The 56,977-nt window shown below is 73.2% G+C and carries 51 protein-coding genes and 3 pseudogenes (1 of these 54 cut by a window edge); 34 read left to right on the top strand and 20 right to left on the bottom strand.

The genetic code is table 11. The features are described from left to right. Window positions 1-661, top strand: partial view of a glycosyltransferase 87 family protein gene (locus JWP64_RS09695; RefSeq protein WP_297494860.1) — the 3' portion only. 563 nt of this gene lie to the left of the window's left edge; the window shows 661 of its 1,224 coding nt (coding positions 564-1,224); the start codon falls outside the window, past its left edge; the stop codon is at window positions 659-661. Beyond that, window positions 658-996, top strand: coding sequence for an MmcQ/YjbR family DNA-binding protein (locus tag JWP64_RS09690; protein WP_297494857.1), 339 nt, complete (start codon window positions 658-660; stop codon window positions 994-996). Before JWP64_RS09695 ends, JWP64_RS09690 begins: the two co-directional genes overlap by 4 nt. Here JWP64_RS09690 and JWP64_RS09685 read toward each other — a convergent pair. Further along, window positions 948-1,895 (bottom strand): LysR family transcriptional regulator, encoded by a 948-nt coding sequence (locus JWP64_RS09685; protein WP_297494855.1) that lies wholly within the window; start codon window positions 1,893-1,895, stop codon window positions 948-950. The genes JWP64_RS09690 and JWP64_RS09685 overlap by 49 nt on opposite strands. A 71-nt stretch (window positions 1,896-1,966) precedes the next feature. Between JWP64_RS09685 and JWP64_RS09680 the strand changes: the two genes are divergently transcribed. The 4 genes from JWP64_RS09680 (at window position 1,967) to JWP64_RS09665 (ending at window position 6,165) form a co-directional block, all read left to right on the top strand. Then, complete coding sequence (locus JWP64_RS09680) at window positions 1,967-2,890, top strand: EamA family transporter (protein WP_297494851.1); 924 nt, start codon at window positions 1,967-1,969, stop codon at window positions 2,888-2,890. A gap of 88 nt (window positions 2,891-2,978) precedes the next feature. After that, complete coding sequence (locus JWP64_RS09675) at window positions 2,979-4,235, top strand: GAF domain-containing protein (protein WP_297494849.1); 1,257 nt, start codon at window positions 2,979-2,981, stop codon at window positions 4,233-4,235. Window positions 4,236-4,330: 95 nt separating this feature from the next. Beyond that, window positions 4,331-5,401 carry a 2,3-butanediol dehydrogenase gene (locus JWP64_RS09670; protein WP_297494847.1) on the top strand — a complete coding sequence of 357 codons (1,071 nt, stop codon included), beginning with the start codon at window positions 4,331-4,333 and terminating at the stop codon, window positions 5,399-5,401. Then, entirely contained in the window at window positions 5,398-6,165 is a 768-nt protein-coding gene (locus JWP64_RS09665) for an acetoin reductase (protein WP_297494845.1), read from the top strand. The genes JWP64_RS09670 and JWP64_RS09665 overlap by 4 nt, the downstream gene beginning before the upstream one ends. Before the next feature lie 13 nt (window positions 6,166-6,178). Here the strand turns inward: JWP64_RS09665 and JWP64_RS09660 are convergent, their stop codons facing one another. From JWP64_RS09660 to JWP64_RS09650, 3 genes are read right to left on the bottom strand one after another with little or no spacing between them, the layout of a single operon-like run. Beyond that, window positions 6,179-7,072 (bottom strand): ABC transporter permease subunit, encoded by an 894-nt coding sequence (locus JWP64_RS09660; RefSeq protein WP_297494842.1) that lies wholly within the window; start codon window positions 7,070-7,072, stop codon window positions 6,179-6,181. Then, complete coding sequence (locus tag JWP64_RS09655) at window positions 7,069-9,996, bottom strand: alpha/beta fold hydrolase (RefSeq protein ID WP_297494839.1); 2,928 nt, start codon at window positions 9,994-9,996, stop codon at window positions 7,069-7,071. The genes JWP64_RS09660 and JWP64_RS09655 overlap by 4 nt, the downstream gene beginning before the upstream one ends. A gap of 56 nt (window positions 9,997-10,052) precedes the next feature. Continuing rightward, window positions 10,053-10,352: an antibiotic biosynthesis monooxygenase gene (locus tag JWP64_RS09650; protein WP_297494835.1), complete on the bottom strand. Its 300-nt coding sequence runs from the start codon at window positions 10,350-10,352 to the stop codon at window positions 10,053-10,055. Window positions 10,353-10,630: 278 nt separating this feature from the next. Here JWP64_RS09650 and JWP64_RS09645 point away from each other — a divergent pair, with 278 nt between their 5' ends. Further along, window positions 10,631-11,746, top strand: a complete 1,116-nt coding sequence (locus JWP64_RS09645; protein ID WP_297494832.1) for a TerC family protein — start codon at window positions 10,631-10,633, stop codon at window positions 11,744-11,746. 68 nt (window positions 11,747-11,814) lie between these two features. On the opposite strand, the gene JWP64_RS09640 is transcribed toward JWP64_RS09645, so the two are convergent. Together JWP64_RS09640 and JWP64_RS09635 are read right to left on the bottom strand one after the other, a co-directional pair. Beyond that, a complete protein-coding gene (locus JWP64_RS09640; RefSeq protein WP_297494829.1) occupies window positions 11,815-12,315 on the bottom strand; it encodes a metallophosphoesterase in 501 nt (166 codons plus the stop codon). A gap of 8 nt (window positions 12,316-12,323) precedes the next feature. Continuing rightward, entirely contained in the window at window positions 12,324-12,698 is a 375-nt protein-coding gene (locus JWP64_RS09635; RefSeq protein WP_297494827.1) for an FKBP-type peptidyl-prolyl cis-trans isomerase, read from the bottom strand. A 122-nt stretch (window positions 12,699-12,820) separates the two neighbouring features. Here JWP64_RS09635 and JWP64_RS09630 point away from each other — a divergent pair, with 122 nt between their 5' ends. Next, window positions 12,821-13,705, top strand: coding sequence for an MOSC N-terminal beta barrel domain-containing protein (locus JWP64_RS09630; RefSeq protein WP_297494824.1), 885 nt, complete (start codon window positions 12,821-12,823; stop codon window positions 13,703-13,705). A 72-nt stretch (window positions 13,706-13,777) separates the two neighbouring features. Beyond that, entirely contained in the window at window positions 13,778-15,292 is a 1,515-nt protein-coding gene (locus JWP64_RS09625) for an MFS transporter (RefSeq protein ID WP_297494819.1), read from the top strand. A gap of 51 nt (window positions 15,293-15,343) precedes the next feature. Here JWP64_RS09625 and JWP64_RS09620 read toward each other — a convergent pair whose 3' ends face one another. Next, window positions 15,344-17,449, bottom strand: coding sequence for a prolyl oligopeptidase family serine peptidase (locus tag JWP64_RS09620; RefSeq protein WP_297494816.1), 2,106 nt, complete (start codon window positions 17,447-17,449; stop codon window positions 15,344-15,346). A 143-nt stretch (window positions 17,450-17,592) separates the two neighbouring features. Between JWP64_RS09620 and JWP64_RS09615 the strand changes: the two genes are divergently transcribed. After that, window positions 17,593-17,790 carry a hypothetical protein gene (locus JWP64_RS09615; protein WP_297494813.1) on the top strand — a complete coding sequence of 66 codons (198 nt, stop codon included), beginning with the start codon at window positions 17,593-17,595 and terminating at the stop codon, window positions 17,788-17,790. 227 nt (window positions 17,791-18,017) lie between these two features. Here JWP64_RS09615 and JWP64_RS09610 read toward each other — a convergent pair whose 3' ends face one another. The 4 genes from JWP64_RS09610 to JWP64_RS09595 form a co-directional block, all read right to left on the bottom strand. After that, entirely contained in the window at window positions 18,018-19,238 is a 1,221-nt protein-coding gene (locus JWP64_RS09610) for an LCP family protein (RefSeq protein WP_297494810.1), read from the bottom strand. Window positions 19,239-19,404: 166 nt separating this feature from the next. Beyond that, complete coding sequence (locus JWP64_RS09605; RefSeq protein ID WP_297494808.1) at window positions 19,405-21,201, bottom strand: FAD-dependent monooxygenase; 1,797 nt, start codon at window positions 21,199-21,201, stop codon at window positions 19,405-19,407. After that, window positions 21,198-22,109 carry an intradiol ring-cleavage dioxygenase gene (locus tag JWP64_RS09600; protein ID WP_297494805.1) on the bottom strand — a complete coding sequence of 304 codons (912 nt, stop codon included), beginning with the start codon at window positions 22,107-22,109 and terminating at the stop codon, window positions 21,198-21,200. Before JWP64_RS09600 ends, JWP64_RS09605 begins: the two co-directional genes overlap by 4 nt. Next, window positions 22,106-23,173 (bottom strand): maleylacetate reductase, encoded by a 1,068-nt coding sequence (locus JWP64_RS09595; protein ID WP_297494803.1) that lies wholly within the window; start codon window positions 23,171-23,173, stop codon window positions 22,106-22,108. Before JWP64_RS09595 ends, JWP64_RS09600 begins: the two co-directional genes overlap by 4 nt. Before the next feature lie 99 nt (window positions 23,174-23,272). On the opposite strand from JWP64_RS09595, the gene JWP64_RS09590 reads away from it, so the two are divergent. Further along, on the top strand, window positions 23,273-24,220 hold the full coding sequence (locus tag JWP64_RS09590; RefSeq protein WP_297494800.1) for a LysR substrate-binding domain-containing protein: 948 nt from the start codon (window positions 23,273-23,275) through the stop codon (window positions 24,218-24,220). Here the strand turns inward: JWP64_RS09590 and JWP64_RS09585 are convergent. Beyond that, window positions 24,199-25,377: a citrate synthase gene (locus JWP64_RS09585; RefSeq protein WP_297494799.1), complete on the bottom strand. Its 1,179-nt coding sequence runs from the start codon at window positions 25,375-25,377 to the stop codon at window positions 24,199-24,201. The two genes, JWP64_RS09590 and JWP64_RS09585, sit on opposite strands and share 22 nt — an antisense overlap. A gap of 70 nt (window positions 25,378-25,447) precedes the next feature. Here JWP64_RS09585 and JWP64_RS09580 point away from each other — a divergent pair, with 70 nt between their 5' ends. Next, the gene (locus tag JWP64_RS09580; RefSeq protein WP_297494796.1) at window positions 25,448-26,611 is read left to right on the top strand and encodes a citrate/2-methylcitrate synthase; all 1,164 of its coding nucleotides are present in this window, start codon (window positions 25,448-25,450) and stop codon (window positions 26,609-26,611) included. 83 nt (window positions 26,612-26,694) lie between these two features. Here the strand turns inward: JWP64_RS09580 and JWP64_RS09575 are convergent, their stop codons facing one another. Then, window positions 26,695-27,153, bottom strand: coding sequence for a nuclear transport factor 2 family protein (locus JWP64_RS09575; protein WP_297494794.1), 459 nt, complete (start codon window positions 27,151-27,153; stop codon window positions 26,695-26,697). Between the two features lie 87 nt (window positions 27,154-27,240). Between JWP64_RS09575 and JWP64_RS09570 the strand changes: the two genes are divergently transcribed. Further along, complete coding sequence (locus JWP64_RS09570) at window positions 27,241-27,807, top strand: TetR/AcrR family transcriptional regulator (RefSeq protein ID WP_297494791.1); 567 nt, start codon at window positions 27,241-27,243, stop codon at window positions 27,805-27,807. Window positions 27,808-27,880: 73 nt separating this feature from the next. On the opposite strand, the gene JWP64_RS09565 is transcribed toward JWP64_RS09570, so the two are convergent. Further along, window positions 27,881-28,477, bottom strand: coding sequence for a TIGR03086 family metal-binding protein (locus JWP64_RS09565; protein ID WP_297494788.1), 597 nt, complete (start codon window positions 28,475-28,477; stop codon window positions 27,881-27,883). Window positions 28,478-28,512: 35 nt separating this feature from the next. On the opposite strand from JWP64_RS09565, the pseudogene JWP64_RS31465 reads away from it, so the two are divergent. Continuing rightward, a pseudogene (locus JWP64_RS31465) lies at window positions 28,513-28,746 on the top strand (DUF6597 domain-containing transcriptional factor); the annotation flags it as partial. A gap of 109 nt (window positions 28,747-28,855) precedes the next feature. Continuing rightward, window positions 28,856-29,026 carry a helix-turn-helix domain-containing protein gene (locus tag JWP64_RS09560; RefSeq protein ID WP_297494785.1) on the top strand — a complete coding sequence of 57 codons (171 nt, stop codon included), beginning with the start codon at window positions 28,856-28,858 and terminating at the stop codon, window positions 29,024-29,026. A 27-nt stretch (window positions 29,027-29,053) separates the two neighbouring features. Here the strand turns inward: JWP64_RS09560 and JWP64_RS09555 are convergent, their stop codons facing one another. Beyond that, window positions 29,054-29,728 (bottom strand): MBL fold metallo-hydrolase, encoded by a 675-nt coding sequence (locus JWP64_RS09555; protein WP_297494783.1) that lies wholly within the window; start codon window positions 29,726-29,728, stop codon window positions 29,054-29,056. 460 nt (window positions 29,729-30,188) lie between these two features. Between JWP64_RS09555 and uvrA the strand changes: the two genes are divergently transcribed. Then, complete coding sequence (gene uvrA / locus JWP64_RS09550; RefSeq protein ID WP_297494881.1) at window positions 30,189-33,080, top strand: excinuclease ABC subunit UvrA; 2,892 nt, start codon at window positions 30,189-30,191, stop codon at window positions 33,078-33,080. Between the two features lie 39 nt (window positions 33,081-33,119). On the opposite strand, the gene JWP64_RS09545 is transcribed toward uvrA, so the two are convergent. Continuing rightward, window positions 33,120-34,154, bottom strand: a complete 1,035-nt coding sequence (locus JWP64_RS09545) for a glycosyltransferase (protein WP_297494780.1) — start codon at window positions 34,152-34,154, stop codon at window positions 33,120-33,122. Window positions 34,155-34,615: 461 nt separating this feature from the next. On the opposite strand from JWP64_RS09545, the pseudogene infC reads away from it, so the two are divergent. From infC to pheT, 6 genes and pseudogenes are all read left to right on the top strand, one after another. Next, window positions 34,616-35,128 (top strand): annotated as a pseudogene (gene infC / locus JWP64_RS09540) (translation initiation factor IF-3); the annotation flags it as partial. Window positions 35,129-35,357: 229 nt separating this feature from the next. Beyond that, window positions 35,358-35,552 carry a 50S ribosomal protein L35 gene (gene rpmI, locus JWP64_RS09535; RefSeq protein ID WP_297494777.1) on the top strand — a complete coding sequence of 65 codons (195 nt, stop codon included), beginning with the start codon at window positions 35,358-35,360 and terminating at the stop codon, window positions 35,550-35,552. Window positions 35,553-35,631: 79 nt separating this feature from the next. Next, window positions 35,632-36,021 (top strand): 50S ribosomal protein L20, encoded by a 390-nt coding sequence (rplT, locus tag JWP64_RS09530; RefSeq protein WP_297494774.1) that lies wholly within the window; start codon window positions 35,632-35,634, stop codon window positions 36,019-36,021. A 34-nt stretch (window positions 36,022-36,055) separates the two neighbouring features. Continuing rightward, on the top strand, window positions 36,056-36,880 hold the full coding sequence (locus JWP64_RS09525; protein WP_297494770.1) for an RNA methyltransferase: 825 nt from the start codon (window positions 36,056-36,058) through the stop codon (window positions 36,878-36,880). Window position 36,881: 1 nt separating this feature from the next. Continuing rightward, entirely contained in the window at window positions 36,882-37,925 is a 1,044-nt protein-coding gene (gene pheS / locus JWP64_RS09520; RefSeq protein ID WP_297494767.1) for a phenylalanine--tRNA ligase subunit alpha, read from the top strand. A gap of 34 nt (window positions 37,926-37,959) precedes the next feature. Next, the gene (gene pheT, locus JWP64_RS09515; protein WP_297494763.1) at window positions 37,960-40,458 is read left to right on the top strand and encodes a phenylalanine--tRNA ligase subunit beta; all 2,499 of its coding nucleotides are present in this window, start codon (window positions 37,960-37,962) and stop codon (window positions 40,456-40,458) included. Window positions 40,459-40,465: 7 nt separating this feature from the next. Here the strand turns inward: pheT and JWP64_RS09510 are convergent, their stop codons facing one another. The 4 genes and pseudogenes from JWP64_RS09510 to JWP64_RS09495 form a co-directional block, all read right to left on the bottom strand. Next, window positions 40,466-41,167, bottom strand: coding sequence for a TMEM175 family protein (locus tag JWP64_RS09510; RefSeq protein WP_297494760.1), 702 nt, complete (start codon window positions 41,165-41,167; stop codon window positions 40,466-40,468). 20 nt (window positions 41,168-41,187) lie between these two features. Then, entirely contained in the window at window positions 41,188-42,216 is a 1,029-nt protein-coding gene (locus tag JWP64_RS09505; protein WP_297494757.1) for an LLM class flavin-dependent oxidoreductase, read from the bottom strand. Between the two features lie 48 nt (window positions 42,217-42,264). Beyond that, a pseudogene (locus tag JWP64_RS09500) lies at window positions 42,265-43,085 on the bottom strand (DUF2156 domain-containing protein). Window positions 43,086-44,183: 1,098 nt separating this feature from the next. Continuing rightward, window positions 44,184-44,750: a hypothetical protein gene (locus JWP64_RS09495; RefSeq protein ID WP_297494755.1), complete on the bottom strand. Its 567-nt coding sequence runs from the start codon at window positions 44,748-44,750 to the stop codon at window positions 44,184-44,186. Between the two features lie 152 nt (window positions 44,751-44,902). On the opposite strand from JWP64_RS09495, the gene JWP64_RS09490 reads away from it, so the two are divergent. The 12 genes from JWP64_RS09490 (at window position 44,903) to tyrS (ending at window position 56,706) form a co-directional block, all read left to right on the top strand. Next, complete coding sequence (locus tag JWP64_RS09490; RefSeq protein ID WP_297494752.1) at window positions 44,903-45,253, top strand: NUDIX domain-containing protein; 351 nt, start codon at window positions 44,903-44,905, stop codon at window positions 45,251-45,253. Between the two features lie 68 nt (window positions 45,254-45,321). After that, window positions 45,322-46,332 (top strand): N-acetyl-gamma-glutamyl-phosphate reductase, encoded by a 1,011-nt coding sequence (argC, locus tag JWP64_RS09485; protein ID WP_297494878.1) that lies wholly within the window; start codon window positions 45,322-45,324, stop codon window positions 46,330-46,332. After that, complete coding sequence (gene argJ, locus JWP64_RS09480; protein ID WP_297494750.1) at window positions 46,329-47,504, top strand: bifunctional glutamate N-acetyltransferase/amino-acid acetyltransferase ArgJ; 1,176 nt, start codon at window positions 46,329-46,331, stop codon at window positions 47,502-47,504. Before argC ends, argJ begins: the two co-directional genes overlap by 4 nt. Continuing rightward, window positions 47,488-48,396, top strand: coding sequence for an acetylglutamate kinase (gene argB, locus JWP64_RS09475; protein ID WP_297494747.1), 909 nt, complete (start codon window positions 47,488-47,490; stop codon window positions 48,394-48,396). The genes argJ and argB overlap by 17 nt, the downstream gene beginning before the upstream one ends. Beyond that, window positions 48,393-49,571, top strand: a complete 1,179-nt coding sequence (locus JWP64_RS09470; protein ID WP_297494744.1) for an acetylornithine transaminase — start codon at window positions 48,393-48,395, stop codon at window positions 49,569-49,571. Before argB ends, JWP64_RS09470 begins: the two co-directional genes overlap by 4 nt. After that, window positions 49,571-50,521, top strand: a complete 951-nt coding sequence (gene argF / locus JWP64_RS09465; RefSeq protein WP_297494741.1) for an ornithine carbamoyltransferase — start codon at window positions 49,571-49,573, stop codon at window positions 50,519-50,521. Before JWP64_RS09470 ends, argF begins: the two co-directional genes overlap by 1 nt. Beyond that, entirely contained in the window at window positions 50,518-51,057 is a 540-nt protein-coding gene (locus JWP64_RS09460) for an arginine repressor (protein WP_297494736.1), read from the top strand. Before argF ends, JWP64_RS09460 begins: the two co-directional genes overlap by 4 nt. After that, window positions 51,054-52,265, top strand: coding sequence for an argininosuccinate synthase (locus JWP64_RS09455; protein WP_297494733.1), 1,212 nt, complete (start codon window positions 51,054-51,056; stop codon window positions 52,263-52,265). The genes JWP64_RS09460 and JWP64_RS09455 overlap by 4 nt, the downstream gene beginning before the upstream one ends. Then, window positions 52,262-53,668, top strand: coding sequence for an argininosuccinate lyase (gene argH, locus JWP64_RS09450; RefSeq protein ID WP_297494730.1), 1,407 nt, complete (start codon window positions 52,262-52,264; stop codon window positions 53,666-53,668). Before JWP64_RS09455 ends, argH begins: the two co-directional genes overlap by 4 nt. After that, window positions 53,661-54,314, top strand: a complete 654-nt coding sequence (locus tag JWP64_RS09445; RefSeq protein ID WP_297494727.1) for a DNA-3-methyladenine glycosylase — start codon at window positions 53,661-53,663, stop codon at window positions 54,312-54,314. Before argH ends, JWP64_RS09445 begins: the two co-directional genes overlap by 8 nt. A gap of 67 nt (window positions 54,315-54,381) precedes the next feature. Further along, the gene (locus JWP64_RS09440) at window positions 54,382-55,353 is read left to right on the top strand and encodes an iron-siderophore ABC transporter substrate-binding protein (RefSeq protein ID WP_297494724.1); all 972 of its coding nucleotides are present in this window, start codon (window positions 54,382-54,384) and stop codon (window positions 55,351-55,353) included. 75 nt (window positions 55,354-55,428) lie between these two features. After that, the gene (gene tyrS / locus JWP64_RS09435) at window positions 55,429-56,706 is read left to right on the top strand and encodes a tyrosine--tRNA ligase (protein ID WP_297494722.1); all 1,278 of its coding nucleotides are present in this window, start codon (window positions 55,429-55,431) and stop codon (window positions 56,704-56,706) included. Window positions 56,707-56,977 lie beyond the last annotated feature (271 nt).

The following is a 56,977-nucleotide window of genomic DNA, read 5'->3' as shown; positions in this document are numbered from 1 at the left end:
CGGCGTGGCCGCCGCCATCAAGCTGACGCCCGCCGCGTTCGTCCTCTACTTCCTGCTCCGCCGGGACTTCCGGTCCGCGATGGCCGCGGCGGTCACCGGCGTCGTCGCCACCGGGCTCGGCTTCCTCGTCGACGCGTCGGCGTCGGCGCGGTACTGGTTCGGCGGTCCCGCGTCCGGCGTCAGCGGCTCGGTCTTCTACACCAACGAGACCGTGCAGGCCGTGCTCGCGCGCCTCGGGATGACGGGCACCGCGCTGACGGCCGTCTGGTTCGTCGCGGCGCTGATCCTGCTGTTCCTGGTCGTCCCGATCGTGCGCCGGGCGGACCCGGCGATCGCGCTGTCCGCGGTCGCGGCGTTCGCCCTGGCCGTCTCGCCGACGTCCTGGTCGCACCACTGGGTCTGGGTCGCGCCGGCCCTGGTCGCGGTCGGCGCCCACGTGCTGCGGGACCGCTCCCGCGGCTGGGCCGTGGCCGGGGGCGTGCTGATCGTGGCGTTCTACGTCGCGCCGTTCCGCTGGCTCCCGAGCAACAACGGGGCCGAGCTGAGCTGGAACCCGCTGCAGCAGCTCGCCGGCGCGAGCTACGTCGTCGTCGCCGTGGCGTTGCTGGCCGTCGGCTGGTGGCACTACTCGCGGCAGGTGGAGCACACTCCCGCGTCATGACGCCGGAGGAGATCACCGCCTACGCCCTCGCCAAGCCCGGTGCGGTCGAGGACCGGCCCTGGGAGGGGGATCTCGTCGCCAAGGTCGGGGACAAGATCTTCGTTTTCCTAGGCGGCGAGGGGATCGGCGTGAAGTGCGGGCGGACATCCGACGAGGCCGCGGAGCTGCGGGAGCGGTTCCCCGGCGCCGTCACGGTCTCCCCGTACATCGGGCGCTACGGCTGGAACGTGGTCAGCCTCGACGGCACCGTGCCGGACGACGAGCTGCTCGAGCTGGTCGACGAGTCCTACGACGCGGTGGTGTCGCGGCTGCCCAAGGCCAGGCGCCCGGGCTGAGTGACCGCCCGCACGGTGTCCTGCAGCGCCTCGACGACGGCCCGCACCGCGGGCCGTTCCGCCACGCTCTCCCGCATCACCACCTCCACCACGCGCGCCGCCCGCACCCCGGCCAGCTCGCGCATGAGCAGCCGCCGGCCGCCCCGGTCGTCCGTCGACCACCGGGGGAGCAGGGCGACGCCGACGCCCGCGGCCACCAGTTCCTCGGTCACCGAGAAGTCGTTGATCCGCTGGACGATCCGCGGCCGGGTGCCGGTGAGCGTGGTCAGCGAGCGCAGCACGTCGTCGATGGGCCAGCCGACCTCGACGCTGATCCACGGCTCGTCGGCCAGCTGCTCGAGCCGCAGCCTGCGGTGCCGGGCGAGCGGGTGCCGCGGCGGGAGGGCGACGTCGAGCGGTTCGCGGACCAACGGCACGATCCGGTGCCGCGCGCTGCGCTGCGGCTCCCTGTGCTCGTCCCGGTGGGTGAGCACGACGTCGTAGTCCGCGGCCAGCGTGGGCACGGCCGACGGCGGCATGTCCACGTCCTTGACCTGGAGCTCCACCCCGTCGATCGCGCTGACCCGCTGCAGCAGCCCCGCCAGCAGCAGCCGCGCGCCGGACGGGAACAGCGCCATCCGGACGATGCCCTGGGGTGTCGTCCGGAGCCGGCCGACCGCGGCCTCGGCGCGGGCCAGCGCCGCCAGCACGTGCTCCGCCTCCCCGACGAGGGCCTGCCCGGCGGCGGTGAGCCGCAGCCCCCGGCCCGCCGGCTCGGTCAGTGGCAGGCCGACCTCGTCCGCCAGGGCCTTGAGCTGCTGCGAGATCGCGGACGGGGTGAACGAGAGGGCCGCGGCGACCGCCGTCACGGAGCCCCTGTCGGCCAGCTCACAGAGCACCCGCAGGCGCTGGACGTCCATGAAGCCACTCTAAACAGTCCCTTCATTTCCTATCGCTGGTCTTTCAGGACGGGAGGACGGACGGTGGAGCGGTGACCACCCGCGACCGCCTGCTCGCCGTCCTCGTGGCCGCCCTCTGGGGCGGCAACTTCCTCGCCATCCACGTCGGCCTCGAGCACTTCCCGCCGCTGTTCCTCGCAGGGCTGCGGATGCTCGTCATCGCGGTCCCGGCGCTGCTGTTCGTGCCGCGGCCGCAGGTGCCCGTCCGCTGGCTGCTCGGCTACGGCCTCGGCTTCGGGACGGTCCAGTTCGTCTTCCTGTTCGTCGCGATGGACGTCGGGATGCCGACCGGTCTCGCCTCGCTGGTGCTGCAGGCCTCCGCGCCGTTCACCGTGCTGCTCGGGGCCGTCCTGCTGCGGGAGCGGATGTCGGCGCGGCAGGCGGCCGGGATCGGGCTGGCCGTCCTGGGCCTCGCGGTGATCGCCGTCGCGCGGGCCCAGAGCGCCGCGGTGCTGCCGGTGCTCCTGACCCTCTGCGGGGCGCTGGGCTGGGCCTTCGGCAACCTCTGCAGCCGTCTCGCGGCCCCGCTGAAGCCCCTGCACCTGACGCTCTGGATGTGCGTCGTCCCGCCGGTCCCGCTGTTCGCGATGTCCGCGCTCACCGAGGGCCCGACCGCGGGGCTGGACTCGCTGTGGGCCTCCTTCGCCCTCGACGGGCTGCCCGGGCTGGGCGCCGTCGTCTACCTGTCGGTGTTCGCGACGGTCGTCGGCTCGGGCATCTGGACGTGGCTGCTGCAGCGGTACCCGGCCGGCGTCGTCGCGCCGTACTCGCTGTTGGTGCCGGTGGTCGGGATCGCGCTGGCCGCGATCGTGCTGGGGGAGCGGCCGAGTGTCGTCGAGCTCGTGGCGGCGGTGGTGATCGTCGGCGGGGTCATGTTCGGGACGCCGCGGCCCGCCAGGGCCACCCCGGACGAGGTCGTGGGGACCGAGGAGGAGGCGCCCGCGGCCGCGGCCTGACCGGCGGAGGGCCGAACGCCGTCCCGGCGACTATGGTGTGGCTCACGTCCCGGCGTCGCCGTCGTGCCGGGACGGTCGGGAGGATCTGGTGGAGGAAGGCGTCTGCGCGGTCCGGCCCGGGACCGACGTCGGCCGGCACGCCCGCATGCTGGCCCAGGTGCATGACGCGGTGCTCTCCGGGGACACGCCACCCGCGCACCTCCGCCGGCTCGTCGCGCGCTCCTGGACCCGGGCCCGGGCGCAGGGAGTCGACCCCGAACACGGGGAACCGGCCGGCCCGCTCGGGCCGGACGAGATCGAGCGGCGCCGCGTCGGGTCCCCGCTGCAGCGCGTGCTGCCCGAGCTCCGGTCGTCGCTGACGTCGGTCGCCGAGGACGCCCGGCACGTCATGGTCGTCACCGACGCGGACGGCGTGCTGCTGTGGCGCGAGGGCTCCAACCGCGTCCGGCACCGTGCGGACGCGCTGGGCTTCACCGAGGGCGTCGACTGGTCCGAGGCCTCCGTCGGCACCAACGCGATCGGCATCGCCCTGGCCGAGGACGCCCCGGTGCAGGTCTTCGCGGCCGAGCACTTCGTGCGCAGCCACCACGTCTGGACCTGCACGGCGTGCCCCGTGCACGATCCGCGGACCGGCGAGCTGCTCGGCGTCGTCGACGTCAGCGGGCCGGCCGAGACCATCCACCCGACGACCGTCGCCCTCGTCGGGACCGCGGTGAAGCTCGCCGAGGCGAGCCTCTGGCGCCAGCACGAGAGCAGGCTCGAGACCCTCCGCGGGGTCGCCGCACCGCTGCTCTCCGGCCTGCGTGGGGGCGCCGGGCTCGTCGTCGACGACCACGGCTGGGTCGCCGCCGTCACCGGCATGCCGAGCATCGAGCGGGTCGCGGTACCGCGGGCGGACCTGCCGCTGGCGGTGCACGGCGTGGGCGTCTGCGTGCCCGAGCCCGTGCCCGGGGGCTGGCTGCTCCGGCTCGCGGACACCCGGACGTTGTCGCTCGGCCTGGACCTCGCCGCCCGGCCGCCGCGCGCGATCGTCGGCGGCTCGACGCGCTGGGTGCACCCGCTGTCGACGCGGCACGCCGAGCTGCTGGTCCTGCTGGCGCACGCCGGTGCGACCGGGCTGGACGCGGCCGCCCTGTCCGTCGCGCTCTACGGGGACCGCGAGCACCTGGTGACCGTCCGGGCCGAGATGTCCCGGCTGCGCCGCTCGCTGGGCGGGCTGCTGCTGGCGCGGCCGTACCGGATCGCGCCGGAGGTCGAGGTCGAGATGCCGGACCCCGGGGAGGTCGCGCTGCTGCGGGAGTCGAGCGCGCCGGGGATCCGCGGGCTCGCGACCCTGCGCCGGTAGCGCGTGCAACCCCGCTGCAACCCTGGCGCCGCCGCGCTCCGGAGGTTGGACTGAGGATCGCGTGACGCCGCAGTCGCGCCGTCCCAGGAGGTCTGATGAGAGCAGCGCGGTTCCACGGTCCCGGCGACATCCGCATCGACGACGTACCGGACCCCCAGGTCCAGCCCGGCCAGGTCGAGGTCTCGGTCGACTGGTGCGGCATCTGCGGCACCGACCTGCACGAGTTCCTCGAAGGCCCGATCTTCATCCCGCCGAAGGGTGCGCCGCACCCGCTCACCGGCGTCGAGATGCCTGTCGTGCTCGGTCACGAGTTCGCCGGGGTGGTCTCGGCGGTGGGTCCGGGCGTCACCGGGATCTCCGAGGGCGACCGGGTGGCCGTCGAGCCCTACTGGGTGTGCGGCAAGTGCCCCGCCTGCGAGGCCGGCCGCTACAACATCTGCCGCAGCCTCGGCTTCGTCGGGCTGTCCGGGGACCAGGGCGGGTTCGCGGAGCGCTGTGTCGTCGACCAGCGCTGGATCCACCCGCTCGGCGACCTGCCGACGGACCTCGGCGCGCTCGTCGAGCCGCTGGCCGTCGGGTACCACGCGGTCCGGCTGTCCGGGATCCGCGAGGGCGGCACCGCGGCGGTGTTCGGCGCCGGCCCCATCGGGCTGGTGACGGCCGCGGCGTTGCGGGCCGCGGGGGCAGGGAAGGTGATCGTCGTCGAGCCTGCGGCCGCACGGAAGACGAAGGCGGCGGGCGCGGGCGCGGACGCCGTCATCGACCCGACCGTCGACGACGCCCCGGACGCGATCCGCGACCTGACGAACGGCGTGGGCGCGGACGTCGCGTTCGAGTGTGCCGGGATCGACGCCGTGCTGGCCTCCGCGATCGGGTCCGTGCGCCCCGGGGGCACCGTCTGCAACGTCGCGATCTGGGGCCACGTGCCGTCCGTCGCCGTGAACGACCTGGTGATGAGCGAGATCAACCTGATCGGGTCGCTCGCCTACTGCGGCGACCACCCGGACGTCGTCGCGCTGCTGCAGGACGGGAAGGTCGACGCCGAGCAGTTCATCACCGGCCGGATCGGGCTCGACGACCTGGTGTCCGGCGGGTTCCGCGAGCTGATCGACAACAAGGAGGAGAACGTGAAGATCCTCGTCTCCCCGAAGGAGGTCCTGGGATGAGCACCGCGATCGTGACGGGCGGCGGCCGCGGGATCGGCCGGGGCATCGCGCTCCGGCTGGCGAAGGACGGGCACGCCGTCGCGGTCGTCGACGTGAACAAGGCGGGAGCGGAGGCGGTCGCCGCGGAGATCGCCGGGGCCGGAGGGAGGAGCACGGCCGTGGCGTGCGACGTCACGGACCGCGCCGCGGTGTTCACCATGGTCGACCAGGTGGCGGGCGAGCTCGGCAGCGTGGACGTCATGGTCAACAACGCCGGGATCGCGCAGGTCAAGACGCTGCTCGAGGTGACACCCGAGGACCTCGAGGCGATCTTCGCCGTCAACGTGTACGGCGTCCTCTACGGGCTGCAGGCCGCCGCGGAGCGCATGATCGAGCAGGACACGGGTGGCAAGATCATCAACGCGTCGTCGATCGCGGGGCACTCGGGCTTCGATTTCCTCGGCCACTACTCGGCGACGAAGTTCGCGGTTCGCGCCCTCACCCAGGCGGCGGCGAAGGAGCTCGCGAAGCACCGGATCACGGTCAACGCGTACTGCCCCGGCATCGTCGGCACCGACATGTGGGACCTGATCGACGAGCGGATGTCCGCCTACAACGGCAACGCCAAGGGCGAGACCCTGGAGCAGTACTCCCAGCTGATCGCGCTGGGGCGGGTCCAGACCCCGGAGGACGTGGCCGGCTTCGTCAGCTACCTGGCCGGCCGCGACGCGGACTACATGACGGGCCAGGCGGTGATGATCGACGGGGGCATCGTGATGGTGTAACCGGGGGCGCGGGTCAGCTGGTGACGTCCTTGCGCTGGAAGCGGAAGGCGGCCGCCGCGAAGAAGATCGCGGCGAACGCCACGGAGGAGAAGACGCCGCGGATCATGTCGCCCCAGTCGACCTGGGTGGCGAGGAGGTTCGACCACGCCGTGGCGTAGTGCGTCGGGAGGTAGTTCCGCAGGTCCTCCAGGGCCGTGATCTGGTCCAGGATCTGCGAGACGATCGACGCCATCACCGCGCCGCCGACCGCGCCCAGCGGCGCGTCCGTGACCACCGAGAGCAGCAGGCCCAGCGCCGCCACCCACAGCAGGCTCAGCGCCACGTAGATCCCCGCCAGCAGCACCCGGCCGGCGGCGGCCCCGTACGTCAGGGACTCGCCGGTCGGGCTGACCAGGTCTCCCGTGCCGTAGGCGAGCGTCCCGACGATCAGTGCCACGATCGGCAGCAGGAGCAGCGCCGCGAGCGACAGGAAACCCGCGACGATCGCCTTCTGCCGCAGCAACCGGGCCCGCGGCACGGGCGCCGCGAGCAGGTACCGCAGCGACGACCAGGACGCCTCGGACGCCACCGTGTCCCCGAAGAACAGGGCCACGACCACCACCAGCAGGAACCCCGCGGAGGCGAAGAGCGCGAAGACGGCGAAGTTCGTGCCGCTGCCCTTCGCCAGGTCGACGAGGTTCAGCGAGGTCCCGGGGGAGTCGTCGCTGCTGAGCTGGAACGCGATCCACAGGATGATCGGCAGCAGCGCGACCAGCCCGAACGCCACCTGGGTGCGGCGGCGCTTGAGCTGGCGGACCAGCTCGACGCGCAGCGGCAGGGTGTGGCCGGGGCGGTACGGCGTCGGGACGGACCCGTCGGCCGCCAGCGACCCGACGTGTCCCTTCCGGGTGGAAGGTGCCTCGGTCATGGTGTTCCGCCTTTCGTGTCGACGGTCTCTCCGACGAGCTGCAGGAAGGCGTCCTCGAGCCGGCGCCGGGGCCCGGCGGACTCCACCGAGACCCCCGCGCTGACCAGCGCCTGCACCGCCGACGCCCGCGGGGTTCCGTTGAGCTCCGCGTGCACCGACCGGCCCTCGACGGCGACGTCGCGCACCCCGGCGAGCGCGCCGAGCACCTCGGCGGCCCGGTCCGGCTCGTCGACCCCGAACGTCGCGGCCCCGCCCCCGGCGATGATCTCCTCGACCGTCCCGTCGGCCACGACCCTGCCCTGGTGCATGACGACGACGTGGTCGCACGTCTGCTCGACCTCGGCGAGCAGGTGGCTGGAGACCAGCACGGTCCGGCCGCCGGCGGCGTAGCGGCGCAGGACCTCGCGCATCGCGTGGATCTGGGGCGGGTCGAGCCCGTTCGTGGGTTCGTCGAGCACCATCAGCTCCGGCAGGCCGAGCATCGCCTGGGCGATCGCGAGCCGCTGCCGCATGCCCTGGGAGTACGTGCCGACCCGCCGCTCGACGGATGCGCCGAGCCCGGCGATCTCCAGCGCGTCGTCGAGGTGCGCCTCCGCCACCGGACGACCGGTGGCCGCCCAGTAGAGCCGCAGGTTGTCCGCGCCGGAGAGGTGCGGCAGGAAACCGGGCCCCTCGACGAACGCGCCGATCCGGGCCAGCACCGGGGCACCGGGCCCGACGGGCTCGCCGAACGCGCGGATGGTGCCCGCGGTCGGGCGGATGAGGCCCATGAGCATGCGCAGCACCGTCGTCTTGCCGGCGCCGTTCGGGCCGAGCAGCCCGAGCACCTGGCCGGGCCGCACGGTGAACGACACGTCCTTGACCGCGCTGAACCCGCCCTTGTACGTCTTCGCGAGGCCGGTGATCTCCAGCGGCGGGGCGTTCCCGGCGCCGGCGCTCGGGACGTCCGCCCGGCGCCGCCGGATCCGCGCGACGATCCACGCGAGCAGCCCCAGCAGCAGCACCACACCGATCCCGATCAAGGGCGCGAGCGGCACCGTGTTCGCGGTCACCGAACGGCCCGGCACGACCGGGATGTCGAGCCGGGCGCCATCGGCCAGGCCGACCTGCCACACCGCGGGCTCGGGCGGCGAGGCGAAGCCCTGGTCCGTGGTCGCGACGGACACGACGAGCCGGTTGCCCGCCTCGATCGGCGCGACGACGCCGGGCAGGGTCACCGAGACCCGCGCGGCCGAGCCGTCGCCCGGGACCGGCACCCGGATCGGCGCGACGGCGCTGCCCAGCAGCTGGCGCAGCCCGTCCGGGCTGACCTCGTAGGTCCGCGCGAAGAGGACCGCCTCGTCGCCCGCGGGCTGACCGGGCACCCGGGAGACCGTGAGGCCGACGCGCGGGGCGCCGGCCACCACGACCTGCTGGTCCAGCGGGGCGGCGGGGAACGACGCGGACTGGCCGGGCAGGTCGGAGGTGAACGACGACAGCTGGCCGGCGAGGTTGCCGAGCGACCCGCCCAGGCCCGGCAGCGACGTGATCGCCGACGGGTTCCCGCCGGCCGGGTTCACGACGGCCTGGGGCCCGCCGTCGAGCGGCAGCGCCTGCGTGGCGACGGCCGGGGCCCCGGGCAGTCCCGGGTAGGCGTCCGCGACGACCGTCCGCCCGGTCGAGGTGTTGCGCCCGGCCCGGACACCGCTCTCGATGTCGTAGGTGAACGTCGTCTCCGTGGTGGTGAGGGAGTCCGCGTCGACCGTGTCGGTGTCCCCGCGCAGGTAGCGGTCGAACCACGCGCCGATCTGGTCCCGGACCGCCTGGTCCGGGGCACCGCCGTCGTGGCCGCCCGAGTACCAGCTGACCTTGACCGTGCCCCCGGCCGCGGCGATCTGCCGGGCGTTGGCGTCCGCCTGGTCCAGGCCGAAGAGGGTGTCCCGCTCACCCTGCACGAGCAGGGTGGGCTGGGTGATCCGGTCCGTCACGCTGACCGGCGACGAGCGGCGCAGCAGGTCCGTGGTGGCGGGGGAGAGGCGGCCGGTGGTGGCGGCCTCGGTGTAGGCGGCGCAGACCTGGTCGGTGAACTTCCCGCAGTTCAGCGGCGCGCCGGCCTGCGCGGCCGCGGCGGCAGGAACGCCGGCTCCGCCCCCGCGTGCCGGCACGGCGGCCGCAGTGCTGCTGCTGGAACCACTCGCGCCGGCGGAGGGCGTCCCGCCGTCCGCGCCGCCCCCGCCCGACCCACCACTCGAGCCGGAGGAGAAGAACACGCCCGCCCAGCCCCGCTTGAACACCCCGTCCGCGCCGAACGTGCCGCGCGCGGGGGTGTCGACGGGCTGGTCGGTGGCGCTGCCCGCGGCCGGGAACAGCGCCTGGGACAGGTCGTTCCAGGTGATCACGGGAGCCAGGGCGTCGACCCGCGGGTCGTAGCCGGCGAGCAGCAGGGAGAGAGCGCCGCCGTAGGAGGCGCCGGTCACGCCGACCCGCGGGTCACCGGGGCCGTCCTGCTGCACCTCGGGGCGTGTGGCCAGCCAGTCGACGAGCTGCTGCGCGTCGGCGACCTCGTAGTCCGGGGAGTCCAGGGCGATCTGCCCGCCGCTCTTCCCGAACCCGCGCGCGGACCAGGTCAGGGCGACGTAGCCGCGCCCGGCGAGCTCGCGGGCGTCGGCGTCGACGGAGGCCTTGCTCCCCCCGAACCCGTGCGCGACCAGCACCGCCGGGGCGGGCGTCGTCGCGGGCAGGTAGAGCGTGGTGTCCAGGCCGACCGGCGCCGGGACTCCGGGGCCGCCGCGCACCTCGATCGTCTGCTCGGCCGTGGTCACCGAGCCCGCGTCGGCGGCCAGCGCCGTCCCGGGGGCGACGAGGAACGAGCCCGCGACGAGCACGAGGGCGAGCAGGGGTGGGCCGAGCGCACGCAGGCGCGTCGGCCGGCGGAGGCGGGCCACGCCGACGACCGTATTGGAGCAACCGGCGGACCCGCGCGTTCGCCCTCAGTCCGCTCTCAGGCCGAGGCGGGCACCTCGACCGCGTGCTCGACGTGCGGGTCCCCCGCGAAGAACGGCCCGATCAGCTCGCGCCAGCGCGGGTAGCGGTCCGAGTTGCGGAAGCCGTCGGTGTGCGCCTCGACGTTCTCCCACTCCACCAGCAGCACGAACCTGCTCGGGGACTCGATCCCGCGCGTCATCCGGGCGCCCAGGAATCCGGGCGTCGCGGCGAGCAACGGCCTGGCCTCCCGGAACGCGGCGGCGAACTCGTCCTCGGTTCCGGGACGGACGGTGAAGTCGGCGATCTCGATGATCATGTGGTGATCCTCGCACCCTGCGTGGCGGTGCCCGATTCGGACACGTTCGGGCGATAGGCCCGGTGTGTTGGCTCACCCCCGCTGGCCTCGCGCGGACCGGCAGGGGAGACTGGACGTGCACCGCAGGGGAGTATCCCGTTGGCGGTGGCGTCGTCAACACGGAGACTGTCCTGCCCCCGCAGGACCGGAACCCGGCGCCATCGATCGGCTCGCGTCACGCGAACCGGTGGGAGAGACCTCGGGCCGCTGCTTGCTGCCCGAGAGCCCCGGAGGTCCTCATGAACGTTCCCGTATGGCTGTGGTTCGCCACGATCGGCGGCCTGGTCGCCGTCATCCTGGCCGACCTGTTCCTCGTCGACCACAAACCGCACGCGGTGACGATCAAGGAAGCCACTCGCTGGGTGCTCTTCTACGTCGCCCTCGCGGTGCTCTTCGGCCTCGGGATCTGGTTCTTCGCGGGCGGGCAGTACGCCGGTGAGTTCTTCGCCGGGTACATCACCGAGTACTCGCTCTCGGTGGACAACCTCTTCGTCTTCGTGATCATCATGTCGTCGTTCGCGGTACCGCCGATCCACCAGCACCGCGTCCTGCTCGTCGGCATCGTGATCGCGCTGGTCATGCGCGGCATCTTCATCGCGGTCGGCGCGGCGGCGATCGAGCAGTTCACCTGGGTGTTCTTCATCTTCGCCGCATTCCTCGTCTACACCGCCGTCAACATGGTCCGTCAGGGCATGGGCGGCGACGAGGAGTGGAAGGAGCCGCGGATCGTCAAGGTGGTCCGCAAGATCCTCCCGGTCACCGAGAATTACCACGGCTCGAAGACCACGGTGAGGCTCGACGGCAAGCGCTGGGTCACCCCGATGCTCATCGTGATGATCGCGATCGGCCTCACCGACCTGCTGTTCGCCCTGGACTCGATCCCCGCGATCTTCGGGCTCACCCAGGAGCCCTACCTGGTGTTCACGGCCAACGCGTTCGCGCTGATGGGCCTGCGCCAGCTGTACTTCCTGCTCGGCGGCCTGCTGAAGAAGCTGGTCTACCTGTCCTACGGCCTGGCCGTCATCCTCGGGTTCATCGGCGTGAAGCTGGTGCTGCACGCGCTGCACGAGAACGACCTGCCGTTCCTCAACGGCGGCGAGCCGATCCCGGTGCCCGAGGTCAGCATCGGGCTCTCGCTGGCGGTCATCGTCGGGGTCCTGGCGATCACCACGATCGTCAGCCTGGTCGCGGTGCGCCGCAACCCGGCGCTCGCCGAGGCACACGGCGGGGTGCAGGGCCCGCCGGTCGCGCACGACGCCGCGGAGGCCCGGGCGATGGACGAGCACGACCGTCAGGTCGACGAGGAGCAGGCCCGGGACGACGAGGCGCATTCCGTGCCGCGTCCCACCCACTAGGCACCGCACCCGACGCCCGGTCTCCCCGAGGAGGCCGGGCGTCGTCGTGTCTCGGCGCTCGTCGTGTCTCAGGGCTCGAGAGGGTGCAGGACGACGTCGGTGAGCGCGCCGTCGCGGACCTCGGCCGTCATCCAGGTGTGCGTCGGCTGCCGGCGCCGGTCCGTCGGTGAACCGGGGTTGAGCAGCCGCAACCCGTTCTCCGCAGTGGAATCCCACGGGATGTGGCTGTGCCCGAACACCAGCACGTCGATGTCCGGGAAGCGGGCCGCGCAGCGCTTCTCCCGGCCCTGCGCGGCGCCGGTCTCATGCGTCACGGCGAACCGCACGCCGTCGATCTCGGCGCGCGCGACCTCCGGGAGCCGGGCGCGCAGCGCGTCGCCGTCGTTGTTGCCCCAGACCGCGACGAGCCGTGCCGCCCGGGCCTGGAGCGCGTCGAGCAGCTCGACCGCCATCCAGTCCCCGGCGTGCACGACGACGTCGGCCGCGTCGACCGCATTCCACAGGGGTGCGGGCAGGTCCTTCGCGCGCACCGGGACGTGGGTGTCGGACATCAGCAGCAGGCGGGTCATGACGCCGGTCAGCCGACCTGGAGCAGGTCCACCACGAAGATCAGGGTCTCGCCCGGCTTGATCGCGCCACCGGCGCCGCGGTCCCCGTAGCCCAGGTGCGGCGGGATGACGAGGCGGCGGCGGCCGCCGACCTTCATGCCCTGGACGCCCTGGTCCCAACCCTGGATGACCTGGCCGACGCCGAGGCCGAACTGCAGCGGCTGACCACGGTTGTAGGAGGCGTCGAACTCCTCGCCGGTGGAGTGCGCGACCCCGACGTAGTGCACGGCGACGCGGTTGCCGGCGGCGGCTTCGGGGCCGTCGCCGACGGTGATGTCGGTGATCTCGAGGTCGGTGGGCACGGGCCCGTCGATCGGGTCGACCTCGGGCTTCTGCGGGGCCACGGTGGGCTCCTCTCCTCAGCGGTCCGACCGCCGTGCGGCGGCCGGCAGCCAAGCGTGCCAGACGCCCGGACCTCTCCGATCGGCGGTGGCGCGAGGATCGGAAGATCCTCTATACCGGACCCATGGCACTGGCGACCGTCTCCACGCTGCACCGCTACCCCGTCAAGTCGATGCAGGGGGAGCAGGTGGAGTCGCTGTACCTGACGCCCGGCGGGGTGCTCGGGGACCGGACCTACGCGGTCCTGGACAGCAACGACGGCACGGTGGCCAGCGCCAAGTACCCGCGCAAGTGGGGCGCGCTCCTCGGCTGCCGCGCGGCGTTCCTCGCCGAGCCGCGGCTCGACGGGCCGCCGGCACCCGTCGCCGTCACGCTGCCGGACGGCCGGACCCTGCGCAGCGACGAGCCCGGCCTCGACGAGGCGTTGTCCGCGCTGCTCGGCCGGTCGGTCACCCTGTCGTCGGATCCCGCCGTGGGGGCCGAGTTCGAGGAGCAGTGGCCGGACATCGAGGGCCTCGCGCCGCAGAAGTTCATCGAGGACACCACCGTCGAGCACAGCGAGGAGGGCGAGGCCGTCAGCCGGATCGGGACGGCCGGACTCGCACCCGGGGAGTCGTTCCTGGACCTCGCGGTCCTGCACCTGATGACGACCGCCACGCTCGGCGCACTGTCCGAGGCCGCGCCGGACTCCGTCTTCGATCCCCGCCGCTACCGGCCCAACCTGCTGCTCGAGACCCCCGACGGGCCCGGGTTCGTCGAGGACGAGTGGGTCGGGGACACCCTCGCCGTCGGCGACGCGCGGATCATCGTGACCATGCCGACCATGCGCTGCGTCATGACGACGCTCGCCCAGGCGGGCTTCGCGGAGGACCGGGACACGCTGCGTACCATCGCCGAGATGAACCGCCGGACCATCCCGGGGATGGGGACGTGGGCCTGCGCGGGGGCCTACGCGGACGTGACGACCGGTGGCCCGGTGCGGGTCGGCGACCCGGTCTGGGCCGGCTGAGTCCGGGCGGCGAGCCCCGGCGGACCGAGGTACGTTTTTCGTCGTGAGACGTCCCCTCCCGAGCCCGACTCTGTGAGCACGGCCCCCGCCCGGTCGTCGACCGGCGGCTCGTCCGACGACGACAGCCCGGACCCGCGCCGCTGGCGTGCCCTGAGCGTCACCCTGGCCGCAGGCTTCATGTCCCTGCTCGACGTCAGCATCGTCTCCGTCGCGCTGCCGTCGATCCAGCAGGGCCTGGGGACCGGCGCGGCGGGTGCGCAGTGGGTGGTCTCGGGCTACGCCCTGACCTTCGGACTCGCGCTCGTGCCCGCGGGCCGGCTCGGCGACGCGCTCGGCCGGCGGCGGATGTTCCTGATCGCCCTGACGGCGTTCATCGCGTTCAGCGCGCTGGCCGGGGCCGCGCCGAGCATCACGTGGCTGATCGTCGCGCGGCTCGCGCAGGGCCTGGCCGCGGGCGCGCTCGCGCCGCAGAACTCCGCGCTGATCCAGAGTCTGTTCCGGGGGGCGGAGCGGGGCCGCGCGTTCGGCCTCTTCGGCGCGACGGTCGGCATCTCGACGGCGGCCGGCCCGATCGTCGGCGGGGCGCTGCTGGCGTTGTTCGGCGAGCCGGACGGCTGGCGCTGGATCTTCTACGTCAACGTCCCGATCGGGGTGCTCGCGCTGGTTCTGGCCGCGCGCCTGCTGCCGAAGCTGAGCTCGGACCGGCCCCGCGGGCACGTCGACTGGGTGGGCGTCGGGCTGCTCGGCGGCGCGGTCCTCGCCCTGCTGCTGCCGCTGGTGCAGGCCGAGTCCGGCGGGCTGTCGCGGTTGTCCTGGCTCTTCCCGATCGGTGTGGTGCTCGGCGTCGTGTTCGTCCTGTGGGAACGCCGCGAGCTGCGCCGGGAGAAGGAGCCCCTGCTCGACCTGCGGCTCATCACGCAGACCCCCGGGTACGCCCCCGGCGCGCTCCTCGGCCTCGTCTACTTCACCGGCTTCAGCGGCGTCTGGATCGTGTTCGCGCAGTTCTACCAGGGCGGACTCGGCTACACCCCGCTGCAGTCCGGCCTCTCGGTGACCTCGTTCGCCGTCGGTTCCGCGGTCTCGGCCGTCGTCGCCGGCCGGCTGGTGGAGCGCTACGGCCGCAGGCTGACCGTGTTCGGCCTCTCGGCGGTCGCGACGGGCATCGCCGCGGCGGCCCTCGTCCTGCTCCTCGCGCCGCCGTCGGTGGCCGGGTTCGCCGTCGCCCCCGCCCTGCTCCTCGGGGGGATCGGCGGCGGGTTCGTCATCTCCCCGAACATCACGATGACGCTGCGGAACGTGCCGGTCCGGATGGCCGGCTCCGCGGGGGGCGCGCTGCAGACCGGGCAGCGGGTCGGTGCGGCGGTCGGGACGGCGATCGTCGCCGGTGTCTACTTCGGGGTGCTCGCCTGGTCGGGCCGGAACTTCCACCTCGCGATCGCCGTCGCGCTCGGTGTGGCGGTGGTGACCACGCTGATCGCCCTCGGGATCGGGATCGCGGACCTGGGGAACGAGAAGCGACGGGACTCGGGCGACGAGCCCGAGCGGGACCCCCGCGACGGCCCGCCGTACCACGTCCTGCACGAGTGACGCGACGGCCTCCGCTGACCCGCTTCCTGCGGAGCCTGAGATTCCGGTGGATCACACGGGGAGAGCGGGCACCCCGAGCGCCTCGCGGAGGAACTGCACCTGCAGCAGCAGGAGGTTCTCCGCCACGACCTCCTGCGGCGTCATGTGCGTGACTCCCGAGAGCGGCAGCACCTGGTGCGCGCGCCCCGCGGCGAGCAGCGCCGACGAGAGCCGCAGGGTGTGCGCGGCGACCACGTTGTCGTCGGCCAGGCCGTGGATCAGCATCAGCGGGCGGTTCGGCTTCTCCGCGGAGGGCGCCACCGCGGCGTCCCCGAACAACGAGGAGCGCTCGTACGCCGCGGGCTCGACGTCCGGATGCCCGAGGTACCGCTCGGTGTAGTGGGTGTCGTAGAGCGTCCAGTCCGTGACGGGCGCACCCGCGACCGCGGCGTGGAAGACGTCCGGGCGGCGCAGCACCGCGAGCGCCGCGAGGTACCCGCCGAAGGACCAGCCGCGGATGCCGACCCGGTCCAGGTCGAGGTCCGGGTAGCGGGTCGCGACGTCCCGCAGCGCGTCGATCTGGTCGTCGAGCACGGGCTGGGCCAGGTCCAGGTGGACCGCGCGCTCGAACTCCGGGCCGCGCCCCGGCGTCCCCCGCCCGTCGACGACGACGACCGCGAACCCCTGGTCCGCGAACCACTGGCTGGTCAGGTGCGTGTTGCGGGCGGCGAGGACGCGCTGGGCGTGCGGCCCGCCGTACGGGTCCATCAGCACGGGCAGCGGGGTGCCGGGCTCCCACCAGGACGGCAGCAGCACGGCGGTGCTCAGCTCCCGCGGCCCCGCCCGCAGGAGCGTCACCGAAGGCGTCAGCCCGGGGTCCGCGGCGAACGACGGGATCATGTGCTCCACCCCGCAGGCCACCACGGTCATCGACGACGGCGAGTCGAGATCGGTGGAGGACCGCACCAGAGTCCCGCCGGTGAGTCGCCCGGAGTGCAGGCCACCCTCGGGGGAGAGGCGGGCGAGGCCGGCGGAGTCCGACCAGGTCCACAGCCCGACGGTCTCCGGAGCCGCGGACGCGGTGAGGAGCAGCGTGTCGTCGTCGATGTCGACGAGGCTCCTGACCTGCAACGACGTCGGCGTCACCGGCTCCCCGCCGACCACGAGCCGTCGGGCGCCGTCCCGGTCGTCGATCTGGACGAGCGTGCCGTCACCGGTCCGCGCGGGCACCCCGGAGACGATCTCGACCCAGATCGGGTCCGTGCGCTCGTCCAGCGGCGTGGTCTCCCCGGTCGCCACGTCCACGCTGAGCGTCCGCAGGGCCTTCTGGTCCCGCGGCTGGACGACGATCATCAACCCGTGGGCGTCCCACACGACGTCCGCGAGGTACTCGTTCGCGGCGACGTCCCAGAGGACCGGGACGCGCTTGCCGTCGAGCCCGACGATCGCGAGGGTGACCGCGGCGTTCGGCGTCCCCGCCGCGGGGTAGGCGACGGGCGTCGGCGTGCGGTCAGGGTTCGCCGGGTCCGCGATGTGCCAGCGCCGGACCGGGGACTCGTCGACCCGCGCGACCACCAGCGCGTCGCCCCCCGGGGACCACCAGTACCCGCGCATCCGGTTCATCTCCTCGGCGGCGGCGAAGTCCGCGAGGCCCCAGGTGACGTTCTCCCCGTCCGGGGAGACGAGCGTCTCCGTCGTCCCGTCCGCGACGAGGTGAACGTGCAGCGCACCGCCGGAGACGAACGCGACCCGCGCGCCCGACGGGTCCAGCCGTGGGTCGATCACGGCGCCGTCCGTCTCGATCCGCCGCGGGGACAGCCCGCCCGCGAAGTCGGCCAGGTAGAGCTGCCCGGACAGGGCGAAGCACGCGCTGGTGACGGCCCGGTCCGTCGCGTAGCCGACGATGCCGCCGGCCTGCTCGCGGGCCCGTTCGCGGCGGGCCCGCTCCTCGGCCGGCAGGTCCTCCTCGGCCGTGGTGTCGAGCTCGCGCGGGTCCGCGACCAGGCGTTCCTCGCCGGAGGAGAGCTCGTAGGCCCACAGGCACGTCACCGGGTCCGTGCCGCCGCGGCTACGCAGGAAGACCACGCGGCCGCCGTCGGGGGAGATCGTGACGCCGCGCGGGGCGCCGAGCGTGAATCGCCGGGTACGGGCCTGCAGACGCGGGAAGGACTCGGTCACGGGGCCAGTCTGCCCGCGAACGGTTCCGGGGTCCCGCCCACCCCGGGACGGGGACCGCTCGCGGTGAGTCACCCGTCGGGGGCGCTGCCTCGGCGTCCGCGAGGCGTTGGAGGGGCATTCCTCCGACGAAGGTGGAGCACAGCATGATCACTGTGTACCTGTCCGCACGGACGCTGGCCGCCGCCCGCGACGTCGATCCGTCCGTCTCCCCCGCGGCGGTGCACGCCGCGGTGGAGGTGGCGGTCGCGGAGCAGCTCCGCGAGGTCGCGGGCTGGCCGCCGGAGGCGATCCGGGCGCGGGCCGCCAGCCTGGAGCGCGGGGCGGACCCGGAGCCCCGATAGCGCCGTTCGGCCCAGCCGGGGTGCGCCGAGAGGCTCCGTCGCGGACGGTCGTCGCGCTGTAACGTCACGTGTCGTTCCGCACGGCCGGCTCCGACGACGAGGGATCCCGTGACGGCTCTCCGCGCGAGATCACCGGCTATGTCGCGCACGTACTGCTCCTCGCGCACCGTCTCACGCTCGGCCAGCGGGCGCGCAGGTCGCGGCCGACACCCCCTGACGGGCGCCGGTCAGTTCACGCAGGTGACCCCGCCGGCGTCGATCACCGGCCGGCTGCTCGTGGGAACGGCCGTGGACGTACCCGGCCCCGCCGTCGGGGTCGGGGTTACGCCCGTCCGGCCGCCTGCCGCCGCCGGCTCCGCGTCGCTCGCCCGCGGGTCGCCGTTCAGGACCGTCGCGACGAACTCGCGCACCCGCGCGTCGTCGACCTCGACGGCGGCCCCGTCTACCGGGGTCTGCAGGTCCGGCCGGATCGTCGGGACGGTCCGGAACACCACGTCCGACCCGGCGATCGAACCGAGCTGCCCGACGACGGCGTCGAGGTTCCACCCGGCGTCGACGACGACGTAGCGGGTGACCACGGACATCAGGCCGGACATCCGCACGGGGTCCCCGAGGGTGCCCGTCGAGAGCACCTGGTTGGTGAGCCCCGCGAGGAAGGCCTGCTGGCGGGTGATCCGGTCCAGGTCGCCGTCCTCCAGCCCGTGCCGCTGCCGCACGAACGCGAGCGCGCCGGCGCCCTGCACCGTCTGCGGCCCGGCGGGTAGCCGCACGCCCGAGTACGCCGAGTCGTCGACCGCCGCGTTGAGGCACACCCGGACCCCGCCGAGGGTGTTGGTCAGCTCGACGAACCCGGCCAGGTTGATCTCGCCGTAGTGGTCGACGGTGGTGCCGGAGACGGCCTCCACGGTGTCGACGAGCGTGCGCCGCCCGGCCTCCCGGGCGCGCTGGTCCAGCTCCGCGCCGCCGACGCCCCGCGCCTGCAGCTGCTCCTCCGCCGCCCGGTACCCGCGGCCGAACGCAGAGTTGATCTTGTGTCGGCCGCTGCCGTCGGAGATCGGGACGTAGGAGTCCCGCGGGAGGGACACCGCGACGACGGGCTCCGTCGCCGAGGCCGGGACGTGCACCAGGATGATCGTGTCCGTGTGCAGCTGACCGGCGTCGTCCCCCGCGTGCAGCTGCGCGAGGACGTCGGCCGGCAGGGGGTTGCCCTGGGCATCCGTCCGGCTGTCCAGCCCGACGAGCAGGGCGGTGAACCCCCGCCGGGGTGCGCCGGCCGGGGCGGCGGGCGGGAGCGTGGTGCCCAGCACGCCGCTCGTCGTGAGCTGGGTGGAGATCGAGCGGTAGGCGTTCCACGCGTACCCCGTGACGACGAGGACCCCGATCGACACCAGCGCGATCGCGGTCCGTCCCGCACCCGCGACCACGGCGCGCACGCGCGAGTCGGCCATCCGGTCCTCTCCAGGGCCAGGACGCGGCGACGCTGCTCGGTCCGTAGAGACTCGGCCGACGAGCGCGGCCGATCGCAGGACACTACTGCGACCGGCCGCGCCCGCGCGCGGTTGAGTGATCAGGTGCGACCGTCCGGACCAGCGGCGACGCCCGTCCGGCCGCGGTTCAGAGGCTGAGGACCGCCGCCAGCGTGCGGGCCAGCTCGGCCACGGGATCGTCGACGAGCGACGCCGACCGCCAGGCGACGTGACCGTCCGGGCGCACCAGGACGCAGCCGGACTCGGCGACCTCCCGTGCCCGTGCCCAGTCCTCGTAGGCGTCGGTCAGCTCGCGGCCCGGACCGATCACGTGCGCGGCGATCTCGACCCCGATCTGGTCCGCGACCTTCGCCGCCGCGTCCGCCCAGGCCCCGCCGCTGATCCCGGTGAGCAGGCCGAACCGGCCCTTGCCGACGACGTCGTGCGTGCTCACCTTCCGCCCGGTCTCACGTTCGACGAGCCAGACGTGCGGCAGCCGCGCGCCCGGCCACGTCGTCGGGTGGTAGTAGAGCTCGGGATCCCGGGTGTACTCCGGTTCGGGCGTCCCGTCCGGAACCACCGCGCCGGAGGCGTAGCGCTGCCCGAGCTCCACCCCGTGCGTGTTGAACTCGTAGTTCTTGAGCTCCAGGGCGTCGCGCAGCTTGACCCGCTGCTCCGCGGCCTCCGGGGTGTCGTCGAGCCGGGCGTCGATCCGCGCTCGCATGACCTCCGGTTCGGCGCCGTCCGACAGGCCCAGCGCCTCGAAGATCGGCCCGAACTGCTCGATCGACTTGTTGGCCCGCAGGACGATCTGCTTCCCGACCGGTGCCCGCTCGACGTCGTAGGAATCCAGCAGGCCTTCGCCCGCGGCGCCGCGCAGCACGTACGCGAGCTTCCAGGCGAGGTTGTACGAGTCCTGGATCGACGTGTTGGAGCCCAGCCCGTTCGACGGCGGGTGCCGGTGGACGGCGTCCCCGGCGCAGAACACGCGGCCGCTGCGGTACCGCGTCGCCCACATCTTGTTGTTGCCCCACAGGGAGGTCGAGCGGATCGTCACCGGGATCGACGCGTCGCCGAGCAGCTCGTGGACGATCTTGGTGGCCTCGGCGTCGTCGAGCTCCGGGGGAGGGGCGTCGATGTCGTAGCCCCAAATCGCCATCCACTCGTTCCACGGCCGGACCATCCGCACCACGCCCATGCCGATCCCGCCGACGTCCGACCCGGGCTGCAGTACCCAGTACAGGTTGCTCGGCCGGTGCTCGACCAGGTGCGTGAGGTCCGCGTGGAAGACGATGTTCATGCTGCCGGCGGTGTCCATCTCGCCCTCGAACGGCAGCCCGAGGTCCGCGGCGACCCGGCTGCGGCCGCCGTCCGCGCCGATCACGTACTTCGCCCGGATCGTGAACTCCGCGCCGGTGAGCCGGTCCCGGCAGCGGACGGTCACGCCGTCGGCGTCCTGCTCGAGCCCGAGGTACTCGGTGTCGAACCGGATCCGGCTGCCCCGCGACGCGGCGTGCCCGACGACGATCGGCTCCAGCAGGGTCTGCGGGATGTCGCAGAGCGGCGACGGGCTGGCGAGGGCGTGGTCCGCCACGCGTGCCGGGTGGGTGCCGAAGGTCCGCAGGCGACCGATCTCGTCGCCCGCCAGGCTGGTGCAGAACACCGTGTCGCCCAGGAGGGCGTGCGGGGTGCTCTGGGCGAGGACGTCGTCGGAGATGCCGAGGTCCCGGAAGATCTCGACGGTGCGCTGGTTGGTGAGGTGGGCGCGCGGGGTGTTCGCGGTCCAGCGGTACTTGGTGATCATCAGGTGGTCGACGCCGAGGGTCGCCAGGGCGAGCGCCGCACCACCGCCGGCCGGCCCGCTGCCGATCACCAGGACGTCCGTCGTCAGGGAGCCGGCGGTCTCGATGTCCACGCCGCCGGCGGCGTCGGCCGAGCTGGTCACCTGGCCTCCTCAGGGGCCGTGCCGACCGAGGACGCCTCCGGCGCCAGCACGATGTCGAACGAGACCTCGTTCCACACACCCTCGCGGGCGCTGCCGTCCGGCGCCGTCCCGCCGTTCCGCTCCGTGAACGCGTACACCAGGGAGTCCTTCACCCCGAAGACCGCGTCGCGGTCCAGGTACTCGTCGCCGTCGACGAAGATGTGGGTCACCAGGCGCCGGAAGCCCGGCGCGGTGACCATGAAGTGCAGGTGGGCCGGCCGCATCGGGCCACGCCCGCCGCGGGCCAGCAGTTCGCCGACCGGGCCGTCGGCGGGGATCGAGTAGGGCGAGGGACGGACGGACCAGAAGCGGTAGCCGCCGTCGGCGCCGGAGCGCAGCCGGCCGCGGCCCTGCGTGCGGTTCCCCTCGTACTGGACGTCGTAGAAGCCGTCCTCGTCCGCCTCCCAGACGTCGATCCGGGCGCCGGGAACCGGGCTGCCGTCGGTCGCGCGGACGCTGCCGGACACCCAGCACGGGATGCCGGGGGCGCCCTGCGCGATGTCCCCGCCGGGCTCGACCTCGGGAGCACCGTCGACGAAGAACGGGCCGAACACCGTCGACTCCGTGGCGTCCTGCTGCGGCGGTGCGTTCATCCCGACCGTCAGCATCGACAGGCCCAGGACGTCCGAGAGCAGGATGAACTCCTGCCGCCGGTCGTCGGTCAGGTGCCCGACGCGGGTCAGGAACGCGATCGCCGCGTCCCACTCCTCCTGGGTGAGCCGCACGTCCCGGGCGAAGGCGTGCAGGTGCCGGACGAGGCTCTCCATGACCTCGCGGTACCGGTCGTCCTTCGCCTCGGCGAAGCTGGCGACGACCTCGTCGGTGACGGCCTGCTCTCTCGCCGTCTGCTCGGTGTCGGTACTGGTCACACGGTCTCCTTCGGGGTGGTGCCGGCCCAGGCGTCGTGCAGCAGGGCGCGGAGCGCGTCACGGTCGGTCGGTCGAGGATGGCCGGGGGGGAGGTGCCCGGCGAGTCTCTCGACGATCGGGTCGAGCTGGTCCTCGGCCAGGCCCAGCTCGCGCAGCCCGGCGGGGATGCCGAGCCGGGTGGCGAGCGCCCGCAGGGCGCCCACCGGGTCGTCGGTGTCGAGGGCGCGGCGCATGCGCCGCGACGCCTCCGCCGCGTACGGCAGGGTGTAGGCGACGACGTGCGGCAGGACGGTCGCGTGCGTCAGCGCGTGCGGCAGGTCGTAGGCGCCCCCGAGGGCGTGGCAGATCGCGTGGTGGAGGCCGGACCCCGCGCCCGCGAGGGAGGCGCCTGCGAGGTACGCCCCGTAGAGCAGGTCGGCACGGGGGGCCTCGGCGGACGGCTCGTCGACGATCAGGGAGAGGCCCTCGGCGAGGGCCCGGACCCCGTCCTCGGCGAGGACGGTCGAGACGGGGTTGGCGCGGGGCGCCCAGAACGCCTCGACGCAGTGCGCCATCGCGTTCAGCCCGCTCGCCGAGGCGATCCGCACCGGGAGCCCGTAGGTGAGCTCGGGGTCGTAGACGATCGCGCGGGGCAGGACGCGCTCGTCGCGACCGGTGGTCTTGCGGCCGCCCTCGGTCATGCCCCAGACCGGGGTGGCCTCGGAGCCCGCGTACGTCGTCGGGACGCAGAGGATCGGCAGGCCCGTGGTCAGCGCGACGGCCTTGGCGGTCCCCACCGACGACCCGCCGCCGAACGCCAGCAGGGCGTCCGCGCGGACCTCGGCGGCCCGCGCGCGGGCCCGCTCGGCGACAGCGACGGGGACGTGCTCACGGACCTCGGTGAACTCACCGACCACCGGGAGGTCCTTCGTGCGCTCCCGCGCCGGGGACACGGCCGAGCCACTGGCCACCAGGAGCACCCGGTGCGCACCGAGCCTCGCCAGCTCGGGAGCCAGTTCCGTCCGCGAGGTGCCGGCGCCGAAGACGACCCGGCCGGGAAGGGCGTCGTAGGTAAAGCGATCCACCGGACCTCCGGGTTCGTCGTCGACAAGGGCGGGTCCACCTTCGTGCACGGTCTGTCATATGTCCACTACGCATCAGTGACGTCAGCCATACTTCCGACCATGGACCTACGGCAGCTCCGGTACTTCGTGACCGTCGCGGAGGAGCGGTCCGTCACCCGGGCCGCCGCGCGGCTCCACCTCACCCAGCCTCCGCTCAGCGCGCAGCTCGCGCGCCTGGAACACGAGCTCGGCGCCGAGCTGCTGGTCCGGCACCGACGCGGCGTCGACCTCACCGACGCCGGCGCGCACCTCCTGGGCCGTGCGCGCCGGCTGCTCGCGGACGTCGACGCCGCCGGGGAGGCGGTGCGCCGGCTGGGCGAGGGACGAGCCGGACGACTGGGGCTCGCCTTCGTCTCGTCGACGGCCTGGTCGGTGCTCGGGCCGCTGCTGCGCCGCTACCACGCGGACCGGCCGGACGTCGTCGTCGAACCCCTGGAGGACGGGCCCGACGGGGTGCTCGAACACGTCCGCGCCCGGCGGGCCGAGCTGGGGCTGCTGCACCTGCCGCCGCCAGGGACCGCGGCCGCCGCGAACCCGGACCTCGACGTCGCGGTGGTCCGCCGCGAGCCGCTGGTCGCCGTGCTGTCGCGGGCGGAGGCCGGCCGGGTCGGCGATCTGGTGGACCTCGCGGTGCTCGCCGGCCACACGTTCCTGGCGCCGCCGCGGGCGAGCTGGGGTGGCCTGCAGCCGCACCTGCGCGGCGCGTGCCGGCTCGCCGGCGTCGAACCCGTGGTGCGGGAGGTCGCGCTGGTCCAGACCGTGGTCACACTGGTCGGGGCCGGTCTCGGGGTGTCCGTGCTGCCCGCGTCGGTCCGGGCCGTGGCGGGGGACGACGTGGTGCTGCGGCCGCTGGCCAGGCCGGCTCCGGTCGTCGAGACGGCGGTGGTGCGGCGCCGCGCGGACGCCCCGTCGCCGCAGGCCCAGCACTTCCTGCGGCACGCGCTCGCCACTCCGGAACCGGACGTGCTCGGCCCGGACCACGCCCGTCAGGGGCGCGGGCCCACGTAGACGCCCTCGGGGCGGAACCGCAGGCCCGGCTCGGCGTACTCCTCGAGCGCGTGCGCGATCCAGCCCACCGTGCGCGCGAGCGCGAAGACGGCTTCGCCGACGTCCGGGTGCAGGTCGAACTCGTGCAGCGCCGCCGCGAGCGCCAGGTCGACGTTCGGGAACAGCCCCGGCCGCCCCACGAGGCCTCCGACGATCGCGTCCACGGTGGCCAGGATCGGCGCGTCGCGTTCCCGCAGGACGTCGAGGAGCAGGACGGCCCGCGGGTCCCGGTGCCGGTAGACGCGATGGCCGAAGCCCGGGACGCGCGCGCCGGAGCGCAGCTGCTCGGAGAGCGCGCGCACCGGGTCGTCGACGGCGTCGGTGAGGAAGCGGTACGCGAGCGCGCTCGCCGCGCCGTGGTACTGCCCGTCGATGGCGCCGAGCCCCGCGGACACCGCGGCGTACGGGTTCGCGCGGGCGCTCGCGGCGACCCGGACGGCGAGGGTCGAGACCGCGAGGTCGTGGTCGGCGAGGAGGACGAGCAGCAGGTCCAGCAGCGCCGCGCCGTCCGGATCCGCCCCGGGCCGGCGGGCGAGCGCGGGCCAGAGCCGTTCCGCCAGGCTCCCGTCCGCCACCCCGGACAGCGCCTCCACCAGCACCGCCAGCAGTGACCCCGCCCGCCGCACGACCGCGTCCGGCGCGAGGTCGTACCGCAGCGGATCCGCCGCTCCGACGGCCGCGACGGCCACCCGGATCCGGTCGGTGAGCTCCGTCGACGCCGGCAGCGCCGCGATCGCGCTCCGGGCGACGGAGACCAGCGCGGGCGGCGCGGCGAAGGACGCGGGACCGAGAGCACCGGTCCACAGCAGGTGCGCGACGGACTCGGCGGACTCGGTGCGCGCGAGCTCGACGGCCCGGTGGCCGCGGTAGTACAGCTCGTCGTCCTCGAGCAGCGTGATCGCGGTGCGGATCCGCTCGATCGCCCCGGACGGGGCGCGTCCCTCGCGGCCCCGTTCGGCGAGCCGGTCGACGTCGTCCTGCGCGAACAGGCTGCCTCGCCGCGCCCCGGACCGGACGCTGGTCAGCAGCCCGCGGCTGACGTAGGCGTAGATCGTCTCGGGTTTCACGTCGAGGCGCTTCGCGGCCTCCGCGGTGGTCAGGAACCGGTCTCCGGCCATGGTCCTCGGCCCTCCCATGTTGACTGGATCAATATTGACAATAGTTGACCGGCGGACCGACAGTCACGGCATGACTCTCACGACCGACACGGACGGTCCGATCACCGTCCCGCCCGGGCTCCGCAACGTCGTCGTTACGTCCACCGAGATCGGGGACGTGCGCGGGGGCGAGGGCTTTTACCACTACCGCCAGTACTCCGCGGTCGACCTCGCGCGCGGCCGGACCTTCGAGGACGTCTGGTACCTGTTCGTCGAGGGCCGGCTGCCCACGCCCGCGGAGGCGGCGCGCTTCGCCGGTGAGGTGGCGCCGCTGCGGGTGCTGCCCGACGAGCTGCGCGAGGTGCTGCCGGCCATCGCCGCGGCGGGGGAGCGGCTCCAGCCGTTGACGGCCCTGCGGACCGCCCTCTCCCTGCTCGGCAGCGCCCGGGACGTCCCGCCCCTGTGGGACGCCGACGCCGCGACCCGGCGCGGGAACGCGCTCCTCGTCAGCGCCGTGACGCCGACGATCCTGGCGGCGCTGCACCGGCTGCGGTCCGGCCTGGAGCCGCTCGAGCCGCGTGCCGACCTCTCGGCGGCGGCGAACTGGATCTTCATGGTCACGGGTTCGGTCCCGCCGCCGCGGCACGCCGCCGCGGTGGAGAAGTACCTGGTCGCGACCGTCGACCACGGGTTCAACGCCTCGACCTTCACCTCCCGGGTCGTGGCCTCGACCGGCGCCGACGTCGTGTCGGCGGTGGTGGCGGCGATCGGCGCGTTCTCCGGGCCGCTGCACGGCGGCGCCCCGGACCGCGCCCTGGCCGGCCTCGACGAGATCGGGACGCCGGACCGGATCGACGAGTGGGTGCGCGCGAGGGTCCTCGCCCACGACCGGATCATGGGCTTCGGGCACGCCGTCTACCGAACGGACGATCCGCGCTCGCTGATGCTGCGGGAGGTCGCCGCGGAGCTGGGCGGTGAGCTGGCGGAGTTCGCGATGACCGTGGAGCGGCGGGTCGTCGAGATCCTCGCCGAGCTCAAGCCCGAGCGGCGGCTGTACGCGAACGTCGAGTTCTACGCGGGGGTGGTCATGGAGCTCTGCGGGATCCCGCGCTCGATGTTCACGCCCACGTTCGCGGTGAGCCGGATCGTCGGCTGGACGGCGAACGTCCTGGAGCAGGCGACCGAGCGACGGATCATCCGGCCGGCCGCCCGCTACGTCGGGCCGCCCGCACCGGAGCCGGTCCCGGCGGCGTAGTCGCCCCGAGGGCAGGGCCGACGCGCGCCGTCCGGCGCCACGCGCTCCGTCGACGGCGCGCGTGGCGCGGGACCGCGCGTGGCCTACCGGAGGGGGATCTCCTGGCCGCGCTCCGACTCGGGGCGCGGCCCGAAGATCCTGCGCTCGGACTCGTCGATGACGACGTCGTTGATGCTGGCCTCGCGCCGGACCATCAGCCCGTGGGAGTCGAACTCCCAGTTCTCGTTGCCGTAGCTGCGGTACCAGATGCCGGCCGCGTCGTGGCTCTCGTACTGGAACCGGACGGCGATCCGGTTGTCCGCGAACGTCCAGAGGGCCTTGCGCAGCGCGTAGTCCAGCTCGCGCTCCCACTTCGCCGTGAGCAGGGCGACGATCTCGGCGCGGCCCTGCACGAAGGTGTCGCGGTTGCGCCAGACGGAGTCCTCGGTGTACGCGAGCGCCACCTTCTCGGGGTCGCGGGTGTTCCACGCGTCCTCGGCGGCCTGCACCTTCTGCCGCGCGGTCTCGAGCGTGAACGGGGGGAGCGGCGGGCGGTCGGCCATCGGTGCGGTCTCCTCGCGGATGTGAGAACGGTCGTTCTCCCCGTAGGCTAGAGAACGCCAGTTCTCCTTCGCAAGTACGGACTCCGCATGGCCCCGCTCGATCCCGACACCGCCCGCACCCGGCTGCTCGACGCCGCCGAGGACCTCTTCTACGCCCGGGGTATCCAGGCCGTCGGCATGGACGACATCCGCGGCGGCTCCGGCGTCTCGCTCAAGCGGCTGTACTCGCTGTACCCGGCCAAGGAGCAGCTCGTCGAGGCGTACCTGCAGCGGCGCGACGTCCGGTGGCGCGGCCGGCTCGCGGCGTTCGTCGAGCAGGTCGACGACCCCCGGGAGCGAGTCCTCGCGGTGTTCGACTGGCTCGGCACCTGGTTCCGCGAACCCGGCTTCCGCGGCTGCGCCTGGATCAACGGCCACGGCGAGCTGGGGGCGACGTCGGACGTCGTGGCGCGGCTGGCCCGCGAGCACAAGCTCGCCTTCGCGGACTACGTCGCGGGGCTCGTCCGCGAGGCGGGCCTGCCGGAGGCCCTTGCGCCGCAGGTGTTCCTGCTCGCGGAGGGGGCGATGGTCGCCGCGGGGATCCTGGGCACGGATGCGCCGGCGGCCCAGGCCCACGCGGCGGCGGAGGTGCTGGTGAGTTCGTTCGCCGCGTGAGTGGGTCGGTTCCGCCGCTCGAGTGGCTCGAGCGCCGTTCTGCGCCGCTCGAGCCACTCACGCAGCGGCTCGATCAGGGCGTCCAGTGCGGGTCCCGGCCCGTGAGACCGAGCAGGCGATCGAGTGCCGGCGCCTCCTCGGGGACCGGCACCGCGGCGCCATAGACGCCCATCTCCCGTCCGATCCCGGCTGTCGCCGCCACCTCGGCGTGCACGACGGCGAGGACGCCCGGCTCCCACGTCGGCTCCAGGCCGAGGGCGCGGCCGAGGTCCCAGCCGTGCACCACCAGCTCGCCCACGGCCATCCCGCCGACCATCGCGGCGGGCAGGGGCTCGGGCCCGCCCATCGAAGTGGTCCCCTCCCAGGCCTCGACGTCGCCCCACGCCTCGGCGACGTCCGCGAACACCGCGGTCAAGGACGCCGGCCAGTCGCCGACCACCAGGTCGACGTCGGCTTCCGACTCCGCGGGCGGCGGCGCGGTCTCGCGCCGCCCGGCCGCGGCCAGGACCGGGCCCCAGAAGAGCAGATGGTTGAGCAGGTCGCGGACCGCGTAGTCGGCGCAGGGGGTCTGGGCGTCGAGCCGGGCGGGGTCGACCGCACGGATCAGCGCCGAGATCGGCGCGCCGGCGGCGGGGAGGACGGACGCGGCGACGAGGTCGGTGGGAGGCATGCCCGGCACGGTAGAGCGCCGACCGCGGGCCGGTCTTGAAGGAACGCGACAGGTGCCACCATGGACGGCGTGCCGCCCCGCCCCGGACCCGAGGATCCCGTGCGCTCGGCGGGGCCTGGCCCCGGTTCCAGCGCCACGACTTTCCCGAGCCGTCGGCGCGGCTCTCGCCGTTCGTCCGGCGGTACTGGATCGTCGAGTGGGACTACGACGAGCCCTACCGTCAGCTGATCGTCCCGTACCCGCACGTCCGGCCGACCTTCCGCGACGGCGGCGCGCCGCAGGTGCACGGAGTCTCGAGCGGGCACGTGGTCCGGGTCCTCGAGGGTCCGGCGCCTGCAACGCCTCTTCGCCGCGCACGTCGGCGTCGGGCCGAAGTGGGTGATCCGCCGCTACCGGCTGCACGAGGCCACCGAGCGGATGGCGCGCGGGGACGCGATCGTCTGGGCGGACCTCGCGGGCGAACTCGGCTACGCGGACCAGGCCCACTTCAGCCGGGACTTCGCCGCGCTGTTCGGCGAGCCCCCGACGCGGTACGCGCGGCGGTACTGACGGGCCGGCGGGCACCGGCCCGCCGGCTCACCAGCCGCGCGCCTTCCACTCCGGCAGCGACGGCCGCTCCTTGCCGAGGGTCGTGTCGTCCCCGTGCCCCGGGTAGACCCAGGTGTCGTCCGGCAGCTCGCCGAACACGCGGGACTCCAGGTCGGACACCAGGGAACGGAAGTCCTCGGCGGACCAGGTCTTTCCCGGTCCCCCCGGGAAGAGGGAGTCGCCCGTGAACAGGTGCGGGCGGTCCGGGCCGCGGTAGAGCAGCGCGATCGAACCCGGTGTGTGTCCGCGGAGGTGGATGACCTCCAGCTCGATCTGTCCGAACGCGACCGTGTCCCCGTGCGAGACCAGCTCGTCCATCGGGATCGGCAGCTCCGGCGCGTCCAGCGGGTGCGCGATCTGCCGGGTCTGGAACATGCCGGCGACCGCGCCGAGCGCCTCCCAGTGGTCCTTGTGCCGGTGGGTCGTGACCAGGTGCTGCAGCTCCGGTCGCGTGTCGTCCGCGCCGACCAGGTCCGCGATCCGCTGCGGCTCGTTCGCCGCGTCGATCAGCAGCGCCTCCTGCGTGGCGGTGCAGACCAGCAGGTACGCGTTGTTGTCCATCGGCCCGACGGACAGCTTGCTGATCGTCAGCGGCGCGAGGCTGCGACGGATCGCGGGCCCGCCCGGATCGGTGTGACCGGAATACTCCTCGAGGACGTCCACGGGCGCAGCTTAACGCGGCGGCACCGGCGCCGAGACCCGTCGGGACCGGGCAGGGGAAGGGGCTGCGGAGATCGCTCTCGAACATGTGTGCGACTCTAGGTGTGGGGACCGACATCTCCGGTTCGGGAAGTCGGCCGGCGGGTAGCACGTTGACCCGGGTGGTCGGCGGTACTGCTCCGGTCACCCGTGGTGGACGCCCGGCGCGCGCCGGTGTTCGTCCACCGACCGGGACGCCGGAGTCCGGCACCGAGCAGCGGAACTGTCGTACCTCCCGCTTAGCATCGACGCGAGGCAGGTCCGGCGTGCGCGCCGACCCGGCTCGGACCCTGATCGGGCGTGGTCGAGCTCGATCGGATCGGAACTTGAGGAGGCGCCTTCCGTGGCAGATCGTTCTGTCGGGACGAACGAGACCGAGGGGTTCACCGTCCACACGCCGGACGGTGACGCCCCACGACTCGTCGTGCGCGGCGCCCGCGAGCACAACCTGCGCGGCGTCGATCTCGACCTGCCCCGGGACAGCCTCGTCGTCTTCACCGGTCTGTCCGGCTCCGGCAAGTCCAGCCTCGCGTTCGACACGATCTTCGCCGAGGGCCAGCGCCGGTACGTCGAGTCGCTCTCGGCCTACGCCCGGCAGTTCCTCGGCCAGATGGACAAGCCGGACGTGGACTTCATCGAGGGCCTCTCGCCCGCGGTGTCGATCGACCAGAAGTCCACGAACCGCAACCCGCGCTCCACGGTCGGCACGATCACCGAGGTGTACGACTACCTGCGCCTGCTCTACGCGCGCGCCGGCGTCCCGCACTGCCCGGTCTGCGGCAGCGTGATCCGCAAGCAGACGCCGCAGCAGATCGTGGACCAGGTTCTGGAGATGGACGAGGGCAGCCGTTTCCAGGTGCTCGCCCCGGTCGTGCGGACCCGCAAGGGCGAGTTCGTGGACCTGTTCTCGTCGCTGCAGTCGCAGGGCTACTCCCGCGTGCTGGTCGACGGCGTGGTGCACCAGCTCAGCGACCCGCCGAAGCTGAAGAAGCAGGAGAAGCACGACATCTCCGTCGTCGTGGACCGGCTCTCGGTCAAGGCGAGCGCCAAGCAGCGGTTGACGGACTCGGTCGAGACGGCGTTGCGGCTGGCGGACGGCCTGGTGGTCCTGGACTTCGTGGACCTCGAGGACACGGACCCGGGCCGCGAGCGCCGCTTCTCCGAGCGGATGGCCTGCCCGAACGGCCACCCGCTCACCATGGACGACCTCGAGCCCCGCACCTTCTCCTTCAACTCGCCCTACGGGGCCTGCCCCGAGTGCCACGGCATCGGCGTCAAGAAGGAGACGGACCCGGAGCTCGTCATCCCGGACCCGGATCTCAGCCTGGCGGACGGCGCCATCGCGCCGTGGAACAACGGGCACAACGCCGAGTACTTCGGACGGCTGCTCTCCGGCCTGGCCAAGAGCATCGGCTTCCGCATGGACACGCCCTGGCGCAAGCTGCCGGCCGAGGCGCAGAAGGCGGTGCTGCACGGCAGCGAGGACCAGGTCCACGTCCGTTACCGCAACCGCTACGGCCGCGAGCGCTCGTACTATGCGAGCTTCGAGGGCGTCATCCCGTTCCTGGACCGGCGGCTGGACCAGACCGAGTCCGAGTCCCAGCGGGAGCGCTACGAGGGCTACATGCGGGACGTGCCGTGCCCGGCCTGCAAGGGCGCGCGGCTCAAGCCCGAGGTCCTCGCCGTCACACTCGGGCACCGCGAGCAGGGGGACCGGTCGATCGCCGAGGTCTCGGCGATGTCGGTGGCCGAGTGCGCCGAGTTCCTGAACGGCATGGTCCTGGACTCCCGGCAGGCCATGATCGCGGGCCGGGTGCTGAAGGAGATCCAGGCCCGCCTGGGCTTCCTGCTGGACGTCGGCCTGGAGTACCTGTCGCTGGACCGGGCCGCGGGCACGCTGTCCGGCGGCGAGGCCCAGCGGATCCGGCTGGCCACGCAGATCGGCTCCGGCCTGGTCGGCGTGCTCTACGTGCTCGACGAGCCGTCGATCGGCCTGCACCAGCGGGACAACCGCCGGCTGATCGAGACGCTGACCCGGCTCAAGGAGCTGGGTAACACGCTCATCGTCGTCGAGCACGACGAGGACACCATCCGTGCCGCGGACTGGGCCGTGGACATCGGCCCGGGCGCCGGCGAGCACGGCGGGTTCATCGTGCACAGCGGTACCGTCGCGGACCTCGAGTCCCACGACACGTCGCTCACCGGTGCGTACCTGTCCGGTCGGCGCTCGATCCCCGTGCCGGAGAAGCGGCGTGAGCTGGATCCGGAGCGCAAGCTGACCATCGTCGGCGCGCGGGAGCACAACCTGCGCGGGATCGACGTGGACATCCCGCTCGGCGGGCTCGTCTCGATCACCGGGGTGTCCGGGTCGGGCAAGTCCACGCTGATCAACGACATCCTCGCCACGGTCCTGGCGAACCGGCTCAACGGTGCCCGCCAGGTGCCCGGCCGGCACACCCGGATCAACGGGGTGGAGCAGCTGGACAAGCTCGTGCGGGTGGACCAGTCGCCGATCGGCCGCACTCCGCGCTCGAACCCCGCCACCTACACCGGCGTGTGGGACCAGGTCCGCAAGCTGTTCGCGGCCACGACCGAGGCGAAGGTCCGCGGCTACCAGCCCGGCCGGTTCTCGTTCAACGTCAAGGGCGGCCGCTGCGAGGCGTGCTCCGGAGACGGCACGATCAAGATCGAGATGAACTTCCTTCCGGACGTCTACGTCCCCTGTGAGGTGTGCAAGGGCGCCCGGTACAACCGGGAGACGCTCGAGGTGCACTACAAGGGCAAGACCGTCGCGGACGTCCTGGACATGCCGATCGAGGAGGCCGCGGAGTTCTTCGCGCCGATCAACTCGATCGCCCGGTACCTGCGCACGCTCGTGGACGTCGGGCTCGGCTACGTGCGGCTCGGCCAGCCCGCGCCCACACTCTCCGGTGGCGAGGCGCAGCGCGTGAAGCTGGCGAGCGAGCTGCAGAAGCGCTCGAACGGCCGGACGGTCTACATCCTCGACGAGCCGACGACGGGGCTGCACTTCGAGGACATCCGCAAGCTGCTGCTGGTGATCAACGGGCTGGTCGACAAGGGCAACTCGGTGATCGTCATCGAGCACAACCTGGACGTCATCAAGACCTCGGACTGGGTGGTCGACATGGGTCCGGAGGGCGGCTCGGGCGGGGGCACGGTCGTCGCCGAGGGCACGCCGGAGCAGGTCGCGGCCGCGGAGGCGAGCTACACCGGCCAGTTCCTGAAGGACCTGGTCGAGCCCGCCGCGGCGCCGGTCCGCAAGACCCGCCGGAAGAAGGTCGCGGCGGCGAGCTGAGCGGCCGATCCCGGCGGGCCCCGCCGGGTTCGGACCGGATCAGCGGGGTGCGATGTCGCCCGAGTCCGCGTCGTGGAGAACCGGGGTCGCCGGCCCGGTATCGGGCCGGTCGCCGGCGGCGCGCACGCCGCCGGTAGTCCCTGACGTCGGCCTCGCGCCGTCGAGCGGTGTGCCGTTCCGGCCAGTCGTGGGGGACGGGGCGGCGATCCGGTGCCTCAGCCGGCTGAACACGAACAGGGCGTGGCGCCGGGCGAGCGCACCGTAGGCGCCGATCCCGCCGGCGAGGACGTCGCGTCGGCGCACCGCCCAGCGCTTGTCCCCCGCCAGCGCCGCCGTGAACGCGCGCTGCGCCCGGAACTGCCGCCTGCCGGCCGCTCCCGAGAGCGAGGCGGGGTGGATCCGGAAGCCTCCCAGGGACTCGCGCAGCCCCACGAGGCGGCCGTGCTCCAGCAGACGCGACCAGAGCAGGAGGTCGCCGAGGAACTCCTCGTCCGGATCGAACCCGCCCACGGCCTCGAAGTCCGCCCGGCGGAACGTCACCGAGACCGGCGGTCCGATCGGGTTGCCGCCGTGGCGGACGATCGTCCGAACGACGTCGTCGCCGTTCAGGACGCCCACCAGTCCGCCCAGGAACCGGTTGCGGAACAGGATCCGGTCCGCGGGGTCGAGCATGTCGGCGCGCGCGGCGGCCATCGCCGCGTCCTCGTGCGTGCGCAGCGCGGCGACCTGCAGTTCCAGTGCGCGGGGCCGCAGCACGTCGTCCGCGCAGAGGAGCTTCACGAGCGGCGCCCGGCACAACCGGACCGCACGGTTCCAGTTGTGGGAGATCGGCACCGTCTCGTCCCGCCGTTCCAGCCGGATCCGCGGATCGTCGAACGAGGACACCACGGCGGAGGTGCCGTCGGTGCTGCCGTTGTCCAGGACGACGAGCTCGAAATCGGTGAAGGTCTGCGCGAGCACGCTCTCGACCGTCGCCCCGATGTACTTCGCGCCCTGGTAGGCGGGCACGCAGACCGATACGGCCGGGACGGGGCCGTCGGCCTCGTCGGTGACGGCCGCGGTGTGCTTCGGCATCGGTTGGGGGCCCTTCGGTCGGGCGGTCGGGCCCGAGGGCGGGAATCCGGTCGAGCGGATTCCCGAACGGTGACCCGCCACGGCGGTCGTCACGAGAACCTAACCGGTGACCGGGCGCGCGATCGAGGTGATCGACAGCTGGGACGGTCCGGGCGCCCGGCGGCCCCGCGGCGCGTCCGGGCGGTTCGGCAGAGGCGTCCGGTCCTGACCGCGACCCGTTCGCGTCCGTGCGAGGGGGGCTGCTACCCTTCGGAATGCGACCACCCCGTCGCGCGTTGATATGCGCGTCAGGGCGTTCAAGTGGAGCCCCGCTCCCACCCGCTCACCGAAGCATCATCAGGTGTCCGGGTTCCGGTCCGACGGTTCGGCGCAGTAACACCCCGCGTGGGTGGCGCCGTCCGTCATGATCGACGGGTCTTTGCTTGTCGTCGCCTGAAACGACGTCAATATGAGGAGACCCCATCACCACTGAGACACGCATCAACGACCGAATCCGCGTTCCCGAGGTCCGGCTCGTCGGACCCAACGGCGAGCAGGTCGGCATCGTGCGTATCGAGGACGCCCTGCGGCTGGCGCAAGAGGCCGAGCTGGATCTCGTCGAGGTCGCGGCCCAGGCCCGCCCGCCCGTCTGCAAGCTCATGGACTTCGGCAAGTTCAAGTACGAGAGCGCGCAGAAGGCCCGGGAGTCCCGGCGGAACCAGCAGCTCACGGTGATCAAGGAGCAGAAGCTCCGGCCGAAGATCGACACCCACGACTACGAGACCAAGAAGCGCAACGTGGTCCGTTTCCTCGAGGGTGGCAACAAGGTCAAGGTCACCATCATGTTCCGCGGACGCGAGCAGTCCCGACCCGAGCTCGGGTACCGGTTGCTGCAGCGCCTCGCGAAGGACGTGGAGGAGCTCGGTGTCGTCGAAGCCGCCCCGAAGCAGGACGGCCGCAACATGACGATGGTGATCGCTCCGACCAAGAAGCCGGTGAAGCGCGGGCCGGGTTCCCCGACCGCGTCGGAGGCCGCTGCGGCCGAGGCCGCTGCGTCGGAGGCCGCTGCGGCCGACGCTGCCGCGCCCGAGGCTGCCGCGTCCGAGGCTCCGGTCGAGGAGACGACGGCCTGACACGGTTCCGCGCACCCCCGGTGCGCGGGTCGTGAGCGCACCACACGACACTGACGCCCGCCCCCGGACGTCACCACTGAACGGATCAGCCATGCCCAAGAACAAGACGCACAAAGGCACCGCGAAGCGGATCAAGGTGACCGGCACCGGCAAGCTCCTGCGTCAGCAGGCCGGCCTGCGGCACCGCCTCGAGGTCAAGTCGAGCAAGGAGACGCGCGACCTGTCGCACGTCGTCGAGGTGGCCAAGCCCGACCAGAAGCGCATCAAGAAGCTGCTCGGACGCTGATCCTCCCTTCCCGCTGAACCCCCGGCCGACCGGTGCGTCACCCGCACCGGGACGGTCGACCGAGAGACAGGACTGACCCATGGCACGCGTGAAGCGCGCGGTCAACGCCCAGAAGAAGCGCCGCAGCACCCTCGAGGCGGCCAGTGGCTACCGAGGCCAGCGCTCGCGGCTGTACCGCAAGGCGAAGGAGCAGATGCTCCACTCGCTGAACTACGCGTACCGCGACCGCCGCGCCCGCAAGGGCGACTTCCGCCAGCTCTGGATCACCCGCATCAACGCGGCGGCCCGTGCGAACGGCATGACGTACAACCGCTTCATCCAGGGCCTGAAGGTCGCGGGCGTCGAGGTGGACCGCAAGAACCTGTCCGAGCTCGCGATCAGCGACCCGGCCGCGTTCGCCGCCCTCGTCGAGGTCTCGCGGGCCAACGTCCCGGCCCAGGGCGAGAAGTCCGAGAACACCGCCGCCTGATCAGGTGCTCGGCACTGAACGAACCCCGCGCGTCGTGGCAGCCCGCAAGCTGCTGCGGCGCGCGGGTCGTGAGAAGGCCGGAAAGTTCCTCGTCGAGGGCTCCCAGGCCGTTCGCGAGGCGCTCGGCGGAGCCCGGGTCCACGATCTCTTCGTCACCCCGGCCGCCCTCGAGCGCAATCCCGAACTGATCGCCGCCGCCGAGGCGGACGGCGTCCCGGTCACGATCGTCACGGACAGGGCGGCGGAGACGCTCTCGGACACCGTCACCCCGCAGGGCCTGATCGCGATCTGCGATCTCCTGGACGTGCCGCTGTCCACCGCGCTGGACGGCGCCCCCGCGCTGGTCGCGGTGCTCGCCGCCGTCGCGGAGCCCGGCAACGCCGGCACCGTCGTCCGGGCCGCCGACGCGGCCGGGGCGGACGCCGTCGTCCTCGCCGGGGACACGGTGGACCCGCATAACGGCAAGGCCGTGCGCGCCTCCACCGGCAGCGTCTTCCACCTGCCGCTCGCCCGCGAAAGGGACACCGGCGCCGTCCTCGACGCCTGTCGCGCCGCCGGGCTCACCCTGCTCGCCGCGGACGGCCAGGGCGAGCTGGACCTGCACGATCCCGCCGCCGCCGAGGTGCTGGCGCGCCCCACCGCGTGGATATTCGGTGGTGAGGCGCACGGCCTCCCGGAGACCGTGGCGGAGGCGGCCGACCACCGCGTCCGCGTCCCGCTGTACGGCCGTGCGGAGAGCCTCAACCTGGCCACGGCCGCGGCGGTCTGCCTGTACGCGAGCGCCGGAGCCCGGCGCTCTAGGATCACCGGCGTCCCCGTGACGCCCGGTAGCAGCCACGAAGCAATCAAAAAGGTGTGAGATGACCGAGAACGACTCCGACCTGCTCGATCCGGCGTCCCTCGACGCCGCGGTCAAGGCCGCGGTGGAGGCGTTCGCGGAGGCGGCGGATCTCGACGCGCTCGCCGCGGTCAAGCCCGCGCACCTGGGGGACAGGGCGCCGCTGCTTCTGGCCCGCCGCTCGCTGGGCTCGTTGCCCGGCAAGGAGCGCGCGGACGCGGGCAAGAGGGTCAACGCCGCCCGTCAGGAGGTGCAGGCCGGCTACGACGCGCGCCGCGAGGTCCTGCTCGCCGAGCGGGACGCCCGTGTCCTCGTCGAGGAGTCGGTCGACGTCACCCTGCCGTGGGACCGCCGCCCGCGTGGCGCCCGGCATCCCCTCACGCAGGTCTCCGAGCAGATCGCGGATGTGTTCGTCGGGATGGGCTGGGAGGTCGCGGAGGGCCCCGAGGTCGAGTCGTCGTGGCTCAACTTCGACGCGCTGAACTTCGGCAAGGACCACCCCGCGCGGACGATGCAGGACACCTTCTACCTGGGTGACTCGCAGGAGTCCGGACTCGTGCTGCGCACCCACACGTCACCGGTGCAGGTCCGCGCCCTGCTGGAGCGCGAGCTGCCCGTCTACGTCGTCTGCCCGGGCCGCACCTTCCGCACGGACGAGCTGGACGCCACCCACACCCCGGTGTTCCACCAGGTCGAGGGTCTGGCCGTGGACAAGGGCATCACGATGGCCCACCTCAAGGGCACGCTCGACGCGTTCGCCCGCGCCATGTTCGGGAGCGAGTCCCGGACCCGGCTGCGCCCGTCGTACTTCCCCTTCACCGAGCCGTCGGCGGAGGTCGACGTCTGGTTCCCGGAGAAGAAGGGCGGCGCCGGCTGGGTCGAGTGGGGCGGCTGCGGCATGGTCAACCCCAACGTCCTGCGCGCCTGCGGCATCGACCCCGACGTCTACTCCGGCTTCGCCTTCGGGATGGGCCTGGAGCGGACCCTGCAGTTCCGCAACGGCCTGCCGGACATGCGGGACATGGTCGAGGGCGACGTGCGTTTCAGCTGCGCCTTCGGCGTCTGACCTTTCTCACGTAACACAGTCGAGGAGTAAGCCCGTGCGCGTCCCCCTGTCCTGGCTCGCCGACCACGTCGCGTCCGTCCCGTCGGACGTCGACGCCGTGGCGGACGCGTTCGTACGCGTCGGGCTCGAGGTCGAGGAGATCCACGGCACGCCGGACGTCACCGGGCCGCTGACCGTCGGGCGCGTCGCCGAGATCGAGGAGCTCACGGGCTTCAAGAAGCCGATCCGGTACTGCCAGGTCGAGTTCGGCCCCGGCCCGGACGGCACCCCGGTGCGGCGCGGGATCGTCTGCGGCGCACGGAACTTCGCCGTCGGGGACCTGATCGTCGCCGCCCTGCCCGGCGCCGTGCTGCCCGGTCCGTTCCCGATCGCCGCGCGGAAGACCTACGACCACGTCTCCGACGGCATGATCGCCTCGGCCAAGGAGCTCGGCCTCGGCGCGGACCACAGCGGCATCCTCGTGCTGCCGCCCGGCTCCGCCGAGCCCGGCGACGACGCCCTGCCGGTCCTCGGCCTGGACGACCCGGTGATCGAGCTGGCCATCACGCCGGACCGCGGCTACTGCTTCGCCGTCCGCGGGATCGCGCGCGAGCTCGCGGCGTCCCTGGACGAGGACTACACGGACCCGGCGCTCCGCGCCGAGGTGCCGGAGGAGAAGACCGACTCCTGGCCCGTCCGGATCGACGACCCGGTGGGCTGCCCGCGGTACGTCGCCCGGCGCGTCTCGGGCGTCGACGCCTCGGCCCCGACGCCGTGGTGGATGCAGCGCCGGCTGCTCGCCGCCGGGATGCGCCCGATCTCGCTGACCGTCGACGTCACGAACTTCGTGATGCTGGATCTCGGCCAGCCGCTGCACGCGTTCGACGCCACCCGGTTGCGGGGCGAGATCGTCGTGCGCCGGGCCGCGAAGGGCGAGAAGCTCCGCACCCTCGACGACGTCGAGCGCACCCTGGACCCGGACGACCTGGTGATCACGGACGACTCCGGCCCGATCGCCCTCGCGGGGGTCATGGGCGGGGCCTCCACCGAGATCCCCGAGTCCGCCGAGGGCACCGTCGACGTGGTCATCGAGGCCGCGCATTTCCAGCCGACCTCGATCGCCCGGTCCGCGCGCCGGCACAAGCTGCCCAGCGAGGCGTCCAAGCGGTTCGAGCGGGCCGTGGACCCGCAGCTTCCGCCGATCGCCGCCGAGCGCGCCGCGAGGCTGCTCGCCGAGTACGGCGGCGGCACCGTCGAGCCCGGCCGCACGGACGTGGGCGCCGCTCCGGTGCTCCCGCCCGTCCGGATGGCACTGGACCTGCCGGACCGGACCGCGGGCGTCACGTACGACCGCGGTGTCACGGTGCAGCGGCTGACCCAGGTCGGCTGCACCGTCGAGCTCGAGACCGGCGCGGACGGCCGCGGCGTCGTGGTCGCGACGCCGCCGTCCTGGCGGCCGGACCTGGACTCCCCGGCGGACCTCGTCGAGGAGGTGCTGCGGCTCGAGGGCTACGAGACGATCCCGTCGACGCTGCCCGCCGCGCCCGCAGGCCGCGGACTCACCCCGGCGCAGGTCCGGACCCGCGCGGTGTCCCGCACGCTCGCCGAGGCCGGGTTCGTCGAGGTCGAGCCGTTCCCGTTCGTCGGCGACGCGGTGTGGGACGCGCTGGGTCTCGACGCCGGCGACGTCCGCCGCAGGACGGTGAAGGTCCTCAACCCGCTCGACGCGGACCGGCCCAGGCTCACCACGACCCTGCTGCCCGGGCTGCTCGAGACGCTGGTCCGGAACAAGGCGCGCGGGTTCGACGACCTGGCGCTCTTCCAGATCGGCCAGGTCGTGCTGCCGCACGCACAGCAGGTGCCGATGCCGGACCCGGGCGTTACCGAGCGGCCGTCGGACGCCGAGATCGCCATGATCGAGGCGGCTCTGCCGGCGCAGCCGCGGCACGCCGGTGCCGTGCTGGCCGGGAACCGCGAGCCGCTCGGCTGGTGGGGACGTGGCCGGCAGGCCGGCTGGGCGGACGCGATCGAGGCGGGCCGGCTGGTCGGCGCCGTCGCGGGCGTCGAACTGCGGGTGACGAAGGCGGCGCTCGCGCCGTGGCACCCGGGCCGCTGCGCCGCGCTGCGGGTGGGGGAGTGGGTCGTCGGGCACGCCGGCGAGCTGCACCCCAAGGTCGTCGAGGCCCTCGGGCTGCCGCCGCGGACCTGCGCGATGGAGCTGGACCTGGACGCGATCCCGCTGCAGGACCGCCGCCCGGCGCCGCGCGTCTCGCCGTATCCGCCGGTCACGGTCGACGTCGCGCTGGTGACCGCGGACGACGTGCCCGCCGCCGAGGTGGCGTCCGCGCTGACCGTCGGCGGCGGGGACCTGCTGGAGGACGTCCGGCTCTTCGACGTCTACACCGGGGACCAGGTCGGCGAGGGCAACCGCTCGCTCGCCTTCTCCCTGCGCTTCCGCGCCGCCGACCGGACCCTCACCAACGAGGAGGCGAACGCGGCGCGGGACGCGGCGATCGCCGTCGCGGCGGAACGCTGCGGGGCCGTCCTGCGCTGACCGCGGTTCAGCTGCGGCCGACGACGCCCGTCGCCGCGAGGATCCGGCCGAGCACCGCCGGGATCATGGCCCAGACGGCGAACGCCCATGCGCCCAGCAGCGGGAACAGCGGGATCGAGATCAGAAAGCCGAGCCCGGTGACCACGGAGAGGACCCAGCCCCGGCGGCGCAGGTGCTCCGGGGTGCCGGGAACGAACGCCCGCTGGTGGGCGACCACGGCCACGATCAGCGCGAACACGCAGACCTGCAGGGACTGGGCGAGCGCGTAAAGGCCGAAGCGGGCGAGGTCGAGGTGCCCCTCCTCGATCACCCGGGTCAGGAACGGGGTGACCACGATCAGCAGCAGCCATCCCATGTTCAGCCAGATGACGCCGGTCGAGGCCCGGCCGACGTAGCGGAACACCCGGTGGTGGAGGGTCCAGTGCCGGGCGATCACCGCGAAGCTGATCAGGAAGGTGAGGTACTGGTTCCAGTTCGCGGCGAAGCCCGCGGCGAGCTCGACCACCGAGTCGCCCTGCGGCACCCGCAGCTCGATCGCCAGGAGGGTGATCGCGATCGCGACCACCGCGTCGGAGAAGAACGCCAGACGTTCCGCCGCGCCCCGCTCGGTCGAGCCGTAGTCCTCCGCGCCGTAGTCCTCCGCGGCAGGGACGCCCGACGGGGGGCTCGCGACGGCGCTCAGGTCCGGCTCCACGGGCGCGTCAGCCATGTGCGGAGCCTAGTGCCGGGTCAGCCGGCGCGTTGCGCGATCTCCGACCGCACCAGCGGCGCGACCTTCGTCCCGAGCAGCTCGATCGCCCGCATGACGTCGGCGTGCGGCACTTCACCGATCGGGAACTGCAGCAGCGTGCGGTCGTGGCCGAACAGCTCGTGCTGGAAGAGGATCTTCTCCGCGACCAGCCCCGGGTCCCCGACGACGTACGCGCCCCGCAGTCCGGTCATCGCCTCGAACGCCGCGCGGGAGGTGGGGCCCCAGCCGCGCTCCTGCCCGATGCGGTTCATCACCCCGGAGTGGGCGGGATAGTAGATGTCCGCCGCCCGCGCCGCGTCGTCGGCGACGAAGCCGTGCAGGTTGAGGCTCAGCGGTGCCTGCCCGTGTCCGCCCTCGGCGAGGGCGCGGCGGTGCAGGTCCGCGAGCGGGGCGAACCGTTCCGGCATGCCGCCGATGATCGCGAGCGCCATCGGCAGGCCCAGCAGCCCGGCGCGCACCACGGACTGCGGATTGCCGCCGACGGCGACCCACACTGGCAGCGGGTCCTGGACCGGGCGCGGGAAGACGGGCTGGTCGGTGAGTGCGGGGCGATGCTTTCCGGACCAGGTCACCCGCCCGTCGGCCCGCAGGGCGAGGAGCAGGTCCAGCTTCTCGGCGAACAGCTCGTCGTAGTCGGCGAGGTCGTGACCGAACAGGGGAAACGACTCGGTGAACGACCCGCGGCCGGCCATGATCTCGGCACGACCCTCGGACAGCAGGTCGAGCGTGGCGAACTGCTGGAACACCCGCACCGGGTCGTCCGAGGACAGCACGGTGACCGCGCTGGTCAGGCGGATGCGCTCGGTCCGTTCCGCGGCCGCGGCGAGGATCATCGCCGGGACGGACGCGGCGTAGTCCGCGCGGTGGTGCTCGCCGACGCCGTAGACGTCGAGTCCCACCTGGTCCGCCAGCTCGATCTCCTCGACGACCTCCCGCACCCGCTGTGCGGGACCGACACCCGCGCCGGTGGGATCGATGTCCGCGAAGGTGTACACGCCCAGTTCCACGCCCGGTTGAACAATCAACCACCCGGTCCTGTTCCCGGAGCGCGCCGATCAGCCGGAACGGACGAGCTGCAGCAGCTCCCGCACCGAGGTGTCGGGCAGGTACGCCTTCGTGAGCGCGAGGCCGATGCGCGGGAGGTCTGCCTCGTCCCGGTAGAGCAGGTGCATCGGCTCGTAGCGTGGCTGGAACTTCGCCTTGAACGAGTGCAGCGAGCAGAACCCGTAGAGCGGCTCGAGCCGGGCGCCCAGGGTGTCGAGCAGCCGGTCCAGCGCCGCGGCGACCTCGCCCTTCCCGGTCCTGGCCAGCGGCGCGCCGGACAGCGAGACCCCGGTGGCGCCGTCGTCCTTGAACGCCAGGCAACTGGACGCGATCAGGAACTCGACCACCGGGCGGAAGGCGCCGTCGTCCCGGCGCCGCATGACGTCCAGGGTCCATCCGCGGACGGCGCCTCCCGGGGCGTGGACCGGCAGCCACGACGTGACGCCCTGGATCACACCGTCCGCGTCCTCGGCGAGCCCGACACGGACCTGGGGGTCGAGCGCCTCGTCGATCCCGCCGAGCGGACGTCCTGCCAGGCCTTGCCGCGGAACTCCAGGTCGGGCAGGTCCACCAGGGTGTCCTCGGCGATCTGGACGGTGAGCCAGCCCGCCTCCCGGGCCTCGCGGGCCGTCGCGTCGGAGGCGGAGAACACGCACGGGACCAGCCCGGACATCTCGCTGCTGCGCGCGAACTCCCGCAGCGCCGCGGCCCGGTCCTCCGGCGGACCGATCGCTTCCCCCAGCCCGATCGCGACGCCGGCGTGGGCCTGCCAGGCCTGGCACGACCGCCCGTCGTCGGTGCCGAAGTACCGGTTCTCGGGCCAGGTCGCCATCCAGGAGACCGTGCTGCCGCCGTGCTGCTGCAGCAGGTCCACGGCGGTGTCCCGATCGGTGCCGGTGCCGGTGCCGCGCCGCTTGCGCCGCGACGGGACGCGGAACGCCGCGCTACCGGCGACGAGCACGACCAGCAGCGCCACCCAGATCAACCGGTCCGCCACGAACGTCGAGCTCAGGTCCAGGCGGGCGTCGACCGGCTTCAGCACCGCGATGACGATCGCCAGGACGAGGACCAGCAACCCGAGCACGAGGTTGAGCGCGGAGAGCCCGACCGCCCACCGCCAGGCGACCCGGTGGCCCTTCCGGATCCCGTTGACCAGCAGGGCCCCGAGCACCACGACGGTCGCGACGTCGATCAGCGAGTTCCCCGCGTCGCCGGTGTCGCCCAGCGGCCCGTCGCTCGGCAGGAAGTAGCTCAGCGCCGTCCCGACCACGATCAGCACCAGCCCGCCGACCGCGAGCAGCCGCCACTCGCGCCTGCTGGGCCGGCCCGGCTCCCGGACGCCGAGGTGGCGGGTCAGCCGTGGCCCGGCGGCCAGCCCGAGAGCGACGACCAAGAAGTGCTCGAAATCGGCCAGCGATCCGAGATAGACGACGGAGACGATCACGTAGAGGCCGAGGAGGAGACGGACGCGGAGCCGCCACGGCGGCCGCAGGACGGCCGAGGCGACCGCGAGGACGGCCATGGCCCCCGCCGAGAACCCCATGTCGAGGCGTTGGGACAGGTCGACGGCCCAGCGCCACCCGGTGCCGCGCACGGAGAGCAGGAAGCCTGCGGCGACCAGGACCCCGACGAGCTGGCCCACCACCGTGACCGCGGCGGCGAGCCGAGTGCCGAGCAGCCACTCGCCGATGCCGACGAGCAGGGCGAAGCTCCCGATCATCGCCATGGCGGAGAGCGGGGTGACGGCCAGGAAGGGACCGGTCAGCAGCGTCCACCAGCGCCCTTCTAGGAACGACGGCAGCCCGTAGGCGACCTGGGGGTACCAGCTCCGGTCCTCCGCCGCGGACCAGAACGTGCCGGTGGCCAGGCCGACGAGCAGGGTGACTACGGCCGACGAGGTGAAGGGGAGCCTGCGCCGGAGAGCGCCGGCTCACGGCAGGCGCGTCAGCGCCACGCGGCCCGCGGCCCGCCACTGCGCGTCCGACGGCCTCCGCTCGGCCACCGCGATCGTGATCAGATAGGTCCGCGAGGCGATCTGCATCGTCGGGCCGCTCGCGGTGTCGACGACCGCCGCCGCGTCGCCCACCTCGGACAACTCCCGTCGCCCGAGACCCGCGCGGACCACGTCGGCCGGTGCGCCGCCGCGGACGCCGTAGACGTTCACCGCGGCGAGCGCCGGCGGGTCGCCCTCCCTCGCGGCGGCGGTGCAGCCGCGGGCCGTGGTGCCGTCGGCGTGGCTGGTCGTGCCGTTCTCCGGCGGATCGACCGGGGCGTCCAGCAGCGAGGCGAGCTCGGCGGCGTCGAGCAGGCACTCGTCCCGGACCGCGTCGCCGAGCAGCACGGGGCCGCTGGTCCGGGCGGGCGCCGCCACCGTCGTGCCCGCGGTCGGAAGCGGCTCGGCGACGGCGTTCCCGGCGATCGCCCGGCCACACCCGGTGGACAGGACCACGAGGAGGAGACCGCCGCTCAGCGCGCGGAGGGGGCGTGTTCGGCGCACGGGCGGACGGTAGCGACGAGCCGTGCCCGCTCGTGGCCGTTCCGCGGAATTGCTCCCGCTAGCGTGCCGCCCGTGCGTGACGACGGACATGCGCCCGCGCTCCCGGACGCGGGGCTGCCGAACAGCAGCGGCAGCACGTACCGCCTCGCCGCGTGAACACTCCGGACGGCCGGCAGGGCCGGATCAGGGTCCTCGCCCTCGCCCTGGTGATGCGCGGGGAGGAGCTGCTGGTCTTCCGCGGGAACGACCCCGCCACCGGGAAGGTCTTCCACCGGCCCCTGGGCGGCGTCGAGTGCGGCGAGACCGGGGCGGAGGCGCTGCGCCGGGAGATGCTCGAGGAGCTCGGCGCGGAGATCGCGGACGTGCGCCTGCGTGGCGTCCTCGAGAACCTCTTCACCTGGGACGCGCGGCCCTGGCACGAGATCGTCATGCTCTTCGACGCAACGTTGCGGACCCCGCGCTGTACGCGCGGGACGATCTCGTGGCCACGGGGCACACCGTAAGGGTGAGGTCCGACGGAACCGACTTGCATGAGCTTGCATCGGTCTGCATACTCATCCGCGTGGTACGGATCGCGGTGGCAGGGGCCAGCGGGTACGCCGGGGGAGAGCTGCTCAGGCTGCTCCTCGGGCACCCGGATGCGGAGATCGGCGCGCTGACGGCGGGCGGCAACGCGGGCAGGCGACTGGGTGAGTTCCAGCCGCACCTGGCGCCGCTGGCCGACCGGGTCCTGGGGGAGAGCACGGCGGAGGTCCTCGCCGGCCACGACGTCGTCTTCCTCGCGCTGCCGCACGGGAAGTCCGCCGAGATCGCCGCCCGGCTCGGGGACTCGGTGCTGGTCGTGGACTGCGGCGCGGACCACCGGCTCAACGACGCGGCGGCGTGGGACCGCTGGTACGGCGGGGAGCACGCCGGGCACTGGCCGTACGGCCTGCCCGAGCTGCCCGGCGCGCGGGACGCCCTGCGCGGCACGAAGCGGGTCGCCGTCCCCGGCTGCTACCCGACGGCCACCAGCCTCGCCCTGTTCCCCGCGCTGGTCGCGGGCCTCGTCGAGCCGGACGTCGTGATCACCGCGGTGACCGGGACCTCCGGCGCGGGCAGGTCGCTCAAGCCGCACCTGCTCGGCGCCGAGGTCATGGGCTCGCTCTCCGCCTACGGCGTGGGAGGCGTGCACCGGCACACCCCGGAGATCGCCCAGAACCTGTCGGGGGCCTCCGGTACACCGGTCTCCGTGAGCTTCACCCCGGTCCTGGCCCCGCTCCCGCGCGGCATCCTCGCGTCCTGTTCCGCCTCCCTGACGGGCGACGGCGCGAACGTGCGGGAAATCTACGAGAAGGCCTACGCGGACGAGCCCTTCGTCCAGCTGCTGCCCGAGGGCCAATGGCCCACGACGGGCGCGACGCTCGGCTCCAACAACGTCCAGCTCCAGGTGGCGGTGGACGCGGACGCCAAGCGGCTGGTCGTCGTCTCGGCGATCGACAACCTCACGAAGGGCACGGCCGGCGGCGCCGTGCAGTGCATGAACCTAGCCCTCGGCCTCCCCGAGACCACCGGCCTGCCGACGACGGGAGTGGCTCCGTGAGCGTCACCGGACCCAAGGGCTTCCGGGCTTCCGGCGTCACGGCCGGGATCAAGGCCAACGGCCGGCCGGACCTGGCGCTCGTCGTCAACGACGGGCCCGAGTTCACCGCCGCGGGCGTCTTCACCCGCAACAAGGTCAAGGCCGCGCCCGTCCTCTGGTCCCAGCAGGTCGTGTCCACCGGGACCCTGCGCGCGGTCGTCCTCAACTCCGGTGGCGCCAACGCCTGCACCGGCCCGAAGGGCTTCCAGACCGCCCACGCGACGGCCGAGAAGGCCGCCGACGCCCTCGGCAGTGTCGATCAGCCCTGGGGCGCCGTCGACGTCGCGATCTGCTCGACCGGCCTGATCGGCGCGCAGCTCCCGCGCGAGATTGTGCTGGCCGGGGTCGAGAAGGCGGTCGGCTCGCTCGAGTCCACGGCCGAGGGCGGCCTGGCCGCCGCCACCGCGATCATGACGACGGACACGGTGCCCAAGGAGGCACGGCACGTCGACGAGGCGGGCTGGAGCGTCGGCGGCCTCACCAAGGGCGCGGGCATGATCGCGCCGTCGATGGCCACGATGCTGTCCGTCGTCACCACGGACGCGGTCGTCGACGCGGCCACGCTCGAGGAGTCGCTCCGCGCGGCCGTGCGGGTCAGCTTCGACCGGCTCGACGTCGACGGCTCCATGTCCACCAACGACACCGTGCTGGCCCTGGCCTCGGGTGCCTCCGGCATCACCCCCGAGCCGGCCGCGCTCACCGCGGCGTTCACCGCGGTCTGCAAGGACCTGGCGAAGCAGATGCAGGCGGACGCCGAGGGCGTCACCAAGCGCATCCTGGTCCGGGTCACCGGCGCGGCGAGCGAGGACGACGCCGTGACGGTCGCCCGTACCGTCGCCCGGGACAGCCTGGTCAAGACCGCGTTGTTCGGATCGGACCCCAACTGGGGCCGGGTCGCCGCGGCCGCCGGCTACGCGGACGCGGACCTCGACCCCGAGAAGCTGGACGTCACGATCAACGGCGCCCTGCTCTGTGCCGGCGGCGTCGCGGCCGCGGACCGTGCCGAGGCGGACCTGTCCGGCGAGGACATCCTCGTCGAGGTCTCGCTCGGGCTCGGGGACGGCACCGCGGAGATCCTCACGACGGACCTGTCGCACGCGTACGTGGAGGAGAACAGTGCCTACTCCTCCTGAGATCACCGGCCTCGCCACCCGGCTGAAGCGGGCCGGGGAGAAGGCGGGCGTGCTCGCCGAGGCCCTGCCCTACCTGCAGCGGTTCCACGGGAAGATCGTCGTGGTCAAGTACGGCGGCAACGCCATGATCGACGACGAGCTGAAGCAGGCGTTCGCCCAGGACATGATGTTCCTGCGGCTCGCGGGCATCCACCCGGTCGTCGTGCACGGCGGCGGCCCCCAGATCAGCGCGATGCTGAAGCGGCTCGGCCTGCCGGGGGAGTTCCGCGGCGGGCTTCGGGTGACCACCCCCGAGACGATCGACGTGGTCCGGATGGTGCTGGTCGGCCAGGTCGGGCGCGAGCTCGTCGGGCTGATCAACCAGCACGGTCCCTACGCCGTCGGGCTGTCCGGCGAGGACGCCGGCCTGTTCACCGCGGAGAAGCGCACGGCGCTCGTCGACGGTGAGGCCGTGGACATCGGCCTGGTCGGCGACGTCGTGCAGGTCAACCCGGACGCGGTGCTGGACATCGTGAAGGCCGGGCGGATCCCGGTCGTCGCCGGCGTCGCGCCGGACGTCGACGGGCAGGTCTACAACATCAACGCCGACAGCGCCGCCGCGGCGCTGGCGGCGGCCCTCGACGCCACGAAGCTGGTGGTGCTCACGGACGTCGAGGGCCTGTACGCGAACTACCCCGATCCCGAGTCGATCATCAGCGAGCTGACCGCCGCCGAGCTGGAGCCGATGCTCCCGCAGCTCGAGAGCGGGATGGCGCCGAAGATGGAGGCCTGCCTGCGGGCGGTCCGGGGCGGGGTCCCCCAGGCGCACGTGATCGACGGGCGGATGCCGCACTCGGTGCTGCTCGAGGTGTTCACGAGCGAAGGAGTCGGAACGATGGTGGTGCCGTCATGACCACGTACGCGGAGCGGTGGCAGCACTCGCTCATGAACAACTACGGCACCCCGCCGCTGACGCTGGTCCGCGGCGAGGGCGCCGAGGTGTGGGACGCCGAGGGCCGCCGCTACCTGGATCTGGTCGGCGGCATCGCGGTCAACTCGCTCGGCCACGCCCACCCGGCCGTCGTCAAGGCCGTGACCCGGCAGATCTCCACGCTGGGGCACACGTCGAACCTCTACATCACCGAGCCGCCGCTGCAGCTGGCCGAGAAGCTCCTGGGACTGCTGGACCAGCCGAGCGCCCGGGTCCTGTTCTGCAACTCCGGCGCCGAGGCCAACGAGGCCGCCTTCAAGATCGCGCGGCGGACCGGCCGCCCGCACATCGTCGCCTGCCAGGACGCGTTCCACGGCCGCACCATGGGCGCGCTCGCGCTCACCGGGCAGCCGGCCAAGCGGGAGCCGTTCGAGCCGATGCCCCCGGGCGTCTCGCACATCCCGTTCGGGGACGTCGCGGCGCTCGAGGCCGCGGTCACCGAGGACACCGCCGCGGTGTTCCTCGAGCCGATCCTCGGCGAGGCGGGGGTGATCGTGCCGCCGGAGGGCTACCTGCGGGCGGCCCGGGAGATCACCGCGGCCAAGGGCGCGCTGCTGGTGCTCGACGAGGTGCAGACCGGGATCGGCCGGACCGGCGCGTGGTTCGCGCACCAGCCGCTCGGGATCGTCCCGGACGTCGTGACGCTGGCCAAGGGACTCGGCGGCGGCCTGCCGATCGGCGCCTGCATCGGGATCGGGGACGCGGGCGCCCTGCTCGAGCCCGGCCAGCACGGGACGACCTTCGGGGGCAACCCGGTCAGCTGCGCCGCGGCGCTCGCGGTGCTCGGCACGATCGCGAACGACGGCCTGCTCGAGCACGTCACGCAGCTCGGCAAGGAGATCTCGACCGCGATCGAGGAGATGACGCACCCGATGGTCACGGACGTGTCGGGGGCCGGGCTGCACATCGGCGTCGGCCTGAACCAGCCCGTCTCCGCGGCCGTGGCCTCGGTGGCCCGGGAGCGCGGGTACCTGGTCAACAACGCGGTACCGACCCGGATCCGGCTCGCGCCGCCGCTGGTCCTCACCCAGGAGCAGGCGCGCGGGTTCCTCGATGCGCTGCCGGGGATCCTGGACACCGCGGGCGGGACCGTCTGATGGCCTCCGCATCCGGACCCAGGCACATGCTGCGGGACGACGACCTCTCGCCCGCCGAGCAGGCCGAGGTCCTCGCCCTGGCGGCCGAGATGAAGAAGGACCGCTTCGCGCACCGCCCGCTGGCCGGGCCGAGGCCGGTCGCGGTGATCTTCGACAAGTCGTCGACCCGGACCCGGATCTCGTTCGAGGTGGGGATCAGCCAGCTCGGCGGCAGCCCGGTCATCCTGGACGCCGCCACCAGCCAGCTCGGCCGCGGCGAGACGATCGAGGACACCTCTCGGGTGCTGTCCCGCTTCGTCGACGCGGTGGTGTGGCGGACCGGTGGGCAGAGCCGCATCGAGGCGATGGCGAGCGTGTCCTCGGTGCCGGTCGTCAACGCGCTGACGGACGAGTTCCACCCCTGCCAGGTCCTCGCGGACCTGCAGACGATCCAGGAGCGCTTCGGCCGGCTCGCCGGCCTCACCCTGACCTACCTCGGCGACGGCGCGAACAACATGGCGCACTCGCTGCTCCTCGGCGGCGCGACGGCCGGCATGCACGTCCGGATCGCCGCGCCGGAGGGCTTCACCCCGGACCCGGACGTCCTGCGCGACGCGAAGGCCCGGGCGGCGGAGACCGGCGGCGGCGCCGAGCTGATCCTGGATCCGCAGGCGGCCGTGGAGGGTGCGGACGTGCTGGTCACGGACACGTGGGTGTCCATGGGCCAGGAGGACGACGGGCTGGACCGGGCGGCGCCGTTCCGCCCGTACCAGATCAACGCCGAGCTCCTCGCCCGCGCGAACGAGGGCGCGATCGTCCTGCACTGCCTGCCCGCGCACCGCGGGGACGAGATCACCGACGAGGTGATGGACGGCCCGGCGAGCCTGGTCTGGGACGAGGCGGAGAACCGGTTGCACGCGCAGAAGGCACTCCTCGCCTGGCTGATGGAACCGGGGCGAGCGGGACGATGACCACCGCCCGCACCAACGGCGGTGCCCGCTCCAGTACCGCCACCCGCGTCGCCCGGCAGGCCCGGATCGTCGAGCTGATCACCCGGCGTGCCGTGCACAGCCAGGGCGAGCTGCTCGCGCTCCTCGAGGCCTCGGGCATCGAGACCACGCAGGCCACCCTGTCCCGGGACCTCGACGACCTGGGCGCGGTCAAGCTGCGCGGTGCGGACGGCGGCACGCCCGTCTACGTCATCCCGGAGGACGGCAGCCCGGTGCGCGGTGTCGAGGGCGGCACCACCAGGCTGAGCCGGATGCTGGGGGAGCTGCTCGTGTCGGCGGACGCGAGTGGGAACCTGGCCGTGCTCCGAACCCCGCCCGGCGCGGCGCACTACCTTGCGAGTGCGCTGGACCGGGCGGCCCTGCACGACGTCGTCGGCACCATCGCCGGGGACGACACGATCTTCGTGGTCGCGCGCGAGCCGCTCACCGGCGCCGAGCTCGCGCAGCGCCTCCAAGCACTACCCACGAACAAACAGCACGAAGGAGAACTCTCATGACGGACCGGGTCGTACTGGCCTACTCGGGTGGGCTGGACACCTCGGTGGGCATCGGGTGGATCGCCGAGGAGACCGGTGCCGAGGTGGTGGCCGTGGCCGTCGACGTCGGCCAGGGCGGCGAGGACCTCGAGGAGATCCGCAAGCGGGCGCTGGCCTGCGGTGCGGTCGAGGCCGTGGTCGCCGATGCCCGCGACGAGTTCGCCGAGCAGTACTGCCTGCCGGCGCTGCAGGCCAACGCGCTCTACATGGACCGCTACCCGCTGGTCTCCGCGATCTCGCGGCCGCTGATCGTCAAGCACCTGGTCGAGGCCGCGAAGTACCACGGCGCCTCGACGGTCGCGCACGGCTGCACCGGCAAGGGCAACGACCAGGTCCGCTTCGAGGTCGGCATCCAGGCGCTCGCGCCCGAGCTGAACTGCATCGCGCCGGTCCGTGACTTCGCCTGGACCCGCGAGAAGGCGATCCAGTACGCCGAGCAGCACAACCTGCCGATCGACGTCACCAAGAAGTCGCCGTACTCGATCGACCAGAACGTCTGGGGCCGCGCCGTCGAGACGGGCTTCCTCGAGGACATCTGGAACGCGCCGATCGAGGACGTCTACTCCTACACGCAGAACCCGGCCGAGCCACGGGACGCGGACGAGGTGGTCATCCGCTTCGAGAAGGGCGTGCCGGTCGCGATCGACGACAAGCCGGTCACCGTGCTGCAGGCGATCGAGGAGCTCAACCGCCGTGCCGGTGGCCAGGGCATCGGCCGCCTCGACATGGTCGAGGACCGGCTCGTCGGCATCAAGAGCCGCGAGGTGTACGAGGCGCCGGGCGCGATCGCGCTGATCACCGCGCACCAGGAGCTGGAGAACGTCACCGTCGAGCGGGACCTCGCCCGGTTCAAGCGGACGGTCTCGCAGCGCTGGACCGAGCTGGTCTACGACGGCCTGTGGTTCTCCCCGCTGAAGTACGCGCTGGACACGTTCGTCGCGCAGACCCAGGAGTACGTCTCCGGCGAGGTGCGGATGACGCTGCACGCCGGCAACGCCACCCCGACGGGCCGCCGCTCGGACGCGTCGCTGTACGACTTCAACCTCGCCACCTACGACGAGGGCGACGCGTTCGACCAGAGCCTCGCCAAGGGCTTCGTCCAGCTCTGGGGCCTGCCCAGCAAGATCGCCGCCCGCCGGGCGCAGCGGCTGGGGGGCTCCTCGCAGTGAGTGGGGCTGCTCTCTGGGGCGGCCGGTTCGCGTCCGGTCCGGCCGACGCGCTGGCCGCCCTGAGCAAGTCGACGCACTTCGACTGGCGGCTCGCCCCCTACGACATCCGCGGGTCGAAGGCCCACGCCCGGGTGCTCGCCCGGGCGGGCCTGCTCAGCGACGACGAGCTCGCCGGGATGCTCGACGCCCTGACGAAGCTGGAGTCGGAGGTCGAGTCCGGCGCGTTCGGGCCCGCTCCGGACGACGAGGACGTGCACACGGCGCTCGAGCGAGGCCTGATCGAGCGGGCCGGGCCGGAGCTGGGCGGCAAGCTCCGCGCCGGCCGGTCCCGCAACGACCAGGTGGCGACGCTGTTCCGGATGTGGCTGCGCGACGCGACGCGCCGGATCGGCGCGGGTGTCCTGGACGTCGTCGACGCGCTGGTGGCGCAGGCCGAGGCGCACCCGGACGCGCCGATGCCCGGCCGTACCCACCTGCAGCACGCGCAGCCGGTGCTCCTCGGCCACCAGCTGGCCGCGCACGCCCACGCGCTGCTGCGGGACGTCGACCGGCTGCGGGACTGGGACAAGCGGGCCGCGGTCTCGCCGTACGGGTCGGGTGCGCTCGCGGGCTCGTCCCTCGGGCTGGACCCGGAGGCGGTGGCGGCCGAGCTGGGCTTCGACTCGTCGTCGGCGAACTCGATCGACGGCACGGCGTCCCGGGACTTTGCCGCGGAGGCGGCGTTCGTCCTGGCCATGGTTTCGGTGGACCTGTCCCGGCTGGCCGAGGAGATCATCCTCTGGGCCACCGCGGAGTTCTCCTACGTCACCCTCGACGACGCGTTCTCCACCGGCAGCTCGATCATGCCGCAGAAGAAGAACCCGGACGTCGCGGAGCTCGCACGGGGCAAGGCCGGCCGGCTGATCGGCAACCTCGCCGGGCTGATGGCCACGCTCAAGGGCCTGCCGCTGGCGTACAACCGGGACCTCCAGGAGGACAAGGAGCCGCTGTTCGACTCCGCGGAGCAGCTGGACCTGCTGCTGCCCGCGGTGGCCGGCATGGTGTCGACCCTGGTCTTCCACACGGACCGGCTGGCCGAGCTGGCCCCGGCGGGGTTCACCCTCGCGACGGACATCGCGGAGTGGCTCGTCCGCCAGGGCGTCCCGTTCCGGGTCGCGCACGAGGCCGCGGGCGGCTGCGTCCGGGCCGCCGAGGCCCGTGGCGTAGGCCTGGACGAGCTGACGGACGCCGAGCTCGCGGGCGTCCATCCGGCGCTCACGGCCGCGGTCCGCGAGGTCCTCACCGTTCCCGGCTCGATCGCCTCGCGGAACTCCCGCGGCGGGACGGCGGGGGAGCGGGTCGCCGAGCAGCTCGACGAGCTGCAGGGCGCGAGTGCGGACGCCCGCGTGTGGGTGAGTGCCTGACTTGTCGGACGGACTGATCCGCCGCGAGGAGCTCGCCTCCGACGTGCTCCCCGCGGCGGCGAGACTCCTCGGCTGCACCGTCGAGGCGGACACACCCGACGGTCTGGTGGCGGTGCGCCTTGTCGAGGTCGAGGCGTACCGCGGGGCGGACGACCCCGCGTCGCACAGCTTCCGGGGCCGGACCCCGCGAAACGGCGTGATGTTCGGCCCCGCCGGGTGCCTCTACGTGTACTTCGTCTACGGGATGCACTTCTGTGCCAACGTCTCCTGCATGGTCGACGGGCAGGCGGGCGCGGTCCTGCTCCGCGCCGGGGAGGTGCTCTCCGACCCCGGGGTGGCTCGCGTCCGCAGGCCCACCGCGAAGCGGGATGTCGACCTCGCCCGGGGGCCGGCCCGGCTCGCGTCGCTGCTGGGGCTCACCCGCGAACGCAACGGCGTCGATGTCACCGATCCGGCGTCCCCGGTCCGGGTCCGTGCCGGCGAGCCGGTCCCGCGCAGCATGATCCGCAGAGGCCCGCGCGTCGGTGTCGCGGCGGCCGCCGACCTGCCATGGCGGTTCTGGATCGACGGGTCCCCGGCGGTGAGCCAGTACCGGCCGGGCAAGATCCGCACCCCGGTAGTGGACCCTACGGATAGGGCATCCTAACCTCACCTATGTGAAGAATGATCGTCGGCCGATCCGCCGACTTCTGAGGACCTCGTCCCTCGTCCTCGTGGCCGCGTTCGCACTGGCCGCGTGCGGTTCGGACGGGGGTGCGAGCGGATCGGACCCGTCGTCCGGCGCGGCAGCCGCCGGCGGCGCCTTCCCGGTGACGGTGTCGCACGAGTACGGCAGCACGACCATTCCGGCGGCCCCGCAGCGCGTCGTCTCCCTCGGGTACACGGACCAGGACGCGATCCTCGCGCTCGGCACCGTTCCCGTGGCGATCCGCGAGTTCACCGGGCAGAAGCCGTCCGCGACGTGGGAGTGGGCGCAGGACAAGCTCCAGGGGCAGACGCCGACGGTGCTGCCGGTCGGCGAGGTCGGCACCGAGGCGATCGCGGCGCTGCGCCCGGACCTGATCATCGGGATCTCGGCGGGCCTGACGCAGGAGCAGTACGACATGTACTCGAAGATCGCTCCCGTGGTCGCGTCGCCGCAGGGCTTCATCGACTACGGCACCCCGTGGCAGGACGCCACCAGGCTCACCGGGCAGGCGCTCGGGAGATCCGCGGAGGCGGAGGAGCTGGTCGGCGACCTGGAAGCCCGGTTCACACAGGTGAAGCAGCAGTACCCGGCGCTCATGGGTAAGGCCGCCGCCGGAGTCCGGCCGAGCACCGCGGACAACGCGTCGTTCTTCGTGTGGGGTTCGCAGGACCTGCGCGCCCGGTTCCTCCAGTCGCTCGGCATGACCATCCCCGCCGAGTTCGACCGGCTGGCGGACCGGAACTTCTACGCGACGATCTCCACCGAGGAGATCGGCAAGCTGAACCAGGCGGACGTCCTGGTGCTGATCACCGCGAGTGAGGCGGAGCGGACGGCGTTCCAGTCCCTGCCCGGCTACGCGAACCTGACGGACGTGCAGCAGGGCAGGGTCGTCACGCTCGACGACCAGGCGTCCGCCGCGTTGTCCTTCTCCAGCGTGCTGAGCCTGCCGTCAGTGCTGGACACGCTCCCGGGTCAGCTGGCCGGCACGCTCGGCTGATGCCTACCTCCGACCGGACGGCCGGTGTCCCACCCGGGGCACCGGCCGTCTCCGCGACCGGGGAGTATGGATTCTGTGAGCACGCACATCCTCGACGAGCTGGACTGGCGCGGCCTGATCGCGCAGAGCACGGACCGCGACGCGCTCCGGCGGGACCTCGACGGTCCCGAACCGCTCACGCTGTACTCGGGCTTCGACCCGACCGGCCCGAGCCTGCACGCCGGACACCTCGTCCCGCTCCTGACACTGCGGCGGTTCCAGCAGGCGGGAGCGCGGCCGATCGTGCTGGCCGGCGGGGCGACCGGGATGATCGGCGACCCGCGCGACGTGGGGGAGCGCACCCTCAACAGCGCGGACGTCGTCCGGAACTGGTCGGACCGCATCCGCGGGCAGCTCGAACGCTTCGTGGAGTTCGACGACTCCCCGACGGGCGCGCTGGTGGCGAACAACCTGGACTGGACGGGCGGGCAGGGGGTGCTGGACTTCCTCCGGGACGTCGGCAAGCACTTCTCCGTCAACGTGATGCTGGGCCGCGAGACGGTGAAGCGGCGCCTGGAGTCCGACGGGCTGTCCTACACCGAGTTCAGCTACCTCCTCCTGCAGTCCCAGGACTACCTCGAGCTCTACCGGCGCCATGGTTGCCGGTTGCAGATCGGCGGCTCGGACCAGTGGGGGAACATCGTCGGCGGCGTGGAGCTCGTCCGGCGGGTGGACTCCGGGAGCGTGCACGCGCTGACGACGCCGCTCGTCACGGACTCCGAGGGACGCAAGTTCGGCAAGTCCACGGGCGGCGGCAACATCTGGCTGGACCCGGAGATGACGTCGCCGTACGCCTGGTACCAGTACTTCGTGAACGTCGGGGACGCCGAGGTGGGCCGTTACCTGCGCCTGTTCACCTTCCTGGAGCGCGAGGAGATCGAGGCGCTGGAGCGGGACGTCGTCGAACGCCCCCACCTGCGTTCCGCACAGAAGCGGCTGGCCGAGGAGCTCACGACGCTCGTGCACGGCAAGTACCAGACCGAGCAGGTGATCGCCGCGAGCCAGGCGTTGTTCGGTCGCGGCGAGCTGGCTGGGCTGGATGCCGGAACCCTCGACGCCGCGATGTCCGAGGTCCCGAACGCGACGACCCGCCTCGAGGAGAAGCCGACGATCGTCGACCTCCTGCTGTCGACCGGGCTGGTGGACAGCCGGGGCGCCGCACGCCGGGCGGTGAAGGAGGGCGGCGCCTACGTGAACAACGTGAAGGTGCCGGACGAGGAGTGGACGCCGACCGCCGGGGACCTCCTCGCGAACCGTTGGCTCGTGGTGCGCAGGGGCAAGCGGAACCTCGCCGGGGTGCGCGTCGAGCCCTGAGGCCGGGCGACGGGTGGTCGCGCTCCGCGGGCCTTGCACCGCCGCCGCAACCGGATCGACCCCGAAACCGCCTCTGAACTGCGAAAACGCCGAGAAGGCACCCCCCTTTCACTGGCCCGGATCAGGGCGTGTAACTTTCTCCAGGTCGCCAGGAACGGACAGCACGACAGACCGGGACGAGTTCTTCGGCCCAGAGTCAGTGTCCGGGATGTGGGCGGCGAGCTTCCGGTTGGTGGTCCCTCCTGGTGGGGGAGGATCGGCTGGGCGCGGG

The organism is Pseudonocardia sp. (assembly GCF_025465255.1).
Lineage (GTDB): Bacteria > Actinomycetota > Actinomycetes > Mycobacteriales > Pseudonocardiaceae > Pseudonocardia.
The sequence above is the reverse complement of the archived record's forward strand: the minus strand, read 5'-3'. Positions and strand labels throughout refer to the sequence as shown.

Coding starts and splice junctions, on each gene's coding strand:
- rpmI (WP_297494777.1), top strand. CDS start 35,358: ATGCCCAAGAACAAGACGCACAAAGGCACCGCGAAGCGGATCAAGGTG.
- JWP64_RS09565 (WP_297494788.1), bottom strand. CDS start 28,477: ATGCCTCCCACCGACCTCGTCGCCGCGTCCGTCCTCCCCGCCGCCGGC.
- JWP64_RS09575 (WP_297494794.1), bottom strand. CDS start 27,153: ATGGCCGACCGCCCGCCGCTCCCCCCGTTCACGCTCGAGACCGCGCGG.
- JWP64_RS09455 (WP_297494733.1), top strand. CDS start 51,054: ATGACGGACCGGGTCGTACTGGCCTACTCGGGTGGGCTGGACACCTCG.
- JWP64_RS09460 (WP_297494736.1), top strand. CDS start 50,518: ATGACCACCGCCCGCACCAACGGCGGTGCCCGCTCCAGTACCGCCACC.
- JWP64_RS09660 (WP_297494842.1), bottom strand. CDS start 7,072: ATGACCGAGGCACCTTCCACCCGGAAGGGACACGTCGGGTCGCTGGCG.
- JWP64_RS09610 (WP_297494810.1), bottom strand. CDS start 19,238: ATGGCCGACTCGCGCGTGCGCGCCGTGGTCGCGGGTGCGGGACGGACC.
- JWP64_RS09590 (WP_297494800.1), top strand. CDS start 23,273: ATGGACCTACGGCAGCTCCGGTACTTCGTGACCGTCGCGGAGGAGCGG.
- JWP64_RS09615 (WP_297494813.1), top strand. CDS start 17,593: ATGATCACTGTGTACCTGTCCGCACGGACGCTGGCCGCCGCCCGCGAC.
- argF (WP_297494741.1), top strand. CDS start 49,571: ATGGCCTCCGCATCCGGACCCAGGCACATGCTGCGGGACGACGACCTC.
- JWP64_RS09670 (WP_297494847.1), top strand. CDS start 4,331: ATGAGAGCAGCGCGGTTCCACGGTCCCGGCGACATCCGCATCGACGAC.
- JWP64_RS09580 (WP_297494796.1), top strand. CDS start 25,448: ATGACTCTCACGACCGACACGGACGGTCCGATCACCGTCCCGCCCGGG.
- JWP64_RS09510 (WP_297494760.1), bottom strand. CDS start 41,167: ATGGCTGACGCGCCCGTGGAGCCGGACCTGAGCGCCGTCGCGAGCCCC.
- JWP64_RS09645 (WP_297494832.1), top strand. CDS start 10,631: ATGAACGTTCCCGTATGGCTGTGGTTCGCCACGATCGGCGGCCTGGTC.
- JWP64_RS09665 (WP_297494845.1), top strand. CDS start 5,398: ATGAGCACCGCGATCGTGACGGGCGGCGGCCGCGGGATCGGCCGGGGC.
- JWP64_RS09650 (WP_297494835.1), bottom strand. CDS start 10,352: ATGATCATCGAGATCGCCGACTTCACCGTCCGTCCCGGAACCGAGGAC.
- JWP64_RS09640 (WP_297494829.1), bottom strand. CDS start 12,315: ATGACCCGCCTGCTGCTGATGTCCGACACCCACGTCCCGGTGCGCGCG.
- pheS (WP_297494767.1), top strand. CDS start 36,882: ATGACCGAGAACGACTCCGACCTGCTCGATCCGGCGTCCCTCGACGCC.
- JWP64_RS09545 (WP_297494780.1), bottom strand. CDS start 34,154: ATGCCGAAGCACACCGCGGCCGTCACCGACGAGGCCGACGGCCCCGTC.
- JWP64_RS09690 (WP_297494857.1), top strand. CDS start 658: ATGACGCCGGAGGAGATCACCGCCTACGCCCTCGCCAAGCCCGGTGCG.
- JWP64_RS09585 (WP_297494799.1), bottom strand. CDS start 25,377: ATGGCCGGAGACCGGTTCCTGACCACCGCGGAGGCCGCGAAGCGCCTC.
- JWP64_RS09570 (WP_297494791.1), top strand. CDS start 27,241: ATGGCCCCGCTCGATCCCGACACCGCCCGCACCCGGCTGCTCGACGCC.
- JWP64_RS09630 (WP_297494824.1), top strand. CDS start 12,821: ATGGCACTGGCGACCGTCTCCACGCTGCACCGCTACCCCGTCAAGTCG.
- rplT (WP_297494774.1), top strand. CDS start 35,632: ATGGCACGCGTGAAGCGCGCGGTCAACGCCCAGAAGAAGCGCCGCAGC.
- JWP64_RS09685 (WP_297494855.1), bottom strand. CDS start 1,895: ATGGACGTCCAGCGCCTGCGGGTGCTCTGTGAGCTGGCCGACAGGGGC.
- JWP64_RS09470 (WP_297494744.1), top strand. CDS start 48,393: ATGACCACGTACGCGGAGCGGTGGCAGCACTCGCTCATGAACAACTAC.